A 57,671-nucleotide genomic window follows, 5' to 3' on the forward strand; every position below is an offset into this window, starting at 1 on the left:
TTCCCATGTTGTATGTGCTAAACTATTATTAGTCATTTTGAATCCTCCTTTTGGTCTTTGATGTGGTTGGCAAACCTACATTTATTCTACCAAAGGAGGATTCGTGCTTACATCTAAAGAACAAACCCTTCCTACCACCGGCATAGCCGGTGGTTTTGTCAAGCTAAAGCGAACAAAAAAAGTCGTTGGTAATTGTCTCACCAACGACTTTTTTATATTATTCCCCTTTGTTTTCCATGAAATCATCCAAAATTCGGAAAATCTCTTGGGCATTTATTGGCTTTCCAATATGGGCGTCCATTCCTGCCTCCAGACTCTTTTGGATGTCCTTATCTTCGAAATTTGCGCTCATGCCAATCATCGGTATGCGCATTGCATCCTTTCGAATCAAAGAGCGAATCATGATTGCCGCTTCACAGCCATTTAACACAGGCATTCGAATATCCATTAAAATTGCATCATAATATCCAACAGGAGATTTTCTGAATAACTCTACACAGGCCTTCCCATTTTCCCCATGCTCTACAATGCAACCCATTTTTTCCAAAATAGCTTTGCAAATTTGCGCATTCATAGGGTGATCCTCACCCAGCAAAATTCTTTTTCCCATTAAAGCATTATCTTGTCCAAAAACGCCGTTTGTCGTGTTTTTTTCTGGGGGATCCTTGCAAATTCCTGTTTCAATTTGCACAACAAATTCCGTTCCCTTTCCCGGCTGACTTTCGCAGTGAATACTACCTCCCATCAGCATAATGAGATTCTTGACAATGGAAAGCCCTAAGCCCGTACCGCTCTCCGCTTGAGAATTTCTGTCCTCTTGCTCAAAGGGTTCAAACATTTTCTTTTGAAACTCTCGGCTCATACCAATCCCTGTGTCCTTCACCACAAAAATTACATTTAGCCGGTTTTCGCAAAAAACATCCACATAAATGAAAAAGTCAACACTCCCCCCCTCGGGCGTAAATTTTATTGCATTGTTGATGAGATTAATAAAAATCTGCTGCAAGCGCAATTTATCAAACATTACCGCTCGTTGAAAGCCTATTTTTTGCTGTGCATGGAAAATAACGCCCTTCTCCTTTGCTCGCTGCTCCATTACCGTTTCAATGTCCTGAATAAAATCATTTAAATAATAAGGCTTTGGATTTAATTTCATTTTATTGTTATCAATTGCACTCATATCCAGCGTATCATTGATAAGCCTAAGCAAATATTTGCTTGTACGATACATTTTTTGGTGATATTCCTTAGATTTTTCCAGCTCTTTGCAATTCATGCCCAAAGAAGACATCCCAATCACAGCATGGATAGGTGTACGCATATCATGGCTTATATGAGATAAAAAATCCGATTTTGCTTTGTTTGTCGTTTGCAAAATTTCATTTTCCCTGTTTTTAATTCGATATAGCACAAAAACAATGCAGTAAGCTGCAAAAACAAATCCCAGCAGTATCACTACAAATGCAAACTGAATCGGATTTGTATAAAGCATGTCAAAAAAATCACTTTGCCTTGAAGCATTCAATTCCTCTCGAATAATTTCCCGAATACTTTCATGGGAAATACTTGCCAAGCCCTTACTTATAATGGAAAACAAAATGGGATCTGCATCTTTTGAAATCCCAACAGAAATCTGCTGGGTGAGCCCTTGTACGGTTCGATACTGAAGCGTGCGGTATTGGGGAATGGACAAAAAATATTCCGCTTCATAAGTATTGATATAGGTAAAGTCCGCCGCTTGATTATTTACAGCTTCAATGCATTCCTTTGCCGTATCATAATATATAATGATAACATCCTCAGGCGTCTGTTCTTTCAAAATTTCAGAAATATAATACCCTCTGGGCAAAGCAAGATATCGATACTCCTCACAATTGCCTTTCATTACCATCACATAATCCATGCTTAAATAGGGCGCAGTAATATAGGCATTATACTCATTTGCCAGTTGATAGCTATAGGTAACACCGGACAGTATGTCGTAATCGCCGCTTTTAAATAATTCTTTTTTCTGTTCGTGCTTATCCACTTTGGAATATTCGAAATTTAACCCTGTAGCCGCGGAAACCTCCTTCAGCACATCAATGCCAATACCATAGGGGATACCGTTTTTCTCTACAGATTCAAAAGGTATTCTTGCTGAGTCATACAAAACTTGAGCAGTGGGATGCGCCGCTAAGTAGGCTGTTTCCTCTTTTGACAAAACGACAGGTTGTCCGGCAGAAAAATCATAATATTTTTGATATAAATCTTTATTGAAATTAGGCGCTGCTGCCTTGATTTTTTCCATGGCTTCATTCAATCCGCTTAAAACCTTTTCATTGCCCTTTGTTGTAACATAATAAATCATGTCATAATCAAATCTTGCTATAACGCGGTAATTGGGGGAATTTTGCTTGCTGCTGATGAGGGCGGCATCCACTTTTTTGTTGTGAATTGCATCAAACAATTCTTCATTGGTTTCAAATGTAACAGTGTTCACAGAAAAATGATTATTCGTACAATACGCCTGCAGTCCCTGGTTTCTAGCAAAGTTCTTCTGTAGTCCCACAGTCATTCCATCAAAACTTTGAAAATCCTCATAAGCAAACGCTGTATTCTCCAGATCAGTAACCAGCAAAGACATATTAATCCCCGAAGGATAATCGGAAAAAGCATAAAATTCCTCTCTCTCAGGTGTTTTCTGCAACAGTCCCAAAATATCAATTTCCCCATTTTTCAACATTTGCTGACATTCGTTAAATGATGCAGACGTCACAAATTCGTATTCCCAGCCTGTATATTGAGAAATGGCTTGCAGATAATCATAGCCATATCCCGAACAGGCACCGTCAGCATCTATATTTTGATAATACGGAAATTCATAAAAACCAACCCGAACAACGTTGTTTTTTTCTTCCCCAAACACAAAATTGAAGCACGCAAAAAAAACCATAACACTCAGTAATATCGTTAACAAAGCTCTGCCCTTGGTTTTCATTTGCACACCTCCTTCTTTTTCTTTTTTACATCAATCCATTTCCAAAAAATCTAGCGCCTAATTTACAGCTCGATATTTGCAGTTTAAAAAAAACGATGAAATTTAGCATCCCTTCAAACTGAATTGATTATAAAGCATTTTGGGGATCACACCTGGACTGCGCATTTTTAAAATGTCATGCGTTTTAAATTCCTTCGCCAATGATTGTTTCAATACAATTCTGCTTTTCAAAGAACAGGTGAGGAATTTTGCCATGTTGCTTTTCTTTCAAAAATCCTCCGTTTAGAATGGTCTTCATAAGAAATGGCGACCTTTCAAAACAGCTCAACTCCACGAAATCTTCTCATCGTTACTTTTGCAAATTTCATAATAAAAAATCATTACAAATAAATCCCCTTTGATTTTTTTGGTAACATTTGTTAGTTTTTTTAATAATATAATATGCCTTTTTCTTACAAAAATCAACAACTCTCTAAAGATTCAAAAAGTTACAGCTCTTTAAAAAATATAAAACCGAGTAAAATCAGCTTTTTCAAGTTTTAAAAAATTTTTTTTTGGAAGCTTGATAATTTTTTAAATACTTTTTTGTCACATAAAAAAATTATGCTTGGCTTTATGCAAATGCTGATTCTTTCTCCCCTCTTAGCCTGTACTTATTTTGTAGTATAAGCACTATCATTTACCTTCACAATATTATGATATTAATAAACCATATTAAGGTGGTGCTTCTATGGCAATTAAAATATATATAGATCAAGGGCATAGCCGTGGCGTAAATGCAGGCGCCGAAGGCTTTGGCTTATACGAACAAGATGTTGTTTGGCAGGTAGGAATGTATTTGGCAGACCTTTTAAATAATACCCCCGGGTATGAAGCCAGGGTTTCCCGTCCAACCATCGACACAGTCTTGGGATATAATAATTCAACCAGCCTTGCCGCCAGAGTTGCCGATGCAAACGCTTGGGGCGCAGATTACTTCATCAGTATTCACACCAATGCCTCAACAAACCCAAGCTATAACGGCAGCGAGGTCTATATCTACAGCGATTTATCCCCGTCTCTTCCTTTGGCTGAAACCATACTCCAACAGTTGGTGGCAGAAATGGGAACAAAAAACAATGGTATCTTTTTAAGTCCCAGATTTTACGTTCTCAGAAGAACGCAAATGCCCTCCCTTTTGGTGGAACTGGCATATATCACAAATGCACAGGATGCAGAAAAACTGCGCAATAATCAGTTTGAATTTGCCCAGGCAATTTATGATGGAATCCGCATCCAGTTAGGCTGAGCCGACCAAAAACCTTTTCTTTAACATATCTATTTTCAAAAAGACATGGAATAATTTTGGAAAACTTAAGCCCGTTTGCAGCGGAGATGATATCCTCAACAAGCGGGCCTTTTTTTACGCCAATGCAGTTTTTGAAAAAGTGCATATAACCTTCAATCGTATGAATATAAATAAATAAACCGTTGAAATGAGAATGAAAATGAAACGAATATCTTGGAAGCCACCAAAAATTCAATTGATTTCAAAGAAAATTGTATTTTTAATTTTGCTTTTATGCCTGAGCATCGTTCTATTTTGTATTTTTCCTCTTACCAAAAAAGAGGAGCCTGTGCGAATGGTGATGGGTGGATTGCTCGCTACACAAAGTATAAACTGTGAGGACTTCTTAGAAAGCTACTCGGAGGACTTTGAAACCTATTTTCGACCCTCAAACCTTCCTGTTTTAAACACTAGAATATTGTCCCATGATTTGCTTGATAAGAATTACGGAAAAAAACCGGAGGAAATCTCCTTGCCTGATGGCCTTTTGGATACTCCGGAAAATACCATTTTAAATTTTTACAGCATTTTGCGTGATGCAGCAAATCCCGTTGCGGATAAATCGGCGGGTTGCGGCACCATCGGCCTTGATAAAACGCCCTACCCAACTTCTTACCAATTTCTTTCCTACGAATATCAACAAAACCTGTCCTACGAGTCTTATTTAAAAAGCTATGAAAACATATTACATATAAATCTAATTAAATTTCACCCCCTTCCTTTGGGAAAAGCCGAAGAAAACGCCGCTCGATATTTTGTGGAGCTGGAAACCATAGAAGGTACGGACAAGGAAATAGGGGTTTTTGCCTACTATTACGGCTTTGTGGATTTAAAAAAAGAAAAAAATCAATTTAAAATTACCAACATTTACTATTTTGGCGAAAATTTTTTATGCGCACCCTATCATGGCTGGCATTGGGATGCCGAGTCCAATGTAGCAATCCGTTATGGAGATTGGTGCAAGCTGATACAGGGGGATATTCAAAAAAGTCAAACAGATGATATCGTCCGCATCATTTTTGACGGAACCGACGGCTATCAATACTGTATCGTCTTCTTCCAATTAACAAACAGTACCGATTTAGAGGTTGCTCAATATCGCAAGCTTCCAGGCGGCACATGGAAGCCAATTACCATTACCGTTGAGGAATGTCTGGAGAATAAAAAAAGCACGGCCCAATAAAATTACAAAAAGCCCCGATATGAATTATCATACTCGGAGCTTTTTCTATTTTTTTCAAAGCTTATGTACTGTTAAGAATATTTGAAAGTCTCGCCATCCAATCAAGTTGAAGGCTTACGTCCATTAGAAAATAATGCTTGGTATAAATACGGGAACGTATACAATCAAGAAGAAAATAACAATTAAGCCTATCAAGTACGGAATAACTGCCTTTGAAATCCTCTCAATTGGCATACCCGTGATACTGGATGCCACAAAAAGGTTAATTGCGACAGGTGGCGTAATCATACCGATGGCAATACCAACGGTAAAAAGAATGCCAAAGTGAATCAAGTTAACATCCAACGCCTTCATCAGCGGCAAAAATACCGGTGTTAAAATAATTACCGCAGAGGAGGTTTCCATAAATATCCCTGCAATTAAGACAATTACTGAAACCAAAAACATAATCACAAGTTTATTGCCGGAAACGGATAGTACCGCCGTTGCAATAGATTCTGGAATTTTCCAATTTGCCAAAACCCAGCCAAAAACACCGCTACAACCAATAATAATCATAATAATGGCTGAGGTCTTTATACTGCCCACCATGATGTTGTATAAGGATTTTAAGGTTAAATCCCGATAAACAAAGGCGGATACAATGAGGGCATATACAACGGCAATTACCGCCGCCTCCGAAGGTGTGAAATAACCGGAGAAAATGCCGCCCAAAATAATCAAAGGCATAAGTAAACCCCAAATGGAGCGTTTTAAGGTGGCCCAAACATTTCTCAACGAAAAGGGCGTTCCCTTGGGATAATCAAACTTATAGGCCTGCCATAAGGAAATGGCAATCAATGCAACCCCCATCAAAATTCCTGGCAAAAAGCCGTTTTGGAACAGCTTCGTTACACTTTGCTCCGCCACAACGGCATACAAAACCATTGGAACAGAAGGAGGGATTACAACACCGATCGTGCCCGCAGAAGCAATCAAGGCCGCTGAGGATTCAGCATTATAGCCTCTTTCTTCCAATTCAGGAATCAAGGTTGCACCAACGGCAGCCGTAGTTGCTGCGCCGGAGCCGGAAATTGCAGCAAAAAACATACCTGCCACTACGGATACAATGGAAAGACCGCCACGAATACCGCCAACCAAGGACTCCGCAAAGGCAACCAAACGCTTACTGATCGCACCGCTTGCCAATAAATCTCCCGCAAAGATGAAAAACGGAATGGCAATCAAAGAAAAGGAATCGGAAGCCGCAAACATTCTTTGCACAATGACCAGCCTATCCACACCACCAGCAAAGAGTACCGCAACAGCGGCAAGGCCGATGGAAAACGCAACAGGAACGCCAATGGCTAAGCATAGAAAAAATACACCAAATAACACCAGGCTCATTGTTTTTCCTCCCCCTTTGCAAATATCTCGCCCAAAATAGCATCAAGGGCATGAATTTCCATAATACTACAGCCCAATGGAACGGCAAGGTACATATACCTCATGGGTATATGCAGCGCCGCTGACTTTTGCGTGCCCATCAAGCCCATATACCGAAAACCATGATAAATTGCAAGGGCAAAAAAGAAACCGCAAAGAATATGTACCAAAATTTTTGCAAAGCTCTTCAGCTTGCCCGGAAGCAAACCCTGTAAAAATAAAACGGCAATGTTGCTGCCCGATTTATAAACACAGCCTGCTCCCAGCAAGGAGGCCCAGATCAAAAAGTATCTGGCCAATTCCTCGCTCCAAGAAAGCGCCGTAAAAAATACACGGCAAATAATTTGAACAAACGTAACCACTACCATTGCGCCCAGAAGGGCTACGCAAATTGTCAAACACACCTTGTTTATGGCGTTGCTTAACTTCCTATAATTTGTTATGACTGACATAAGTAGCCCTCCTTCAGCTAAGCAAAATACTTACTTGCTCAATACATCCTGAATCTGTGCAATCAAATCGGAATACTTTTGACCATATTTGTCATAAGTAGGCTGAACAGCTGCTTTAAAGGAGTCAACATCAGGATTTTCCACTACTTCTACGCCGTTTGCCTTGATATCCTCCAGCTGATTTGCTTCGTTATCAGCAACCCACTGACGCTCAAATTCTGCAGCTTCTTGTGCAGCTTCTTTGAAGGCAACCTGCACATCTTCGGGTAATGCGTTGAATTTCTGCAAACTCATTGTGATGATTGCAGATGCATAAGCATGGCGTGTCATTGTTAAATATTTCTGAGATTCCCACAATTTGAAAGAATGAATAACATTTACAGGATTTTCCTGTCCGTCGATGGTATGCTGCTGCAAAGCGGTTAATGCTTCAGACCAAGCCATAGGCACTGCATTTACACCCAAAGACTCAAATGTGGAGATATAAACTTCATTTTCCATAACGCGAACCTTCAGGCCTTTTACATCCGCAGCAGTGGTAACAGACTTAACATTATTTGTTAAATTTCTGAAACCTCTTTCTGCATAAGCCAAGCCCTTCAGGTTTGCCCCTTCAAATTTGTCCAATAAGCCCTGTCCAATTTCGCCGTCTAATACCTTATAAGCGGAAGCATTGTCGGGGAACAGGAAAGGCATATCCAATACGCCCATTTCGGGAATAAAGTTTACAAAAGGTCCGCTGGTGATAATACCCATATCCAAAGTACCCATTTGCATGCTTTCCAACATTGTTCTCTCGTCTCCCAAAGAGCCGTTGGGATAGATTTCAACTTCATATGCCCCGTCAGTTTTTTCTGCAACCAATTCTTTAAATTTTTCTGCTGCAATTTGAAAACTGTCCTGCTCATTTACAGTGGTACCCAACTTAATAATTACGGGTTCTGCTGCTCCTGCTGCATCATTTCCTCCTGCTGCCGGTTGTGTTGTGCTGCCGCCGCAAGCGGTCAAAGCTACAACAAGTGCGGTTGTCATAGCAACCATTGACAAAAAACGTTTCATACTTTTTTACCCCTTCCTAGATAATAAATTGATTTTTAATTTTTTTTGAATCCCTTCGTTTCTATTTTTCTTTGCAAAAATTTTAAAAACCCTTAAAGAAGCTGCAAAGATAAATTTGAAAAAAGAGTTTTCATTTTCCATAATATCATACCAAACGCCCTATTACCACGTTTATTTGAATACAGCACCCGTATTTGCACTGGTTACCATATCTCTGTATCTTCTCAAATAGCCATCGGGTACTTCCTTCAAAATCGGTTTAAAATCAGCCTTTCTTCTTTCTATCTCTCCTTCATCCACCAAAAGCTCCAACTTATTGTTGGGAATATCAATGCTAATGATATCGCCATCTTGAATCAGTCCGATCACACCGCCTGCTGCAGCCTCAGGAGAAACATGTCCAATGGATGCGCCTTTTGAGGCACCGGAAAATCTGCCGTCTGTAATCAACGCAACACTGTTATCCAAGCCTTTTCCTGCTAAGGAAGCCGTAGGTGCCAGCATTTCTCTCATGCCAGGTCCACCCTTAGGACCTTCATAACGAATGACAACCACGTCACCGGCAACCACCGTATCATTCAAAATTGCCTCAATGGATTCCTCCTCGCTGTTAAATACCTTTGCTGGGCCTTTATGAACCATCATCTCAGGCAACACAGCTCCTTTTTTAACAACCCCACCATCAGGGGCAATGTTCCCCCACAAAATAGCCAAACCACCGTCGGGAGAATATGCCGTTTCTTTGGAACGAATTACATTTGCATTCAAAGCTCTTGCGTTGGCAATATTTTCACCAACTGTTTTGCCTGTACAGGTAATTACATCTGTATTAAACAAACCGCACTTGGCTAATTCCTTTAATACTGCGCTAATACCGCCTGCATTGTCCAAATCAACCAAGCAATCCACGCCTGCAGGGCTTAGTTTTACTAGGTGAGGAGTTTCCTTGCTGATTCTGTTGATTTCCTCAAAATCAACATTGAGCCCTGCCGCATGAGCAATGGCAGGCAAATGAAGGATTGTGTTTGTGGAGCAGCCCAAAGCCATATCTGCGTGCAAAGCATTACTTATGGATTTTTCTGTTACAATATCTCTAGGACAAATATTTTTCTCCAAAAGCTCCATTATTTTCATGCCTGCTTCTTTTGCCAAGCGGATACGGGCCCCGCTGATTGCAGGAATGGTACCATTTCCGGGTAAGCCTAAGCCGATTACCTCTGTCATACAGTTCATGGAGTTTGCAGTAAACATCCCTGCACAAGAACCGCAACCAGGACAAGCGTTGTTTTCCACATCATCCAAAATTTCCTGGGTAATACCTTCTTTTCCAATTGCACCAACCATCTCAAATGCATTGGAAAGGGTTATTTTTTTACCGTCCGCCAACGTTCCTGGCATCATAGGGCCACCACTTACAAAGATGCTTGGTATATTTAGCCGTAAAGCCGCCATCAGCATGCCCGGCACAATCTTATCACAATTAGGTACAAAAACCAGGGCATCAAAAGGATGTGCCATTGCCATAATTTCAACAGAATCAGCAATATGTTCTCTGCTGATGAGGGAATATTTCATACCACCATGCCCCATGGCAATACCGTCGCAAACGCCAATTGCAGGGAACTTGAGGGGTGTGCCTCCCGCCATGCGGATTCCAGCCTGCACAGCATCTGCAACTTTATCCAGATGAATATGCCCTGGAATAATATCATTTTGCGCACAAACTACACCGATCATGGGTCTTCTGATTTCTTCATCCGTCAATCCAAGGGCCTTAAATAAAGACCTATGGGGAATTTTGGTTGGTCCTGTCTTCATTACGTCACTTCTCATTATAACATCCTCCTTTATGTATTGATAAATTGTTTAAAACACTACGTATTTATGGTTTGTCTGTTAAAACCGGTCAGACAACTTTTCCTTGTTACAAAAATTATATGCTTTTTTTATGGATTGTCAATAAAAAAAATATCTATTTTTACATTTTGTGAAAATAGACATAGACATGATTTTAAAAATAGTGATATAATTGGTCATACAACTTAATTATAAGAAGCTTATTTCTATAATATGTTAAAAAATGAATTTCTAAGAGGAAAATTGCGTTTCAAAATAAAAATGTTGTTTTTGAAGCTAATTATATAAAAAAAGGAGCCGAAAAAATGAATACAAGCGTAAACTGCTGCGGCGTTATCCGCGCTTCTTGCGCGCATTTTCCTTTGGTATGCCAAGGCAGTTCCCAAATTGAGGGAAAGCCCTTTTGGTTAGAATTCACAAAAAAAAGGTTTGCGGCATTTATCAATGTTGCGTTACAGAAAAAAGCTTGATTTGACTATCAGTATTTTTACAGACATACATAAACCTAAGGAGGAAACGCATGAAAACTGAGTTTATTCCTGCCTCTCAGATTGTTGCAAATGAGCTGAGCGACATGATTTTTTTACAAAAAATTTATCAGCCCAATGAAAAACTGCCAAACGAGCATGAGCTTTCCGCCCAACTAGGGGTAAGCCGCGCAACGCTGCGAGAGGCTATCAAGCTTTTAGCGGCAAAAGGAATTTTAAACATTAAGCGGGGAAGCGGCACCTTTGTTTCCGCCTTGGAAGAACAAGCAACGGATGTTTTTGGCCTGTCTTATTTGAAGGATAAGGTAAAGCTGGTAAATAACTGGTTTGAATTTCGTTTGATTTTGGAGCCATCTTGCATCCGCCTTGCCATTCAAAATGGCACCCCAGAGGAATTGCAGATAATTATTGACTCCGCCAACCGCATGACAGCCTTAAGAGAAAGAAAGGAAATCCCCCAGGAGGAACTGATTAAGGAGGATCAAATTTTTCATATCGCCATTGCAACCGCCACACATAATGACATTATTCAGCTTATTATGCCCTCCCTTGCTACCGCAGTCAGGGATTCCATCATTACGGCAACGCAAATCGGTACTGATGTGAAGTCTATCGATAACGCACTGACCTATCACGCAAAAATTGCGGAATTTATTGAAATGCAGGATGCTGATGGCGCCGCGATGGCAATGCGCTACCATCTTTCCAAGGGCATTCGGGATCTAAACGATTCACAAAACAAGGAATCTGCCCAAAATACTCGGCTGAACTAAAATTATCTTTATTAAGAGATTTAAAAATTTGCCCATAGTACAAGTTTGCTTCATTGAAAAAATATTTTTTTGACAAAAAAGGTATTGACAAAAATACAATTATCTGTTAGAGTACACATTAAATTGTATTAAAATAAATGCAACGAAAAGGAATAGTAGGTTTTTTGATACTTCCAGAGAGCTGCCGGTTGGTGCGAGGCAGTGGTAAGAAAAAAACCGAACTCGCCTTGGAGCAGGACACTGAAAAGACTTTGGTCGGTAGGTGTTCCCGGAGATTTCCGCCGTTACACGGAAAAGGATATGTTTGTATCCTAAAAAGTGCGTCCTTTTTTTGGACGAATGAGAGTGGTACCGTGGAAGCTATGCCTTTCACCTCTTTGCAAATCTGCAATTAGGTGAAAGGCTTTTTTTATTGAAAAATACAAGTTTTTCCACGCTTATCAGTCTTTTTATACCGCTTCCGTGGGGCAAAAAAGTGCGAAGCAGACTCTTTTCTCATTGCAGAATAAAACAATTGGAAAAGAAAAGATTTAAGGAGGAAGAGATAAAATGAAAAATTATCAAAAGTATAAGGCTTACGAAACTGTCCAAATGGCAGACAGAACTTGGCCTAGCAACTGCCTGACCAAAGCGCCTATGTGGTGCAGTGTTGACCTTCGGGATGGCAATCAGGCACTGGAAACCCCCATGAGCTTGGATCAAAAATTGGAGTTCTTTGATTTTCTTGTAAAAACAGGCTTTAAGGAAATCGAGATTGGATTCCCCGCCGCATCCGAAACGGAATACGAATTTACTAGGGCATTGATTGAAAACAACTTAATTCCCGAAGATGTTACCGTACAGGTTTTAACCCAATCCCGCGGTCATATCATTCAAAGAACCTTTGAGGCATTAAAGGGTGTAAAAAATGCCATCGTTCATTTATATAATTCCACTTCCACCTTACAAAGAGATGTGGTTTTCGGAAATTCCCAGCAGGCGACCATTGATTTGGCGGTTTACGGCGCACAGCTTATTGGGGATATGGCGGCACAGTATCCCGAAACAAACTATCGTTTTGAGTATTCCCCAGAAAGCTTTACGGGAACAGAAATGGATTTTGCCGTAGAAATTTGTAATGCGGTGATTGACGTTTGGCAACCGACGACGGATAAAAAAGTGATTATCAACCTGCCGGCAACGGTGGAAATGGCAACACCCAACCTCTACGCAGACCAAATTGAGTATATGTGTCGAAATTTAAAAAACCGGGAGAATGTTTTAGTAAGCCTTCATGCCCACAATGACCGGGGTACAGCCGTTGCTGCAACGGAACTGGGGATGCTTGCGGGGGCTGATCGGGTGGAAGGCACCTTGTTCGGCAACGGGGAGCGCACAGGCAATGCGGATATTATGAACGTTGCCATGAACCTGTTCACCCAGGGCATTGACCCCCTGCTGGACTTTGGAAAAATCGACGAGGTTGTGGAAATTTACGAAAATGCCACCAGCATGCATGTACATCCGCGTCATCCCTACGCCGGGCAATTGGTTTACACAGCATTTTCCGGCAGCCATCAAGATGCGATCCGCAAGGGTATGGAAGCTATGAAAAGCCATCCAGAGCATTGGGAGGTACCTTATCTACCCATTGACCCTATGGATGTGGGCAGAACCTATGACCCCATTATTCGCATCAACAGTCAATCCGGCAAAGGTGGTGTCACCTTTATTTTGGAGCAGTACTATTCCTTACACATGCCAAAGGCGTTCCAAAAGGATGTGGGTGCAGTTGTTACCCGCGTCTCGGACGAAATGCAATGTGAATTAAGCCCAGATAAAATTTTCGAAATATTCAATCAAGAGTATGTAGATATTCGCAGTCCATTAAAATTGATTCAGTACCGTACCGAAACCGTGGATCCCGAACGGGATGTGCTTGCAATAGAAGCAGAGATTGAATATGGCGGCGAGCGACATTTTATACAGGGAGAAGGTAACGGCGTTGTTTCCGCTTTCTGCCATGCAATGGATAATCTTATTCATATGCCCATTGATATTATCAACTATCGTGGCCATTCCATGGAACTTGGCACAAACTCAAGGGCGATTTCCTACATCGAAACAAAGGATGCCACAGGAAGGAGGTTCTACGGTGCTGGCACCTCCTCCAGTGTGGGCAAGTCCTCTCTTAGGGCAGTCGTAAGCACCATCAATAAAATGCTGTCGGTATAAACTTAAGATCTTAGGGACGCTGTCCCTAACACCTTGCAAGCTGGTCAAGCACTTTTGCTCCGCAAAAGCTCGCAAGGATGCAGCCGCCCTATCTTGGGCGGTGCAGTATTGAAAAGGCTTGACCTAAACTTTATTTCTTTGCCCAAGGCATACCTTGGGCAAGAGGACTACGTTCGAGGGCACCAATAGGACGAACAACAAATATAATATCCCAAAGGTGCAGACATCATTTGCCCCCAATAAAGGGTCAAGGGAGGAGCTCCCTTGTAGGTTTGGGTCACTCACTTTTACTGCTAAAAACCCAAGGTCTTATTTTTCTAAAAACTAAAAACAGAAAGGAAGTATTTTATATGGGAATGACAATGACACAAAAAATACTGGCAAACCACGCAGGCTTGGATACCGTAGTCCCAGGCCAGTTGATCCAGGCAAAATTAGACATCGTAATGGGAAATGATATTACCACGGCTGTTGCGCTAAACGAATTCAAAAAAACAGGTGCAACGGAGGTTTTCGATACTGAAAAGGTAGTTATCGTCCTGGATCACTTCACACCAAATAAAGATATTAAAGCGGCAGAGCAGTGTAAAAGCTGTCGCACCTTCGCCTACGACATGAAAGTTAAAAACTTCTTTGACGTTGGGAAAGCAGGCATTGAGCACGCTCTCTTGCCTGAGCAAGGCATTGTGGTTCCCGGTCAGGTAATTATCGGCGCTGACAGCCATACCTGTACCTATGGCGCATTGGGCGCATTCTCCACAGGCATTGGCTCCACCGATATGGCCATCGGTATGGCTACAGGGGAATGCTGGTTTAAGGTGCCTTCGGCAATTAAGTTTAATATTGTTGGTAAAAAACCCCCTCATGTCAGCGGCAAGGATGTAATTTTACATATCATCGGCAAAATCGGCGTAGATGGCGCTTTGTACCGCTCCATGGAGTTTACCGGTGAAGGCATCCAAGAACTCACCATGGACGACCGCTTTACCATCGCAAATATGGCAATCGAAGCAGGGGCGAAAAATGGTATTTTCCCCATAGACGACGCTTGCATCGCCTATGCAAAGGAACATTCCCAAAAGCCTTTTGATAGTTATGAAGCTGATGCAGACGCTGCATATGACGAAGAAATCACCATCGATCTTTCTTCCCTTCAACCAACCGTATCCTTCCCACATCTGCCTGATAACACAAGAACCATCGACAACGTTGGAGATGTGAAAATTGATCAGGTGGTAATCGGTTCATGTACCAACGGAAGAATTGACGATATGGCAATTGCCGCAGATATTCTTCGCGGAAAAAAGGTTGCGGAGCATGTTCGTACCATCATCATCCCTGCCACTCAGGAAATTTATCTGGAATGTATCCGCCGGGGATATGTAACAGATTTTATAGAAGCCGGCGCAATTTTCTCCATGCCCACCTGTGGCCCCTGCTTAGGCGGGCATATGGGTATCTTGGCAGCAGGAGAGCGCTGTGTATCCACGACAAACAGAAACTTTGTAGGACGTATGGGACATGTAGAAAGTGAAGTTTATCTGGCAAGCCCTGCTGTAGCGGCTGCATCTGCAATTGCCGGTAAAATTGCAGATCCCAGAAAGATTGGAGGTAATGCAGAATGAACGCAAAAGGAAAGGTTTTAAAATTTGGCGACAACGTAGATACCGACGTAATCATCCCGGCAAGATACTTAAATGTATCTAGCGGTGAGGAATTGGCAAAGTATTGCATGATTGATATTGATCCAGATTTCACTAAAAAAGCAAACACTGGCGATATTATTGTGGCACTGAAAAACTTCGGCTGCGGCTCCTCCAGAGAGCATGCGCCCTTGGCAATTAAATGCGCTGGCATCAGCTGTGTCATTGCCACCACCTTTGCCCGTATTTTCTATCGCAATGCCATTAATATTGGTCTGCCCATTTTAGAATGCGATGAGGCAGCCAATGACATTGAAAACGGCAATGAAGTAAGCATTGATTTCGATAGTGGCATCATCACAAACCACACAAAAAAACGTACTTATCAAGGTCAGCCCTTCCCTCCTTTTATTAAGGAAATTATGGCAGCAGGCGGTTTGGTGGAGCAGACAAAGGAAAAAATTAAGGGGTAATCATTATGGGAGAATATAAAATTGCAGTCATTCAAGGGGACGGCATTGGCCCCGAGGTAACACAGGAAGCCATCGGCGTATTAAAAGCTGTAGGAGCAAAATTCAGCCATACCTTCACCTTTGAATATGCCCTTGCAGGGGGCTGTGCCATTGATGCTTGTGGACAATGCCTGCCCGCGGAAACTTTGGCAGCCTGTAAAGGGGCGGATAGCGTCATGCTGGGTGCCGTTGGCGGCCCAAAATGGGATAGCGTGCCCAACGCCCAACGTCCCGAAAAGGCACTTTTAGGCTTGCGTTCGGAATTGGGCCTATTTTCCAATTTGCGCCCTGCAAAAATTTATGATGCCTTGGCAGACGCTTGTCCATTAAAGGCGGAAATTGTTGCAGGCGGCTTGGATATCCTCATTGTTCGGGAATTAACAGGGGGCATTTACTTCGGCGAGCGTGGTTACCGCAAAGGAAAGTACGGTGTAGAGGCCTTTGATGTGGAAGCCTACAGCGAAGTGGAAATTAGACGTATTTTGAAGAATGCTTTTGAAGTTGCCATGCAAAGGGATAGAAAGGTTTGCTGTGTAGACAAGGCAAATGTTTTGGAAACCTCTCGTCTTTGGAGAAAGGTTGCCGAGGAAATGAAATCAGTCTATCCCCTGGTTTCCCTTTCCTTTATGTATGTGGATAATGCGGCAATGCAGCTGGTGCGCAATCCAAAGCAGTTTGACGTTATGGTAACGTCTAATATGTTTGGAGATATTTTGTCCGACGAGGCAAGCATGATTACAGGCTCCATCGGTCTGCTCCCCTCTGCAAGCTTAGGAGACGGCACTTTTGGCATGTATGAACCTATTCACGGTTCTGCCCCCGATATTGCGGGACAGAATAAGGCAAACCCCATTGCGGCTATTCTATCCGTAGGAATGATGCTAAAATATTCCTTCCATTTAGAAAAAGAAGCAGAAGCCATTGAAAATGCCGTAAAAATGGTTTTAGAACAAGGCATGCGTACTCCAGATATTTATTCAGACGGTACTACCCTTTTAGGCACCAAGGAAATGGGAAAAGCAATTGTGGAATGCATTTAATATGTAGAAACAAGCTGGAATTCTTCAATATAAATGATAAAATTCATCTTTCAGCTACAATACTTATCCTCTTTTAGGCAGATTCTTCGGGATATTTATTATTAAGGTAATAACCCATAATTCTGTATGTCCAACTGTGCAGTCAGATTTTTCGTCAGACAAAACAAAAAGCGCAGTGAATAGCGAGGTGTTTACGAGCGTTGTTGTGCAGGCCTGACGGAAAAGATGCAAGAAAATGGGCGTACAAGGCATCAGCTGGGAATTGTACGTGCTGCCTTAATTCTAGCAAACAGCAAAGAATTAAGGCACGCTAAATTTTGAATAAATGTTCAAATATTTAGGGCGTTATGGCCTTTTGCCATAACGCCCTTGTTGGCGTAACATTTTTTATTTTAACCTACAAAGCCTCAGAGAAAACAAGAACATCCTCCTCCAGCAACACTGTATCTCCTACAGGAATCACAATACTCTCGCCCCGCTTGATTACAACAATGCGTTCATTTCCACCAATGACATCTGCAATTCTTTTTCCATGCCAATGGGTTTTATTTTTAATATTCATTTCAAATAATGTTAGCCCCTCAATCTTTTGGGGCGATTTTCCACTTAAAATCAGCACGTCATGCGGAAAAATTTCTGTTTCCCCATTAGGTATAATATTTTCCTTTTCCCTAACAATCAAAAGCAAAAAGGAATCAGGCGGCAGCAAAATTTCTTTTACCTTCTGATGAACCCATGGATAATCGGAAGGTATCGATAGCTGCAAAAACTGTACCGGAAGCTCATCCATATAGTCATTAAAAGTACTCATAACGTCTATGGAATTATCTGTCATGTTCAATTTTTTTGCTACAAAAGGAATTAATGTTCCTTGGATTAGTATGGAAAAAAGTACAATAAAGAACACAATATGAAAAATATCGTTATTTATAATAGCAGAATTGATAACCGCCATAATTGCAAAAACAATGGAAGCTGCGCCTCTCAACCCTGCCCACGAAACCAATCTCTTTTGCCCCTCTGTACTTTTAAAAGGGGTTAGAATGGAATACACCGCCGCAGGGCGAGCAACAAAGGTTAGAAAAATCGAGATTGCCAAAGCCGGAAATGCTACCTTCGGTAATTGGGATGGAAAAGAAAGAAGTCCCAACAGGAAAAACAGCAATATCTGCATTAATCCAGTAATTCCGTCAAAAAAATGAACAAGCTCAGGTTTATTGCTTATTTTGCTGTTTCCAAGGATAATTCCCGTTATATAGGCACCAAGATAACCGTTTCCATTGAAAAGCGTTGGTATTGCATAGGAAATTATGGCAATTGCCAAAACAAAAATAGAATAAAACCCGGAGCTGGAAAGTCGGAATTTCTTAAAAAGCAAGAGGGTAAGCATGGCAATTACCAAGCCAAACACACCGCCATATACAATTTGCGAAAAAATTAAATATACAAATTGTTGCGGTGAGCTGGTTCCATTCATGAGAGAAAGTACAATTATGGTTAGCATATATGCAAAAGGGTCGTTGCTCCCACTTTCAATTTCAAGCAATGATGCTGTGTGATCACGAAGGTTCAATTTTTTAGAACGCAAAATAGAGAATACGGAGGCTGCATCAGTTGAGCTTACAACCGATCCGACCAAAAAACTTTCTAAAACTGGAAACCCCATAATTAAAAAGCAAAATGCCCCCACAAACCCCGCAGTCAAAACGGTTCCCAAGGAGGAAAGCAAAATTGCTTTCGCTGCAACCGGCTTCGCCTCGTTCCATTTTGTACCAAATCCGCCATAAAACATAATAAAAAGAAGTGCTATGGAACAAACCTGTTCTGCAAAAAAATAGTCATCAAATTTTATTTTTACTATCCCGTCAGATCCAAAAAACATGCCTAGTAAAATGAATATTAAAAGTACCGGCATTCCAAGCCTGTTTGAAATTTTATTTCCCAGCACACACACAATTATTATAATTGCTACTAAAAGTAAATTTACAGCCATTGTTGCCTCCTTTCAAAAATAATAATTGAAAAATTTCAGGGTTAAGCATAATAAATAACCCAATGATTTTTCTATGATTTCATTTTAACCTAATTATAGCAAACAATCATTATTATGTAAAATTACTTTTTATTGTAATATGCCTCTGCTGCAAGTTTTATAAGCATTCTAGTCAATGCTAGCCTTAATGAATGACAAAAACCCCTCGCCAATGGAATACAGCATCTTTTTTCAGCTTTTTATCTCTATAAACAATTTCCTCGATCAAATAAGTCCTTTTTAGGATACTGTTACACAAAACTGAGCTTTTCATATGAAGTATTACCTAAATACCGTTTCAAACGGCTATTTGGGTACATCAGACAAAGAAATACGCTTTATAAAAAACCAAAATACATCCTATTTTCCAACAAATTTTTTAAAAAACCATGCCAGACACCTTCTTTTTTCATGGTATTTTTTCATTGAAATAGGCCTGCAAAGCCTTTGTAGAACTTTTTCCAAGTCACTGTTGCCGTAAAAATGACCGCCTACCATAACCAATTTGCCTGTAGATGCAACCTTTATAATAACTGTAGTTGGCACGCAACTCCTCCCTGAGGATGCCTACGTATATAACGATACACTTGTTCTTTTTTGAATATTCTCCCAAACAAATTATATGAAGCTGAAGCCAATTACCTTTGCATCGGCAATTGCGGTGCAGACTTTGAAAAGATTGGGCAATCCGTCAACGACTTGGTTGATGCTGTCTTCGTACTGGAAGCTGTTTTGCAGCTGAAGCTTGCCAAATTCCATGATTGTATTTGTGTGGTAAACCCTTAATCACACGATTGCAAAGCACCATGTACTTTGAAAAAAGCTAGTCAAAAACCACAATATAAAAAAGGCCCGGTTGTACAAAACAATCGGGCTTTATGAAGATCACCGTGTTTATCTTCTTTTATCCAATAAGTAAAAAAACCTTCTTCTAAGTGCATAAAACCCCGCTCTGCTAACTGGAATATCCAAATATTCGTAGGCAACCCCATCGGTCACGTTTTTCAAAAGATAGGCATATAGTTCCCCATCAGCCTCCAACGCCGCCTGTTCAATGATTTTAATATCATCGGTCAATTGCGCCCTTTTTGTGGCAATCTTTGCTGTTTTGTCTGAAATTGCATCCCCTCTGGTGACTTGGAATTGGGGTGAAGATAGCTCCGTAATGGAACGAAGAATTTTCTGTTTCTCCTTATATTGCCTGCAAAAATATTTTAACTCACGATAGCGGTTATCGGAAATATCATAGTCTAAAAGCTGTAAATTTCGTTCCTTTGCCAAGGGCATCACCTCTTAACCCTGTTTATTCTTTGTCGTTTATATAAATCGATTTCATCGTTTATGGCAGCCCTCGCGGCTTTTAGCTGATTCAATTTTTCCCGTTCCGTTTGATAGCGGATACAGTTTGCATGACACAACGGGTGACGCTCCTGACATTGGTAGCAGCAAGTGATTTTTTGATTCATACGAACCCCTCCCTATTGCAAAAGTACGCTCTACTACGCCATCATATTCCTACGAAACAAGCCAAAAGCAATGACCGTCAAATTGCATGAAAAAACCTTTCAATAAAAAATATCATTTTGGGAATAATAAAATCCCACAGAAAGGTCAACCTTTTAGAGTTTTTTCGTTTCCAAAAAAGCGGTACTTTATGAAAACTTCAATTAGACGTTTTCCCCCTAGAAAAATCATGATGAGCTCTACCTCATTTAATTCATTTGAAAATGAGCAACACCCTGAACATAGTTTTCATTGTAATTTGCAGTGCTCCACTGGTTTTTACCGCCGAAATGCAAGCTATCTCGACGTTAACACGCCACCCTTTCCCTTACTTATCCCACCAGTTATCGTCCAAGGCTTTTATAATATTTTCAATTCCCATACCAAACCGTTTTGAAGGTTATGGAAATCTTCGCTTAATGCATTGATCACAACCAATCCACTCATTTTTCAAGAAATATTGCACTTCATACTCCTGACTACCACAGTTTGGACAAGGCTCCGCTTCCTCGTGACAATCGCCGCAGCCGTCGCATTCCTTGTCCATTAACTTACATTGATAGGTCATACCATCCCCCCTTTTTTAGAAAAAAACTCCCCCTTCCCCTTTTTTACCACTTAAACTTTTCGCACGCTACGCAGCCGGTAGCAATCAATAAATTTTTTTTCTGCCATTTTTTAGCATTCCTTCTTTAGTTTTGTTTTATTTCCCTCAGTTCTTTCGCTATAGTTAGAGGAAAAAATAATTTCTGTAATAATTTCGCATTCCATGCGACTTTTACTCAAAAAAAATTTTTTCCGCCTCCCTTCCCTCTAGCTTCAAAATCTCAACCAGCCTATTTGCTTCCCGTATCGTAAAGCAATCCTCTGCGCCTTTTAGCTTCTGACCAAAAATCTTCACCTCCATCCCCATCTTTTCTGCCAGCTTTTCCTTTGTATAACCATGGGCTGAAATTTGTTTCATAAATTGATTTACATTGATCATTTTATCGCCTCCTTTGTCGCATATTATGCGACAACTTAATACTAACGAACTCTTTTAAAAAAGTCAACCTTTTTTGCCATTTTTTGTATTATTTCGCATTTTGCGCAACAATTTTGTCGAATTCTATTGCATATGTGCGATTTTCTGCTATACTTAACTTATTATTTTCGAAAGGAGGTTATGAAATGGAAGTTGGACAAAGAATAAAAACGTGCAGAAAAAAAAGGGGATTATCTGTAAACGAGCTTGCGGAAAAACTGGAGAAAAACCGCGCCACCGTCTATCGCTACGAAAACGGAGATATTGAAAATCTGCCAATTAATATACTAGAGCCTATTGCAAAAGCACTGGACACTTCTCCCGCCTATTTAATGGGCTGGACACAAAGCTGCCCTCCCATAGCAGAAAAAAATGCAAATGAGGCTTTTATTCCCACCAAACATGAGCTAGATGTAATCATGGCATATCGCAATCAACCAAGCATGCAAACAGCAGTTGACCGAATTTTAGGTGTCCATACAAAACCAAGTATTCACTTGCAAGGCAAGGTTGCCGCCAGAGGCTTTCAGGAAACTGACATATGCGGTACAACCAGCCTTACGGCAGAAGAAATCAAGAAACGTCTTGGGGAAGCCGTAAAGGATATTGATTTTTAATAATTGCTATTGTTCATTTTAGGATGACTCTTGTTTCAGTCTACAAATTTTTTTCGAAATTCATTACCAAAAAGTCCGCATTGCAAGGCTTGAGAAAGCAAAACAATCGGACTTTTTTTGTTCCCTAAAAACCCCACAAGGCCTAGGTTTTTCAATCAATTGTGATTTTTTCAGTCCTCTTCTAATATTTACTTGCTTTTATAAACATTGTACTTTGATAAAAACTACGAGATAAGGAGTGTTGTCATTGAAGTACAGTATATATCAAGAAGCAAGAAATCTTTCCTGGATAGTCCTACGAGATTGCGGCGTCAATTGCTTTCCCGTAAACCTAGGGGAAATTTGCAGGCATTATAAAATTAAAATGATTCCCTATTCCAACTTTACACTATGGGATCTGGTGGATCCCCAGGCAAAAAAGGGAGATGGCTTTTCTTTGAAATTTGAAAACCAATATTACATCGTTTTTAACGATTTCATCCATCATTCCGGACGAACCCGTTTTACCGTTGCACATGAACTTGGACACATCTTATTGGGACACGTTGAAACAATCACCTTCTACCGCAATAGTGAAAATGATTCCAGCACAAATGAAAAAGAAACCCAAGCTAATATTTTTGCAAGAGATTTATTGATGCCTGCGGCAATCCTTGCCGCCCTCCAGGTGCATACCCCGGAGGAAATTTCTACTTTTTGCAATATTAGCCTACAATCGGCCCAAATTAGGGCAAAAAGGATGGAAGTGCTCTATCAGCGGCAACGCTTTCAGCAGCATCCATTGGAGCGTGCCATAACCCAACAGTTCGAAGGATATATTAAAAAAATATCCCAAAAATAATTTTATCCCCTGGAGCATGATGGAACTCATCCTTCAGGGGATATTTTCACAAGAAAATGAAAAATTATACAGGCGGCAAAGAAGCCGCTTTTCTTGTGTATGGGCGCTAACAACCTACCAAAGGAAATCGCACTCATACAAAAACATCACTATTTAACAATACACATCCCTATTTAATACTTCCCATTAAAGCTGTCATCTAAGTTGAATTGGGATTTTTCTTGCCCAAAAGCTTCCCCATTATCTTCTGCTTCGTCTTCCACTGCTTTTTCCATACCTTTGAGTCTAAACTTAGCAATAAGCTCCTTCAACATCAAGGACTGACCGGAAAGCTCCTCGCTAGCGGCGGCACTTTCCTCAGCGGTTGCGGAGTTGGTTTGAACAACCACAGCAATTTGCTCAACTCCCATATTCACCTGAGCAATGGATGTTGCCTGTTCCTCACTGGCATTGGCAATTTGTTGAACAATTTCTACTGTTTTTCCTGTACTATTCACAACTTCCTCCAATGTCCTTGCTGTTTCGTTAACAATGTTAACACCTTGATCCACTGCTTGCACGGCCTTTTCAATAAGAACAGCTGTATTTTTTGCGCTTTCTGCTGATTTTCCCGCCAAGTTCCGTACCTCATCGGCAACTACAGCAAAGCCCCTTCCCGCCTCTCCTGCTCTAGCGGCTTCAATGGCAGCGTTCAGCGCCAAAATATTGGTCTGGAATGCAATATCTTCAATCGCCTTAATAATTTTACCAATTTCGTTGGACGTATTGCTGATTTCTTCCATAGAATAAACCATTTGATTCATCTGCTCTTTGCCTCTATAGACTATGTCCTTAGCATCCATGGAAATGGCCTTTGCTTCCTCTGCATTTTGCGCAGTTTTACTGCTACGATCGGAAACTTCATTTATGGATGCAGACAATTCCTGAATTGAGCTTGCCTGCTCCGTAGCACCCTGGGAAAGAGCCTGCGCACCACCTGCTACCTGCTCGGATCCACTGGCCACCTGCTCAGCAGCAATATTTATTTGTGAAAGTGTTTCATTGAGCATGTCCGCAGTATCTGTCAAGGCAACTTTAATTTTTGCAAAATCACCATCATAGGAATTTTGGAACTTTAAACTTAAATTCCCCTTGCCCATTTCCTCTAACAAATAGGCTACTTCGTCAATATAATTTATGTAGATTTTTAGTCTATCAATCAATACACCCATAGATTTTGCCAATTGCCCAATTTCATCATCGGTCTTTATGTCAACTTCCGCATCCAAATTTCCTTCGGCAAGGGTGCGTGTAATTTTATTTAGCTTTCCTATGGGCCTCACAATGCTCAAAACAATGTAAACGCCCAATGAACATGAAACAACAACACAAACTACGATAATTAAAATGAGATCGATGATAGATTTTTGAATTTCGTCCTCAACAATAGCCTTTTCCTCTGCAATATAATTATCAATAAAATCCGTATAGTTTCCTGTTCCTAAAACCAAATCAAAGGGAGCAAAATACGCAGAATACCCTCTTTTTGGTGCAGCTTCCGTTTCACCCGGTCTTGGAAATACAAAATCAGTATATCCACCACCATTCATGGCCTGCTCCTTAATGGCTTGAATAAAAGGAAAGCCATCAGCATCCTTTGCATCGGCCCGGTTCGTTCCCTCTGTATCCTTGCCTAGTAAGACCACGCAAGTACCGTTCGTCTTATCTCCCCAGAAGTAGCCATCCTCACCATATCTCATATTGCGCAGTGTATCCAAACCTAATTTTTCCGCCTCATCCTTTGAGTAGATACCCTCTAAATGTGCATTATATACGCTTTGCAGCATAGATAAAGCACAATCCACCTGCTCCTTGATTTTTGTATCAAATTCGTTTCTAATTTCCTGCTCAAGAGTTATCAGAAAAGAATCTTTTTGAATTTCCATTCTATAAATGGAAGCTCCCGCTACGCAAATACCGGAAAGAACAACCAGCAACATTAAAACTGCCATTTTCGTTTTGATTTTTAATGATTTCACACAAATCCTCCATTCGCCCTCTGTGTACTAAAACATCCAGAATCCCAAACCGAAAGTTTTAAACACCATTCCTTATTTCCTTCTTATAATAAAGCATAACTTTTAATAAAATTATAGCATGCATTTTACAATTTGCAACATTTTTCTTGGTTTTATATGCAAAAATCAGATTGTTTTGCAGCTTTTATTGTATACAATTTATAAAGCATTGTATCAAATGCTTTTAATAATACGTTTTTTAATTCTTTGGAGAAACGTGTTATCTTATTTTTATTTTCTTTTGAATTATAGCAATGATGCTTGTAACGTAAAGTACACTATCTTGCAATTTTTACAGAAATCAATTGGTAAATTTTATATTCTATGGTATAATTTATAAAACAATAAAAAAAGAATTTCTTAGCAAACAAAAATTATTTCTTGAACACTCGAATTCTATCTGTAAATATATCTGTTATAATTTTTTATAAATTAAAGGACTTTTAAGAAAAGAGGTGTAGCCATGCTTAGTGAATATATTGGTATTATCGGCGCTGTGGCCGGTTCTGTCAGTACACTCATTGTGGTGGAATCAATTCGTCATATTGGCGGTGTTAAATTTTTTCTCCGGGACATACGATTCAAATATCGGCTGAACAGCAGCTTTAGCAACTCTTTATATGAGGAGGTAAAGCAGCCTTTTCGCCTTGGTTATGATTTGGATATCTATAATTGCGGTAGCATTCCTAGACTTGCCCATGATTTCTCCTTAGCTTTTTATAAGGGTGGCAGCTTGGTTTTAAAGGCAAACCCCAAATGCGATAAAAATGCCTTTAACGTAAACCCAAGAGAATTGGTTTCCGTTTCTCAGGTGTTTGATATGGACGATTTGGACAATACCCTCGTAGGGATAACAAAAATTGTTTTGAGCTATAAAACCTCGAAACGACGGAATCGCAAATTCGTTTTGTACCACGGCAATCCACTCTATCCGGATACCGGAAAAAAAGCATAAACTATCAGGACATTAGAAAAGTTAAAAAACGGCCTGGTATTAGCCAAACTCCTAAAGGGAAACATTCGAAATGTGACTAATACCAGGCATTTATCGGCAGGCAGCGGCGAATCATTGTCTGCCGTTTACTCTTTTATGCGCCTTCCTTGGGTGTCGCTTCATACTCCAAGTTTTATTTAACGAATTTATCCAGCAGACCAATGTTACCATAGCAAATATCCACGGATTGTGGTGCAATACAGGAGTACCCCCTTCACGTTTGCCAACTTCTTACACTCGCAATAAGCAAATTGAGAATCTCACAGTCCGCATATCCAACCGGGTGTATTGTTTAGATTTCTCTAAAGAATGCACCCACATTTGCAACTGAATCCTTTTGTTTTTCCAGTCCTGCCTCCTTTTCACAACACCATATTTCTCAAAATAGCAGTGTGATAGTATGGAAATCTGTTCCTATTTAAGCGGTTTTACAATCTAGCAGGAGCCTTTGCCCATTCATACACAAAGAAAAAATGTATCTAACGATAGATGCGGTTTCTTCATCAGGGATGTTTTTACGTAGAATCATCAAGGCCTTTCTAATATCCGAAAAACAGCTTTATCTCTACCCTTACTCTTTTCAGCCTTGGTACGAGCCGATGCCCCAGTCTTTTTGCTGCAATCTTCCCCATAGAGTTCATTAAACCAATTCATCATAGAAGGGAAATCATCACTGGTTTCACAGAGGATATCTGTGCCTTCATTGATGAGGATAAATCGGACACCGAAGGTTGGGAGTACAATTTCAATTGGCCTCCCATCCTCTAAATACTCCCTGCCTAAGTGAGACATATCCTTGACTAAGCCTTCCGCCTTACCGAGTAAAGGCAGGGGGCTTAGCTTATGGCAACCAGTCTGGTAGAGTTTTACAGGCAGACGTGCAAATGTCAGCGAGTAAAAAATTTGTATCTTTCACTTGTACAAAAGAGATGTGTGAATAGGGCTAAGTCCATTTTTGCGCCCCCTTGACTACTCATGTGAACGGATATAAACAATGGAAATTAAGGTTAAGAAGATCTTATGTAGTTGCCTGAAATATAAACCAGCCATCCTTGACCGAAAACTGGTATACACCGCCATGCTTTTCCACAATATGAGCCATGCTTTTTGTGCCAAATCCATGCTCCTGTGCTTTTGAAACAGGCATGCCCTGATGAAATATCGACTCAAAGTGATAGCTGTTGCGGATGTCAATACACAGCTTGTTATTCATGGAATACACACGAAGGCGAATGATGCGTTTGTTGCTGTCGGGTATATGTGCAGAGGCCTGTATGGCGTTTTCCAAAGCATTTGACAAGAGAGAACAAAGCTCAGTGTCGCTGAACGGAAGCAGATTTGGCAGCTTCGCATCTATCTTCAAGAGGATTTCCACTTGTTTTGCTTTGGCGGAAAAAGCAGACAAAATCAGATTGACGGTTTCGTTTTCACAAAAGCGTATAGGTGTGATGGCATCCATATCGGACTGGGCAGTTCGTAGATACTCTTTGATCTCCTCTACGCGTGCCTTGGAGGCCAGCCCCTGTAAAAGAGTGAAATGATGGCGCATGTCGTGGCGATAGGCCGCAGCATTCTGCTGCATCTTCCGCAGAGAAGCAAATTCTGTCTGGGCCAGCCGAAACTGCGTATCAAGCATATCCCGCTCTCTTTGGCGGGTTGTTTGTTTTTGCGTCTCAGCGGAGTAAAGGATTACAAACACAAAATAGAAAACGGATATTGTTGAGGGCATGAACTGCACCGCCCATTTCGTCCCTCGGTAAAGCATATCGGCGTAGATGGTGGTAACATAATCAAACATATAGTAAAAAAGTGGTACCCCACCTAAAAATAAGCAGGACTTATTGGACTTCTCCATAAGCTGACAGACAGATACGGCCACATATCTTTTCAGGAAATAATAGGACGGAAACACAGTTGCCATATAAAAAATGTGGTCTGCAAGTCTGCTGTCCAAAGCGGCTCCCGCAAGGAAACCCACCCAGCGTGGCGCTTGACAACAAAGATAGCCGGAAAGCACGCTGACGGCGGATATAAGCCATGGACGCTTATAGTATAGGGAGAATATAAATATCAACGGCAGGTGGGTAATCAGCGAATACAGCTTGGATGTCAAATCCAAACCCAAAAGCCACCAGGAAGCAGTCTGAACAAAAAGAAAAATTACACAGAGCAAGCCAATGATCAGCCTGTTTTTCTGCGTGAGCTCTATTCCTGCAAAAAGAACCGACACCGCTACACCAAAGAGCAGCGAAAATCCAAACCGCAGAAGCCCTATCACAGTTACTATCATTTTAAAGTCCCTCCCTTCATCTGATTATACCTCCCACATTTGATAATTCAAATACCGCTGCTTAATCTCTCGCATCTTACCCTGTGCAATAGGAACAGTGGAAAGGGTCTGTAAGGTTACCTGATGATTTTCAATGGTATCCACATACTGCATATTTACAAGATAGGAACGGTGGGGTTTGATAAAACACCAATATTTCAGAAGATTGTCACAGACGGAGGAAAAGGACTCTATACATTCGATGACCCCGCCGGAGCGCAGGTGATACAGCACATTTCTGGCGATGACCTCCACAAAATCCAAATTGGAGATCAGTATTTTTTGAATACCTCATTACTTTTTACGATAACCACATCCTCATCTTTTTTCGCTTTGATCTGCTCTAACATTTCGTCAAAGGTGAAGAACAGTTTTTCTTTTGAGATTGGCTTAAGTACATAGTTAATGGCTTTCACTAAATAGCTTTCCAAGGCAAATTCAGGTGATGAGGTAAAGAATAAAATCGGGGCGGTTTTGTCAAACGTGCGAATTTCCTTTGCCACCTCAACGCCCGTAAAACCTGGCATAATAACAAGGGCAGATGATCTCTGATCTATCCCGTAGGAGGCGTACTTCGTGCTTTGGAGAAATAAACCGATGGTTCCTTTCCAAAACGCTAAGATTGATGGCTACAGGATGAATAAAATGAAATAAGCAAAAGCAACTATCAGCACACAGAAAAGCAAGGGTGGAAACCCATATCGGTTTCCACCCTTGCTTTTCCGTATTCAGTTTGTGTTTTCTTAAATTATCTTTATTGGTGCTTGCCTTTCACGGTACCTCTTTTTTATATTGCACAAAATATTAAGATTATTTTTTAAATTTTCTATTGTTTTTTACAACTAAAAACAAAGGCATCCCAGCAATAGCAATTAACCCCATACAAAACAAGTATGAATTTTGTTCCTCAAAGGTTGGAAACAGCAACCCCAAAATGAGCCATCCCACGCCCAAAAAGGCAAAGGGAAACACCAAGCCCTTTTGGTACTCCTTTCGATTTTCATTGTTGCGATATTTCTTTGAAACAAGATAAGAACATCCAAAGCCATGCAGCATTGCTTGAATGATAAAGCTTAAGCCTAAAAAAACAATTGTGATTGACTTCCCCCCCCTTAAAATACTTATTCTACCTCTTTATCAGAAAAAGTTACTGTAATTGCAATACCCCCATTGCAATCCAGTTTTTTGAAATTATCAGAAATACTTATAAGCTTTCCGCTTTTATCCATCCCAAACTTAATCCACAATGGTATTTCTTCGTTTAAACTTATTGAGGTTGAGTTTGATATATAAGTTGATACAACATTGGAATCGGAAAAGACCGTTTCATCTTGAAAAAAAACATATTTTATATAACCACCATTTTCGTCTATGGAAAACACTTCAATCTCAGCTTCTTTTATTCGAATCGCTATCCGATTATTTAGATATTCTATACTATCCGAAAGCTTTCCATCCGCTACCCATTCCCCATTTTTATAACACCAAATATTTACAGAAAAATACTTTACTGTTTCAAAAACACGCTATTTCAACGTGTATTGTACTCATTTTTTGTATCTCATGGGTATATAACGCATTCCATCTGTCATTTGCTCAGGTGCAGTATCCACAAACCCCAACCGATGATAGACTTCAATGGCAAATGGCGATGAATTTACTGTTATTTCATTGGTTGTGCTGTTTTCCAAAATAGCTTGAAACAATTGTTTGCCAATACCACGCCTTTGGAACTTCCCATCCACAAAAAACAGCGCAATATGACTTCCTTCATTTCTTGTTGCAATTATGCCAAGAATAGAATCTCCTTCGAAGGCTCCATACATTTCAATTGCATTTAAATAATCTTCATTGTTTATAACAGAGTTTTGAAAAGTTTCAATACCCTCTCTGGAATAATCAGGCGCTTCATATTGCAAAAAAGTTTCCCAAACTAACGCTAACGCTTTTGTTCTAAGGACATTTTGTATTTTTTGAATTTGTACGGACTTCATTTTAAATTCCTTCTTTCACAAATAACATTTTTCTACTGGTTTTATTATAGTACAAAAAGTGTAAAAATCAATATATGGTTAAAATTCCATATTTCTGTATTTTGTATTAAAAAAATACCTCCCCAAAATCACAAAATGAATGATGGGAAAGGTATCTTCTTCACTATCTTTTTATCAAAACCAGCTTATATTTCATAAGTGATATTGTCAATCAATCTGATTTTGCCAATATACACCGCAATGGGGATTAAAATGGATCGGGTGATTTTTCCCTTGAGCACCTGCAAGCTTTCGCTATCCACAATTTCAACATAATCAATTTCCGCCAATGGCTCTTGTACAATGCAAGAAAGCAATGCGGCTTTCAAAACAGAAGCGTTACGTTCCCCATGATCCAACGCACTTTTTGCAATTTCCAGGCTTCTGTTTAAAACAAGAGCCGCCTCCCGCTCCTGGGGTGATAAGTATACATTTCGTGAGCTTTTTGCCAAACCATCCAGCTCTCTTACGATGGGGCAAGCAACGATTTCCAAATCAAAATTCAAGTCTCGAACCATTCTTTTTACGACTGCTACCTGTTGTGCATCCTTTTGTCCAAAATATGCCCGTTCGGGCTGAAGGATGTTGAAAAACTTGGCCACCACTAGGCAGACGCCGTCAAAATGCCCTGGCCTCTTGCTTCCGCAAAGCACATCCGTTAGGGCTGAAACATGAACCGTTGTAGAACGATTGGGAAAATAAAGCTCCTGTGCATCGGGAGAGAAAACAGCATGCACGCCCAGTTTTTCACACAAAGCGCAGTCTTTCTCTATATCCCTTGGGTAAGCATCAAAATCCTCGTTCGGTCCAAATTGGGTGGGATTTACAAAAACGCTCACAACTACCCTATCGTTTTCCAATGCCGCCCGTTCAATCAGGCTTTGATGTCCCTCATGCAAGGCCCCCATGGTTGGCACATAGCCCACCGAAAGACCTTCCTTTCCCCATTGCTTTACAATTCCCCGCATCTCTTTGATCGATTTCACAAGCATAATCATATCTCCTGTTTTAATATAACTTTTTTAATTGCCCTTCATCTATTTTAAAGGTATGCTTTTCCTCTGGAAACTGACCTTCCTCCACTTCCTCGATATACATACCGATTGCTTCCTTCATTGTTTTCCCAAGATTTGCATATTGTTTTACAAATTTGGGAACAAAATCATCAAACATTCCCAGCATATCCTGATAAACTAAGATTTGCCCGTCACATTCCTTACCTGCGCCAATGCCAATAGTGGGGATGGCAACAGCCTTTGTAATGAGCGCTGCAACCTTGGCGGGAATGCCTTCTAAAACAATGGCAAAGGCTCCTGCTTCCTCTAGGGCAACGGCATCGGCAATCAACTGCTTTGCCGTTTCTTCGCTTTTCCCTTGCACCTTAAAGCCGCCAAAAGCATTTACAGACTGGGGAGTTAAGCCCAAATGTCCCATAACAGGAATTTGCGCCGCCACAATTGCCCGCACCTGAGGCAAAACATTGGCACCGCCCTCAAGCTTTACTGCATGCGCACCTCCCTCTTTTACCATTCTACCCGCATTATAAATAGCATCCTGCGTGGAGGTATGGTAGGATAAAAAAGGCATATCGCTGACAATCAAAGCATTTTTTGCCCCTTTTTTCACCGCTTTGGTATGATAGATAATTTCCTCCACAGTAACAGCCAAGGTATCCTCCTCACCCTTAATTACCATACCAAGAGAGTCGCCGATTAAAATTCCGTTGATCCCGCTTTCATCAATAATTTTCCCTATGGAATAGTCATATGCTGTAAGCATCGTTATTTTTTTTCCCTTTGTCTTCGCCTCTTGAAACGTCAAAACAGTATTTTTCATTCTTCCAACCCCTTCAAACATAATTCGACTTTGTTGTAGTTTTCCGCATTTTCGCCATTTGCCTTTTTTCGCGCCAATTCTAATAAACGCAGGGAGAGTATTTTATAAATCTCCTCATCCCTATTTTTTAACACGGAAAGATGCCGTTCAACCGTCTTCCAATCTCCCCTGGGAACAGGCCCCGTAAGAGAGGAAAGAAACCCTTTTTCCTCAATATTTCTAATATTGCCCTTCACCAAAGGCATAATTACGGAAATCGCTTCCTCTTCTGAAAGGCTCATATCCTGAAAATAAGAAACCCCTATCTCCAAAAGGGCAAGCGTCAGGTTTGATACAAAGACATTCGCAAGGTGATAAGCTGCCGCAGTTTCTGCACTTCGAATAAAATAGTAGTTACCCATTTTTTTCATCATCTGCAAAACGGCATCCTTATCTCCCATTGAAAAATCTCCTTCCAAGGAAAACTTCAAAGTTTGCAATTCCTTGAAATTCAAGGTTTTATGGGAAAACGCATAGATTGGATGAATTGAATAAACGGCTGCCCCTTCGTTTTTTGAAAGCCGCAAGGCCGTTGAAGGAAGTGATCCACTGGCATGACAAATAGATTTGCCTTTTACGTCCAACTTAGAAATTTCATGATCTATCGTTAAAATCGTATCATCGGGAGTTGTAATCCATAAAATATCGTTTTCTTGAACAATTTCATTTAGATTTGAATATATTTTAGTATTTGTTATTCGGCAGGCCTCTTGCGTATGCACGAAGGTTCTGCCATAAAATCCACTTACACAAAGCCCCTGATGCAAAAGGTAACGCCCAAGGTTTACCCCTGCTTTGCCGGGCCCAATAAAACCAATTTTGATATAATACCACCTCCGAGAGCATGGTACAACATCCGCATGTCAATCTCATTCCCGATAGATATGAGTTGCCGTAAAAGAAATCCAAACTATTTTTTCCAACACTCTGTTTTTTTGAAATCTTGCCTCTCTAATCAGATGAAGTGACTTCATAAAACAGGCTTAAAAAATATAACGCCATGGTGCAGTTTTTTCAATACCACCCGCAGACAAGAATACCACCAAAAAACTTATAACTCAACCTTTTTTATGAATTATATGGAATTTTAGTCAGTTTTTATAAAAAACAGGCTAATATTTTTTGTATCCATAAACTCCATTCGGGTTTAATTTGTTCATTTTTAATTGTTTCAATACCAAAAATATGTAAATAAATTTTCATTAAATTTGTTTACAGGCTTTACATCTGCCTTCAAAAGAACAAAAAAACAGGCTCTTTTGCTTTGCAAAATAATTTGTAAAAAATATACTTTTTAAAATATAAAAATGCCCACAGCCAAAATCCATGAGCATCAGCACGTAAACAAAGTCAAGACCTTGAGGGCTTTGCCCTCAACCACCCCACATGGTTTCACCCATTGATCCATGTAAAACCCCATGAATATGCGGTTTTAATAAAAGCTTTTGGTCTTGTTTTTTTCAAAAAGCAAGTGGGTTTGGGCAACGCTCAATGCTTGTCACTCGTCTGATGCCCATAGCAAAAGTCTATGGGCATTTCACGTTTCTCGTATAAAATTAATTTTCACTACGCCCAGGATTGCCGTTTCCTTCCCTTGTGGTGGTTTTCCCTTCTTTATTTTGATACATAATAGCATCCGCCATCTGAAAAGTTTCATAAATGTTGTTCCCGGGGGTATCCGATTGGAATGCCAATCCCCAGGATGCACTTAAATTACAATGTCCATTCATGATATTCCCCTTGATTTCCTGGCTTAACTTGTCTAAATAGCCTTCCAGCTCATCTCGTTCTCCCTGAAGAACAACGGCAAATTCGTCACCGCCAATGCGAAAGCATTTTCCAATTTCTGAAAAAACCGTTCTAATCGTATCCGCCATTGTGCAAATCAACTGATCTCCCATCCAATGACCATAGGTATCATTGGCATATTTCAATCCATCCACATCTAAAACACAGATTGCATTATCTATATTTTCATCCAACTCAGCCTGCTCCAGCTCTTTTAAGGTAGTATCGAAGGCAAATCGATTTGAAAGCTGCGTCAGACCATCTGTATAAGCAGCCCTTTTGTATGCCGCCGCTTCAAAACCCATTCGAATTAGTTCTAAGTTTTTGTCTACTTCACCCTTTGCAATAATGATTAAAGCCAGCAATGTTCCAAGGCGTAGCAAAATTGCACTATCAAACCGATCTGACACATAAAAATAAACAATATTAAGCATTGCGGAAAAACTAAACACACTAAATCCCACAAACACAAACTTGGATTTTTTATAGGAATCGTTTCGAATGCATTCCACCATAGTATGAAAAAATAATATCATTGATAAAATAATGATACTATGAGATATGGGCATCCATTCAAAAAAATCCACTAAGCCTAAAGTTTGTGCAATTACCATTGCAAAAAAATTAATGCATGCCACAATGCATAATGCATCATAAAACCTTTGATTTTTCGGCTGCAAAGCATTGCTAAAAAATAAGAGCCCCGGTATGGGCATCAAAGCAATGGAGAGAAAAACCATTTGATAAGCGATCAATACATTTCCAACGAAAAACTGAATAAACCTAGACTCCGCAAAAAACCAAATCCCTAATAAAAATGCAAACAGCCCAAAATAAATTAAATTTGAGGAACGTCGAATTCTATAGATATAGACACCATAAAAAATCACCGCCACAGCAAACATTAACACCAGAATACTCATAAATACCGCAGGGAAATATGTTTTTGCAATATGAAACAAAATCGCACTTTTGCTGCCCAGCATAAGCTCACTTATTTGTCCCTGATAATTGCTGTAAAATGACTTTGTTGAAATTTTCAACACCTGCTCCGAATCAATTTCCGGCAATTTCACAATATGCCATGCACTGCCAGGAGCCCTGGGAAAAGTAGGGATATTTCCCGCATTTTCAAAGGAATAGATCACTTTATCGTCCAGAGATACAAAAACCTCTTGCTGCATAGAACGAAAACCCAAAAACTCCTCCTTCAGCATCGCTTCATGGAAGGTAGTGTATATTTCGAAAGGCTTTTTCACGGAGGTTGAAATTTTACCAGGCGTGGTAAATTCCACCTCATTCCCATCTTCCGTTTGATAATACCAGCCTTTATTTAACAAAGTAACTTTTTCCTGATTAAAGGCAGTACTTCTCACGTCAAATTGAATTGAAACTCCACAAATCAAAAAGCTGACAACGATTGCGAAACAAAAAAGCCAAAGAATTACCCTTCTCATACACCGCCCACCAATCAAAAAAATCCTACTATTTTTGATATTTTATCATATAATTTGTTTTAATCAAACAAAATAATGTAAAAAAGCCCAAATTTAACGTAAAATGAATAAACTCTATATGGGTAATTTGATTTTTATAATTGTGTAAAAATAAAGACACTCTTGTATTTTTCAAGCATTTTCTTGCTGATTTTTTTAAGACAACTGTATTTAATCCAAAACCAAATTATGTTTCCAATCTTTGCTTTTACTTGATGACTCATAATTATAACATTTTACACTAAAAATACCGCAGAATTTCATCGTTCCGCGGCACACGTTCTGCTTTTTTAAACTCCTGTGGCTTTTCATCAAGCATCCTTTACTCAAAAATATTCATGTCAAAGCCCATTTTCTCAACTCACAAAAGGGTTTTCAAATATTCAACGCCCTGTTCTGTTATACCGGTAACGATATAATCCGCCCCGCAGCACATATCAATCTCAATGGCTTCAATATAACCCTGCCTTTCCAAAACTAAAACTAACTGTGGCAGCTCCTGCATTGTCAAGGAACTGCCAATGCGAATGAAATCCGCCATATCCAACTCTTTTCCATCAACACAATGGGTTTGAATTAGCTGTAATATCTCTTTGTGTTTTGCCTTCATTTGGCTCACCCCCAGTAATACAGTATACCATAAAACCAGAAAAAGCCATAGTTTCCAGGACCAAAAACTTTTTTCTATAGATAAAAAGAGTGCCGGTTTTGCCGACACTCTTTGACTATCACTAAGTTTTATTGGTAAGTAAATCAATATGATTTTAAAATTTTTCTGTGTTGCTGGCTCTTGATTACAGTACGCTGAACAATAATGCTCCATAAGTAGGGAAAGGCCAATATTTTTCTCCAACCTCTTCTTCCATTTTATCTGCAATCCCACGTAATTCCGTCATAGCCAAAAGAACTGTGTCTTTGTAATATTCAGCCTCTGCCTTTTCATCATCCATCTCTTTTGCTGTAGCCAAAGCAGCTTCAAGGCTCTTAATTTTGTCGACAAAAGCAGCGCTCAAATCAGAAAGCTCTACTGCCAAGCCCTCTTCACTTGTGCAATTAATTGCGGTAGAAACCTGTCTTTTCAAAGTAATTGTTTCCGCCAAATCCTTTACATATGCGCTTACTGCGGGCAAAATGCTCTTTTTTGCAAGGTCTAACATAGTCAAGGCTTCAATATGTACTACCTTCACATAGCCTTCCATCAAAATTTCATAACGGGAATGAATTTCCTCTTCCGTCAAAACGCCATGCTTTGTAAACGCTGTAATATTCTTTTCGCTTAAGTAGTAAGGTAATACATCAACCGTAGTTTTTAGGTTCAGCAAGCCTCTTTTCTCAGCTTCTACAACCCATTCATCAGAGTAGTTGTTGCCGTTAAAAATAATGCGCTTGTGATCGATCACTGTTTTACGGATCAATTTGTTTGCGGCAGTCGTAAAATCTTCTGCAACCTCAAGCTGATCTGCAAATTTAGATAATTCTTCCGCAACAATCGTGTTCAAAATAAAGTTAGGGCAAGCAATAGATACAGCACTGCCTAACATACGGAATTCAAATTTATTGCCTGTAAACGCAAAGGGTGAAGTTCTGTTTCTGTCTGTGGTATCCTTGAAGAATCTAGGCAGAACATGAACGCCAACCTTCATCATTTCTCTGTCCTTGCCTGCATATTCCGCACCGCTTTCGATACTATCCAAAACTGCTTGCAAATCCTCTCCTACGAACATGGAAACGATAGCGGGAGGTGCTTCATTAGCACCCAAACGATGGTCGTTCCCTGCGGAAGCTACGGAAAGACGCAACATATCCTGATATTCATCTACAGCTTTAATTAAAGCAACCAAGAACAACAAAAATCTTGTGTTTTCAGAAGGAGAATCGCCGGGCTCCAAAAGGTTTGCACCCTTGTCAGTGGAAATAGACCAGTTGTTATGCTTACCACTGCCGTTCACGCCGTCAAAAGGCTTTTCATGGAGCAGACAAACTAAACCATGCTTATCTGCAACCTTTTTCATCAATTCCATCGTAACCTGATTGTGATCACAAGCAATATTTACCGTTGTGAAAACAGGTGCTAATTCATGCTGTGCAGGGGCAACCTCGTTATGCTCAGTTTTTGACAAAATTCCCAGCTTCCAAAGTTCCTCATTCAAGTCAGACATAAACGCCTTTACTCTGGGTTTGATTGCACCAAAATAATGATCGTCTAATTCCTGACCCTTGGGAGGCTTTGCGCCGAAAAGGGTTCTACCACAGTAAACCAAATCCCAGCGTTTCAAATAAACGTCTTTATCAATCAAGAAATATTCCTGTTCGGAACCAACTGTTGTATTCACACGGCTTGTTTCGGTATCACCAAATAACTTGATAATACGCATTGCCTGCTTGTTAAACGCTTCCATGGAACGCAACAGAGGTGTTTTCTTATCCAAAGCCTGACCGCCATAGGAATAAAACGCCGTAGGAATACATAATGTATTATCTTTAATAAATGCAAAAGAAGTGGGATCCCAAGCAGTATAGCCTCTTGCTTCGAAGGTACAACGCAAGCCGCCGTTGGGGAAGCTGGATGCATCGGGTTCTCCCTGGATCAACTCTTTGCCGGAAAACTCCATAATAATCTGACCGTTGCCGGCAGGCGCTATAAAGCTGTCATGCTTTTCTGCAGTAATCCCTGTCATTGGCTGGAACCAGTGTGTAAAGTGAGTAGCACCCTTTTCAACGGCCCAATCCTTCATAGCATTTGCTACAATATCCGCTACTTCCTTATCTAACCGCTTTCCTTCTTGCATTACCTTGCACATTGTTTTGTAAGTGCTTTTGGGTAATCTTTCCTTCATCACGCCTTCATGAAAAACCATTGAGCCAAATAATTCAGGAACTTTATTTTCCATATTTTCCAGCCTCCTTTTACTTTGTCTGTTTATACTCAATTTTATCGAAGGGGCTGCAGATAGACGCTCGGCCATAAGAAAAAATGTAGAAGATCTCTTATGGCAATGCGTCTGACCGCAGCCCCGTCGCTGTATACCACGTCATTATAGGGTTTGGTTTGTTCACTGTCAACAAAAATATTCATATTCAAAAAATAAAAAATTAAACGAAATTCACAAGTATGTATAATGAATTCCGTCATTTTGAAAATTTCGCTGTGCAAATTTCAGCTTTTGTCGGTGCACATTTGTCCTTTTCATCGCCATTTCTGTTTGCAAAAGGCTAAACATATTAATTTTTTTTGTAGAATTCATTAATTTAGTGTTCGTTTCACTTTTTTTATTCCCGAAATTTGACTATTGACAGCGAATAAAAGGCAGTGTACAATACACACAAATCGAAAACGGCGTTGAGGAAGACAAGTAATATAAAAAAACCGCCCCAGTGAGCAAAGGATAGTGGAAACTTTGTGTAGGCTTTTGTATGAATAACACTTCTTAGCTTCAATCTGAACCTCCTTTTTGGAGCAGTAGGTGAGACGGATTGTCCCCCGTTATGGGACGCGGGTTTATTTGAACCCAGAAGAGACTGTTTATTACAGTAATTTAGGTGGCACCGCGGATGGCAGCTATTCGTCCTAATTTTTTTATTAGGATAACTAGCTGCATAATACATTCGGAGGTGTTTTTTTATGTGTTCAATTATGGGTTTAACAAAAATGCAAGATTTGGAAAAAGTAATGGCGTGCTTTGAACGTACTATTTCAAGAGGACCGGATATGTCTCGCACCCTACAGGTTGGCGATAGTTTGCTTTGCTTTCACCGCCTTGCCATCATGGGCTTAACGGAAAGAGGCATGCAACCCTTCACCTACGACGGAGATGCCGTTGTTTGCAACGGCGAATTATACGGATTTCGTCCTATGAAAGAAAAGCTGGCGGAAAAATACACCTTTGTCAGCAATTCCGACTGCGAAATCATTTTGCCTATGTATCATGAGTATGGCTTGGATATGTTTAAAATGCTGGATGCGGAATTTGCTATGATTCTTTACGATAGCAAAAAGGACTCCTTGATTGCAGCCAGAGATCCCATTGGTATTCGTCCCTTATTTTACGGGTATTGCGAAGATGATTCCATTGTGTTTGCCAGTGAAGCAAAAAACCTTGTAGGACTTTGCAAGGAAATCACCCCATTCCCTCCCGCTCACTACTATGCCGACGGCAAATTTGTTCGCTACTGCGATTTGACAAGTGTTGAAGCTTACGCAGGAGATGACTTGGAAGAAACTTGCGCAAAAATCCGTGAGTTATTGGTTCATGGAATTGAAAAAAGACTGGATGCCGACGCACCCTTAGGCTTTTTATTAAGCGGCGGCTTGGACAGCAGCTTGGTATGCTCCGTTGCAACAAAAATTTTGAATAAACCCATCCGTACCTTTGCAATTGGTATGGCAACCGATGCCATCGATTTACGCTATGCAAAGGAAGTGGCTGAATATCTCCATTCTGATCATACGGAGATTATTATTACCCGAGAGGACGTTTTGGAAGCGTTAGATTATGTCATCTACACCCTTGGCACCTACGACATTACTACCATACGTGCAAGCATGGGTATGTATCTCATTTGCAAAGCAATTCACGAAAAAACGGATGTACGGGTTTTACTGACCGGAGAAATTTCCGACGAGCTTTTTGGCTACAAATACACAGATTTTGCGCCTTCAGCAGATGCTTTCCAAAATGAGGCAAAAAAACGTGTGGATGAGCTTTATCTGTACGATGTTTTGCGCGCAGACCGCTGTATTTCAGCAAACTCCATAGAGGCAAGAGTACCTTTTGGCGATTTAGCCTTTGTTCGCTATGTCATGTCCATCAATCCTGCCATGAAGCTAAACACCTATGGCATTGGCAAATATCTTTTGCGCCATGCCTTTGAAGGGGATTGGCTGCCTCATTCTATTTTATATCGTGAAAAGGCTGCCTTTAGTGATGCCGTTGGCCACTCCATGGTGGATGATCTCAAGGAGTATGCAGAGAGTATCTGCACCGATGAGGAATTTGAAGAAAGATGCAGGAAGTTTGATTTTGCAACGCCTTTTACAAAGGAAAGCTTGATGTACCGTGAAATTTTTGAAAAATATTATCCCGGTCAAGCAAGGATGGTAAAGGATTTCTGGATGCCCAACAAGGAATGGGAGGGCTGCAATGTAAACGACCCCTCCGCTCGTGTTCTCTCCAACTACGGTGGAAGTGGAAAATAAAAATCCCATGACAATCTCCCAATTTCCCCTTTGCTTTGAAAAGGAAAATTATCATTATATTACTTTTATAAAGGAAGGAATCGGAATAACAATAAAATGCCATCGTTTTCAATAAGGCTTCCTTATTCTATTTTCAATGGGCTTTCAGAAAAATCGTTTCTAACGATTCCTAAAGTATTTTATTTTTCACAACGAGCAAATGGCATTTTATCACTAGATACTTTTCATTTTAAAAATCACAGAAGCTTGTACGATAACAGAATGTTTTTTGTAGCAAATCCCTTTTGTCGTTAATGCTGTGGCTGTTTATAAAAGCTGCTAATTTCATTTCTTTAGAAATTAGCAGCTTTTCGGTTTTATTTTCTTATTCATTTTCCACCAAAATCTTCATCATTCCTTCTGCAAAGGTAGCGGCTCTTTCACAAATCCCCTCCACCTTAAAAATGCTTTCGGGATCATTTGCCGTTTCTACCATGGAAAATCTAGGGGGCAGACGAAATGTTTTGTTCATGCTTAGAGCACTAATGAGCTGTTCCGCCACAATATCCCCACCGCTGTATCCGGAAACCACAATAGCAAACAGATGCTTTTGGTAGAATTGATTGGTACGAAACAGTGCAGTAAGCCGATTGACAAAAGCGGTAATGTTAGCACTTAATGCATCATTATAGTTTGGTGCAAGAATCACCAGTGCGTTGCACGCCAGAATTGCCGGATAAACCTCCTTGGTAATCACACCGCCATAATAACAGCTTGCCCGCTCGCTAAAATGCATACACATACGATAGGGACAGCCGCTGCAATCTTGAATTGTGCCGTTTCTAAGGGAAATCTCCGTAATCTTGCAGTTTTCCAAATTACCCTTTACCATATCCCAAAGGCCTGCCGTGTTTGACTTGCTGTAATTGCTGGCATGAAGCACAAGAATATTGGCCTGCTTTTTGGGTGACGGCTGATCCTCCATCACCCGCTTTACCATATGCCTAGCAGAAATATGGTATGCTGTAAGGTTATCCGTTTCCAAGTTCATTGCTTGAATATTGTAATTTAATAAATCCTTTGTTCCCTCTACCATGGCTCGCCCCGGGAAGGAACATCCCCCTTGGTTTGCCGTGAACATCAACCCACGGGCAACGGATTTTGTGTAAAGCTCGCTTTCCCCATCAATAATAATCCCCCCCACGCTTCCCTCAAAAAAGGTAGGGTCAGTTCGCATTTTCTTTAAGAAACGAAAATATTCCAAGTTGATCCCCGAAATTCCTAAGGGAATTGCAAAAATAATGCGACGGTTTTGTAGTGGCTGAAAGGCATTCACCGTTTCTATCAGTTCCACATCATAGGGCTCCAAAACCTCCTCCAGCAAAGCAAAAAGGCGTTTTGTACGAATGGCATCCTCGCAACGGGGATAGACCAAGGTTACTTTCTCCTTCATTGGATCACCTCCAGTCCACGATAGGCCTTTTCCAATCGGGCATAAAGCTGTTCGGGCAGGGGCAGGCTTTCCATTTCCAGTCCCCAAGGAGTGGTGCGATTTTTACAGCCCATATATACCCCACCCAAATAGTTTGAGCTGTAATGCCATTCTCCCCTAAGGGTTAAAAGCAAGGAAATTGCCGCCGAGGAAATGGCTGGCGCCACATAAGGCTTAAAGCCTAGCTCTCTGGTGCGTAAATTTGCATCAATGGCCAGTCGGGTTAGCTCTTTGGATAGACTTTCATCGTAAGCCGTTATGCTGTTGGCAATGACCAAATCTTGCCCATGGGGGCCATAGACTCTCCCCTCCTTCAAAAAGGAAGCAAAGCGTACGTCTTTTTTTGCATAATAGGCAGCACGGGCGTTCATAACCCCCAAGCCGTAGCCTTGAATCTGCTCAGGACGCAAGCCGTTTCCGTCGAACGCTCCGTTTTCCAGGGTATTGCTTGCCAAAAATGCCGCCTTGCATAATGGATCCACCGGATCGGAAACTACAGCAAATAGCCCCTCAAAGCCGCTTGCTCTGGCTTTTTTTGCAAAAAGGGAAATAATCCCTCGATTCGCCTCAAACTGCACCATACGAACATCCTTCACCTCAGTCCCCACAGGGGGAATCCCCTTGGAAGCACAAAAAACGAATAGATCGCAGTCAAAAAGCTCATCCTCCTTTAGAATAACCACCTGGGGCAGTCTATCATACGCCCAAGGAAACGCCGCCTGATTCAATTCGCTTTCCCATCTTTTGCAGACATTCTCATTGACATCATAAATACCCAAAGTATGAATGCAGTCACCGCCTAACAGCTTAAGAGCCGTTAAAACCGTACTGCCCACATCCCCAAGGGCTAAAAGATGCACTCTTTTTTTCTGTGTTTGACCATTTTCCAACCGCTTTTTCCATTGCTCAACCGTCCCCCAATTCAAGTTTACAATAGTGGCATTGCCATTTTTCAGATCCTTGGAAAATTTCTCCCGAATCTCCTTGGAAATGGTTTGACCTTTTTGCTCCAAGGCATTACTGTTAAGCCAAAACAAGCCTTCCCCATGGGCAAGCTGACCCATATGGGTAAATTTACAGCAACCCTTGTTTTTCTCCCGTGGGAATGACACCGGAAGCATCACGCCCTGATGAAACTCAAATCTCTCCATACCGTTCACCCTCTTTACTTTACTAAATGCTTGAGTCTTACCAATTGCTCAATATCGTTTTCCACATAAACCGATGCGGGCAAATGATAATCATACCTCATGCTGCTCCCTCGGTCAGGGCATCTTGGCGAAATGACCACCTCATTGAGTCGATCCAAGGTTAGGCTTCGCTCAAATGCCCTTTGATATTCCCCCTCCAAAGCCCGCAGAATATCCCTAGTGTTTTGCAAACACACCATGGAAAGGTCGTAAATCGCTTCTTTTGAGGCGCCCTCAATAAATCCGGGCATTACATAGGGTAAAATTAGGTTTACCGAATCTATCATGCCGCTATCTCTATTCCTAAGCTGTTTTACTCCGTCACCGCCAATAAAGGGATACATTGAGGTTTCCACAAACCACGCCTTAAGGCATGGGATAAAATAGGCGCTTTCTACCTTTCTTCCTTGTATTTCCATCAAATCCCGTCCGCGTCCCGAAAGCACACCCACAACAATGCGATCGATGTCCACAGCTTCCTCTTGGAACAAGGGATTTAGCTCCCGAATACGATAGCCCTTATGCAAAAGGTCATCCACCAAAATGACAGGCCGACGGAAGGACTTGATCATCCGCACTTGACAATCCAGCGGCAAATATTGAGGGAACTCTTTAATTTTAAAGGATTTTATCTCTCGGTCAAATTCCTTTTCCGTATGCAAAACCTTCGTCACCGTATTTGGAATCACAATTCCCTTTAGAATTTTGCCAAAGGGAACGCACATATTCGATCCCAAGGTGCGAATTTCCGTAGGCTCCTTAGGAACGCCGTTTGCCTGTGTAATCAGCTCAACGAGCCGATTATGCATCATTCCTGCATCAAAAGAGATCACCAAACCGCCGGGATTCAGCTTCGCCAATGCTTTCTGGAATCGGCCGTGTGTTTCACGCAGCGTTTTTAAAATACGCTCACTGCTGTTAAAAGGCTCTTTGATTGCTGTTTGAATATTGTGGTACAACGTAATGGGGCTTTTCATATCCACAACATAAATATCTCTGACTGTATTTTTTAGCAGCTTCAAAAAGCCCTGGCCCTCCAATACATCCTGCATCCTTTCCGTAACATTGCCGGAGATTAGGCTGAAAACACCATAGGTATAGTCCTCCTTTAAGGCTTTTGCAATGGATTCAGTAAATAAAATTTGCTCCAAATCATCAATTTTAGAATTTTCACGGGCAAAGCATGCCTCAAATAAAATAATTTTTCCCGAGGTATTCTCTCGGATATAGCTTGCCGTTTCAATATCTCCAAATTCACTGTAAAGCTCAGCGGTTGCGAGATGACGATACACCATAATCCCATCGGGCTTGCCCCAGCCGTATTTATCAAAAACAACGGTCATCTCACTTCCTGGTCGATGCATGGCATCTAAAAGGGAGTTTGACGCTTCGGTGGGAATAGTACTGCCAAAAATCACACCCTCCGCTGCCTCCACCTCTGAAAAATGGGCAACCTCCACCGCTTTCGTTTCCAAAAGCCGCTTGTACTGGGGCTCTCTTAGATATAGACTGTTCTCGTAAATATAATTTTGCGCCACCGTATCAATCAGGTTAGAGATATCCCGATTATGATCAATATTCTCTCTGATTCTACTGGAACTGACATCCTCAAAGTGAGTAGGCAGCTTTAGCTCCAAAACCTCATTTTGGATGTAATTATATGCATTTTTCGCTTTTTCTCCAATGTCTGAATCCGTTTCTCTGAGGAACAATATATGGGGGAAGGTTTGTATAGAGTCCTCTACAGGCTCAATTTTATAGGAGGAGGCATTTTGCACCACATCACTGCCTGCTACCATATATACCTCTTTGCCGGGGAACAATTCTCGCAAACGCTTCAAATCCTCAGGGTTTGCAATATTTACCGGCACATTTTCAGGAAACAGATAAATATTTTCCTCATTCGCAATGGACATATTGATAATCCACCGCCGTACCATATGGGGCTGGGTTTTTTTAGACCACGAAAATTCGTCAAGGGCCAAATAAACGATAAAACCCATATCTCGAATTTCCTTGGCAATCTCCTTATGACCCAAGGAAAAGGGATCAAAGCTGCCAGGGAAAAAAGCAACCTTATTTGGTTCCTTGAAGGAAAAGCTACCTTTTACAAACAAATAATCGCTAATAAAACGATATATTGCATTCCAGCCCGCCGTATCGCTAAAAAATCCTAGCTCTGATTTCTCCTCTTTTTCCGTCAATGTAATCAGCTTTTTGCTGATAAAGGCAAAAATATTTTTCTTTTCCCGCAGGGTTAAACCATTATTGCCAAACAATTCGTGTCCAACCACCCAAAAGGCCTCTCTATTTACATTCGTATGATAACTGGCGAAGCCGCTTAATATCATCCCCAAAATTTTCTTTTTTCTCTCCTCATAAATAGCGATATATTCGGGGAATCTTGCACTGTATTTTTCATAATGGCGCACCATCACACCAAGGGTGTCTAAGGCAACACTGGCAATACGGTCGTTGGTGCTGCATTGCAGGCGGTGAATGTCCAGTAAAAACTCATTCAATTCCTTGGGATGCAAAAACATTACATATTCTCCCAAGTATTGAGGAATATATTTTGAAAATTCAAACTCGCCAATTTCAAGACCCTTTGTCAACTCAATGGCAACCTCGTTGCGCTGATCCCAAGAAAGCAGAGGCGCAAGCTTGACCAGGGTTTCCCCTGCAAAATGGCGCACCGTTACCTGCTCGCTCACCTTCAACAGGTTGGAAAGGTGGGTTGCCACATGAAGCTTTGGCATAACAATGCCCAAACGAATTCGTTCAAACAAAAGCTCCATGTTAATAATCTTAATTTTCCAAGGTGTTGCAGCCTTAAGGTTCTCCAAAAAAATATCTGAAACCACACGATCATCTTCAAAGATACGTCGAAAGGATACCCCTCGGATGACATCCTTAATTGCATAGGCCTCCCCAATCATATACAGTAAAAACTCCAGGCTCACGTTACCTTTGATTGTGACCCGTTCCACAATTTTTATCACATAATCAACAAGCCCAGGTTTTTTCAAAAAAGCCGTTGCCATATCCTTTAAATTCTGGAGGATTGCCGCCCGAATTTCCAAGGAATCGTTTTGGGCATAACTATGCATAAAGGAAAGTAAAATTTGCTGCTCCTCCTCCTTCAAAAGGCCTTGGGGCACAGACGGCAGTGTATCAATGAGGATAAACGCTGTATCTTCCGGCCAAGCGGTGTTTTTATAATACTCTAAAATGGAGGCAATATATTTACCCCTTGCTTCTTCCCTGCAATTTTCCAACAAAGATGTTACCACTCTTTTCAAACCATAGCCTAGCCAACGGCGATGCCTGTCTATCATTTTATGGTCAGGAATAATAATCATGTACAAATATTTTTCCCACATATCAAAACTGGAAATCTCGTCTAAAATAATATCCACATCGGCAGGCAGCTCCTTACCATACTCAATATCATAATGAGCAATCATATTTCCCAATAAATCTCCGGCTTGGCGGCGAATATCTCCCTCTCTGTGCACCATCAATTCATAAAGAAAGATAATGGACATCTGCTTTTGCTTTTGATTCATGTAGGTAAAATATTCAGAAAAAATATTTAAATAAGCCCTAGAATTTTTCCAATCTCTGGCACTTCTTGCCGTTTCCAAAATTGCTCCAAAGCTCGCCTCTCGGCTTAATTTATGCATCAAGTGAATATTATGATTAACTGCAATATTTTTAAGCACATCTACGGTTTCGTTAATATCCAATAACGCCAATTCCTTATGGCTAACCTCGCTTAAAGTATCCTGGGTTAAATCCGTATTTACACCAATGGAATGCATATATTGCTCGAAGTCTGCTAGGCGGGAATACACATGGCGATAACGGTTTTCCTTTGCCTGATCCACATTGTCCAGCTTTTCCAAAATAACCCGAAAAGACTCCTCCAAGGAATAAATCCCCATAATTTCCTTGCCGTTTTCAAAGCCCCTGCTCTTTACGCGAAAATCGGAATAAATCAAAATCAAAGACTCTGCAGGAAGGTTCTCCAGCTCCAAGTCCCAAGTGGAGTGGTTTGCGGCAATATGACCAATATCAAAAAGCCCATTTGCTTGAAACCAAACATCGGTGTAATAATAGTGAAGATAAGGAATTCGCTTTACCTCGTTTTCCTTGCAGCCAAACTTCCCCAGGTCGTGCCCTGCCGCCGCACCGGAAATCAAGCCCAAGTCCACAGGCACATTTGCCCGTGCTAGCTGCCTGCCAATGTGCATGGCAATATAATGCACCCCTGCAACATGGGCAAGGGTATCAAAAGGCGTTACCTCACGCCCAATTCGCATAATTTCGTAAATATACTGCTCATGAAAACAATTGATGAACTTGGAATATTGGGCTTCATATGGGCTGTTTTCCATTTCCTCCACCGTTGCAAAAGCAAAATCTCTGTGAATACCAAAGGGCTGCACTTCCCTTTCGTAGGCTAGAAAGACACGCAAAATCTCTAAATAAAACAGTACGGCACGCCGCTCCTTTGTCTCCAAAACAATATCCATTCGATGGGGATAAATTTCTTTGATTAAAAAACGAAAAATATACGTCAACCAGCCCTCTTGCGGCGCTTCCTTCGCCAGTGAAGAAAGCATTTCTTCACAATAGGAAAGCACGGTTAAACAAGAGATTTCCTCACCCTTTATAATTTCGTCGATTGCCTCCAGCCAATATTCCTTTTCTAAAAAAGCAATTACCGTTTTCTTTTTGATTAGGGTCTTTCTCATAAACTCCCTATTTGTAAGGGCTGCCAATAGCCCCTTATATATTGCAGCCCCTCTTTTTTTCTTCATACACGGCCTCCCTTTTCTCTTTCTTCAATTTTAGCACTACCCTCGTCCCGTTTCAATAGGCGTAAGCGCTTTCTGAGGGGTTTCCCTTGAATTTTTTCATCCTTTTGCTTAAAAAACAGCAAATTGCACTGCCTTTTTTGTGAATAATTCGGAAATATTTTAGATTTTTTATCAATAATAATGGTCAAATGTTTCTAATATAAACCTTTCTCCTATGGTACGGAAATTGTCACCAAACCAAAAAATGCTTTTTTAAAGACAGCTTTCTTTGCTTTTTCTTGAAAATTTGCATCAAAAAAGCCCAATTGCAAGGATTTTAAAGCATATCCTGTATAAGCAAGCGGGCTTTTTCATGAAGCGTGTCAACCTTTTTATCAAGGAAAACCGCAATATTTAAACACTATTCATTAATTAATACTATTTTTATCGGCAATGACCAGCTTTAAATCGTGGCCCGTTTCGCCATTTCTTACTACATGAACATCTATAGTATCTCCAACCTTAGTTTCTCCAACAACCTCTATCAAAGAATCCATATCCATAACGGTTTTTCCATTAAAAGCAGTAATAATATCACCTACCATAATTCCGGCCTCTTCGGCAGGACCGCCTTCTGCCACTTCCATAATCAAGGCACCTACAGGAAGTTTATATAATTCTGCATTTTCCGTAGTAATGCTAGTACCCTTAATGCCAATATGAGGCTTTGGTTGCGTTCCGTTTTCCAATAAATCCTGAATAACAGGGGAAATCACGTTGCTTGGAATTGCATAACCCATACCCTCTGCCATGGAAGAATTATATTTTGCTGTGTTAATTCCAATAACCTCGCCCGCATTGTTTACCAAGGGGCCACCGCTGTTCCCGCCGTTAATTGCAGCACTTGTTTGTAAAACAGTAAGCTGGTTTCCTTCTACATTAATGGTTTGCTCTGTCATACTAACCATACCATCCGTTGCGGAAAGACCCATACCCATTGCATTTCCGATGGCAATTACGCTATCCCCAACCTCTAGGCTGTCAGAATCACCAAAGGTTGCTACGCTAATTTGTTTGACCCCTGCACTTTTCAAATCGTCCCAGGAAACAGTGATCACCGCCAAGTCCGACTCACTCTTTGTTCCAACAACCTTTGCCGGAACGTTAACATCGCCATCAAATGTTATAAAAATGGAAGTTGCACCGTCAACCACATGGTTATTTGTAGCGATAGCCACCTTTTCATCGTCTGAATAGAAAATTACACCGCTGCCCATGCCGTTGGATTCATAAGGAACACTAAAGGAACCAAAATATTGTGCAGTGCCCGTAGCCTTTGTGGAAATGCTGACAACCGAGGGCTTTACGCTTTTAATGATATCCACCGCGGACATTCCTGCAGTGTTTGTAGAAACCTTTTGCGCCACCACAGGCGTTTTTGTCACCGCTGGCTCATCATTGAAATAATATTTCACTGCACCGTAGCCTGCTCCCATACTTGCACCGCCCGCCACACTGACAATTAAGCATGCAGCAATAAACCTGCCCCAGTTGCGTTTCTTTTTGGGTGTTTTCTTCACCTGCTCCTCATAGCGATACTCTCGAATAGAAGGGCCTTCGCAAATGTCTGTCTTATCCTGCCTATTATGGAATGAATCACCCTCTGCAAGTCCGTCGTCTTTCGAAGTTTGATTTTCCTCTTCCAGCGAACACTCTTGTGTAAAACCTTCCACCACTTCAGGCATTGCCTCCTTATCCATTTGCTCATCCTTCCTATAGAAATCATCTTTTTCTGGATTTATATTGTTTAAATTCATATCTTCATTTTCAAACACATCAAATTACCTCCGTTCATTTTTTATAGTTATAAGTATAACGCATCCTTTTGAACAAAATATGAACGAGAAATAAATAATTGGTTAATTTAACGGTTTTTATAAATTTTTTCCCAAAAAGGAAAGAAATTTATAAATAGTTTCGACTAGGTATATTCCTAGGCGAAACTGGGTGTTGCAAAACACCCAGCCGGACTGTACACAAAATCAAAACCTTGAGGGATTTGCCCTCAAACACCCACAAGGGTTTCACCCTTGACCCATCAAAAACCGCATAGCTAAGTGGTTTTAATAAAAGTTTTTGATCTTGCTTTTTTCAAAAGGCAAGTGGGTTTAGGCAACGCCCAAGGTTTGTCTTCGCTCTGACTAGGTGTAGCAAAAAACATCACCGTCATATTATTTCTCAGGAAATTCCATTGTCTCTGCATATAGAAGTAACCACCGGGATTGCGCTGCTGATCAGCCAATGAAACTGAAAAAGCTGTTTTCCCAAATTATTTTTTATATTATACATAAATACGATTAAATTTTGATCCTTATATTCCTAATGAATAACTTCATTCCTATAATACACCGCCAAACAAATATATTATACACAGATATTATCACTACTGCAACTTTGTTTTCTCAAATTCTAATGTAGTGATAGCATTCCATAATAATCCAATTACAGCCAATTTGCAAAGATGCTTCAAGGTTTTTTTCAATATTGTCCACGGCATTTTTATCGAAAAATGCAGCTCGCAAGACAATACGGCTGTAGGAATTGTTTTTCCAATCCAGTTTTTGAAGATTTCCTTACCTACCGCTGTGGGTGTGAAAATGAAGGCTATTAATTTTAACTTTCAGCCAAAAGATAAGTATGTATATTTTTCTACTCTTGCACCAAAGACCGTTCTTCCTTCCCCTTTCTTATTTTTTTCTACTAGCAAAGCATCTTTATTAAAATTATTTCATACAAAAAACCTCCTAAAACAAATGTCTTAAGAGGTTATAAATATCGGTGTCGTTCTTAGCGGTTCGCTGCAATCCTCTAAGAATTTTGCACAGAAAAACCACTTTCCCACGAAGAAATTATTTAGGGTTTTAAAGATATTCCCACCCCAATTTCTTAGTAAGCTTTCTCTAATAACCAAGGCTCTCCTTAATCAGCGGATTTTTACCGGGAAACCAACCTTTTTTTGCACCTTTGACAAGGTTCTTTCTGCAATACGTCCAGCTTTTTCCCCTCCGCTTTTAATCACACTATCCAGATAATCCTTATTTGCTTCCAATTCTTTCACACGTTTTTGAATAGGCTCCAGCTTTGCCACAACCGCTTCGCCTACAGATGTTTTAAAGGTGCCATAACCGGCATTTGCAAATTCTCTTTCCGCCGCTTCTGGAGAAACCCCTGTTACAGCACAATAAATACCCAAAAGATTGGATATCCCCGGTTTGTCCTCACCAAAACGCACCTGATTGTCGGAATCCGTCATGGCACGCTTGAATTTATTCATTATCACCGATGGTTCATCCAACAGAGCAATGGTATTATTTTGATTTTCGTCGGACTTGGACATTTTTTTGGTAGGCTCCTGCAGTGCCATGATTTTTGCCCCAACCTTGCCAATATATGCTTCGGGGATCTTAAAGGTGTCACTATAAATACCGTTAAAGCGCATGGCAATATCTCTGGTAATTTCCAAATGCTGACGCTGATCCTCCCCAACAGGCACCAAATCCGTCTGATACAGCAAAATATCCGCCGCCATCAAAACCGGGTAAGTAAACAAGCCTGCGTTGATATTATCTGCATGCTTGGCAGACTTATCCTTAAACTGTGTCATTCTGCTTAGTTCACCCATGTAGGTGTAGCAATTCAAAATCCAGCTCAATTCTGCGTGCTGAGACACATGAGATTGATAATAAATTATGTTCTTTTCGGGATCCAATCCAACGGCAAGATACTGAGTTAAAAGATCCCTTGCCTGCTTGCGCAGCTTCTGAGGATCCTGACGCACTGTAATTGCATGCATATCTACAATGCAATACAAGCAATCGTAATCATCTTGAAGCTTTGTCCAGTTATTGAGTGCACCAAGATAATTTCCCAAAGTAATTAATCCCGAAGGCTGCATGCCGCTAAAAATTCTTTTTTTCTCATCTACCATTTATTTCTATCTCCTCTCACGTATCACAATCAACAAAAAGATGGCCTGCGGAAGCTTCCCAGTGCCACCTTTCTTTGTTTTATTTCTTTGTTTTATTTCTTTGTTTTATTCCTTTTCTTTGTATTCGCCATCAATAAACCCAGTATCTATAGGGATAATGCATACACAAATCACATATGCCAAAATACCGAAAAATACTGCTGTAAACAAGCTTCCCAATATCCACAGCAAACGAACTAAGGTAGGATCAATATCAAAATACTCTCCTATGCCGCCGCATACACCTGAAATTTTTACATTTGTACTGGAACGATATAATCTTTTTGTCATAATTTTCCCTCCATAACCTCTTTACTTAATAATTTATTTTCTAAAAAACTAAAAGTCGTGCCATCTGCAACAATGATATGGTCAATCAGCTGAACCTCTACGGCATATAACAGACCCCACAGCTTTGTTGTTGTTTCAATGTCATCAAAGGTAGGCTTACTTGTGCCACCGGGGTGATTATGGGTAAAAATCACAGCCGAAGCCTGTAGTTTTAACGCAGCCTGCATCACAATCCTTGGGTGTATCGCCGCTGAATTTACTGTACCCTCCGCAATTTGCACCGTATTGATTAACCGACGCTTATTATCAAGACAGATTACATAAAAATACTCCCTGTTTTTGTATGCCATAAGTGCTTTGCAATATTCAACCGCGCGGCTCAAAGAATTCAACATGGGTCTATCTCGCCAACGGGCTTGCATACACCGTCTGCTCAACTCCTTTTGCAAAGAAACCAATATTGCCGTATTTTGACCTACGCCGCAAAGGTTGGAAATATCAGCCGGCTCCGCTTCCACCAAGGTTGGCAAAGAACCGAATTCCTTTATCATTCTATGAGCAAGGGGATTCGTATCACCTCTGGGCACAGAATAATAAAGAAGCATCTCCAAAAGCTCATGATCATGAAAGCCTTCGCCACCCTCTTGTAAAAAGCGCTGCCGCATTCGTTCCCGATGCCCACTATGGATATCCGCTGCCATAAATTACCCCTCAATTTCCAAAAACCGAATTAGTTCGGCAAAGCCATCATTATAAATGATTTGCAAAAGAGCATCTAACCGCCGAAGGGCGTCCTTCACATTTTTCTCGCAAATAATGCCATTTTCTAAGCAGTCAGCCAGCTCCGCCAGATCAACCACCTTTACAAAACCATTTTCCATTACAATAACATCCGCCAATAAATCGCTGAAAATATAACAATTTTCCTCTTTATTGAATTCCGTATCTATAATATCACAATAAAAATAAACCAGCTCATTTTTTTCATTTAAAAACTTACTTATTTTAAAACCCTTTTTTAAATAATAACATGAAACTCCATGACTAAACGCATCTTTTGGGCGAAAAACGAACCATTTGGTAATAATCACATCTTCATCATGATAAAAAATTTCATCATCCTTTAGGCAAATTGTTTCATTTGGAATAAACCGCTTGCGGTAGAGCTTTAAATCACTCAATTTCTCACCCATCCTCATCTAAAACAGCCTATTCAAAGGTTAAAACGTCACATTGGATCAATTGGGCATCCTCTCGCAAAGCTCGCATCTTGGGCGCATAGGTAACAAAGTGTTCAGAATTTTTGTGTGCCTCCACCGCCTCTTGGTCCGTATATTTTTCTACGAAATAATATACGTTTTCCTCGTTAGAATCTTTCACGAAGTCATAAAAAATACACCCCGCTTCTTTTCTTGTTTCCGAAACTAACTTCTCCGCCACCTGTAAAAATGCCTCTTTATTTTTTTGTGGTACAACACTCTTTGCAATTAAAACAATCATGCACTCAGTCCTTTTTATTATTATCATTTATTTTATTATAAAAAATTATACCATAAAATACAAGAATTGATCTTAAAATCCAACAAATTATTTTATAATTCTTTATTAATTTTATACAGGCTGATTTTCCCTAGGCAAACCACGCTCCATTAAGCGGCGCAAAACCTCCTCATCGGCAGGGCAAAAGGCATACTTGGGGATATCCTCAACCTTAATCCAGAGAAAATCCTCATGCTCCAGCAGTTGGGGTGTGCCTTGGAAAATTGTCGCCCAAAACAACGTAAGCTCTATGGTAATATCAGGATAACTATGCGTTAGCTCCATAAAAACCTCACCCACCTTTACCGTAATACCCAATTCCTCCCGGCACTCTCGCACAAGTGCCTTCTCCTTGCTCTCCCCTGCTTCTCGCTTGCCACCAACAAATTCCCACAACAACCCTCTTTTTTTATGCGCCGGCCGCTGACAGATCAAAAAACGGTCATCTTGACAAAGCAAGGCCGCAACGACTTCCGTCATATTTTTCACCTCTTACCCAAAATATCCACATTCACAAAGTAACGCCAAGCACTGATTTACCTCATCATCCTCAAACAAGGTGCCGTATTCCCCTTTGACAATTAATGCCTCCATGGATAAATCCAGCCGTCTGTTTTTTTTAAGAAGCTCAAAATTTTCGGAGCAGCCGTTTCTTTCCAAGGCTCTCCGGGCAACCAAAACACCGCCACGTTCCTGTATATTTTTCAAAAGCCTTGCAGCGTTATAGTCTTCCATTCCTTGGGCTTCCTCTGCTTTTTTCATCCATTCTTCAGAGAATTTTTTTTCTAAATCTGTCATTTTCTTTCCTCCTGTTTATTATTATCTAAGTGCTTCATGCATTTCCTTGCATGAAATACAATTCTCCCTGAAATGAGGCCAATGGCGACCACAATGCAGCTTGCCTTGATAAAAAACGCCTTTGTACAATAAACATAAACTTCCCATAAAAAAAGCAATGTAATCATTCTTTAAAGAATGTTTTTCCCATGATTTCCCTCAAAAATTTTTCATTTCCTTAAATGATTGATTTTTAAGCTTCCTCCGCCAAAAGCCGGATCTATGCCACCAACAAAGGTGGAGCGCACCACGGTTTCTCTGCCGTATTTTCTGCGGAGAATATCCATGGCTTCATCGGCCTGCTTTTGTTTGCTCCAATCTTCCTCTAAAAAAGAAAGCTGGATACATTCATCCCTGCAAAGCTGGGCAACACGAATACCCAAATGGCGAATGGGTTCTTTTTTCCAAGCCTCATCAAAAATCATTTTTGCCGCTTCATAAACCGCATTCGTGCAATCAATGGAATTCAGCAGCTTTTTTTGGTGAGAATATACTTGAAAATCCGTGGTTTTAATTTCCACGCCAATTTCTCTTGCACAAACCTTGCCCTCCCGCAGGCGCATGGAAACCATTTCCGCCAAGGAAAGAAGAATTTTATAGGCTTCCTCCCGTTTCTCCACATCATAAGGAATGGTGGTGCTGTTTCCAATGCTTTTCACCTCCCGAACTGCTTCTGCGTGGGCAACAGGGGTATCGTCTATCCCGTTGGCATAGGCATTGAGCATTCTGCCATAGCTTTTGAATTCTTTTTCCAAAAGCGTCACAGGATATTTTGCCAAATCACCAATGGTGCGTATGCCCATTTTTCTGAGGCGTGGGGCAGTCCTTCTGCCTACCATAAACATTTCGTCCACAGACAGAGGCCACAGCTTCTTTTCCAACTCATCCGGATAAAGGGTGAGGATTTTATCCGGCTTCTCCAGCTCCCCTGCCATTTTCGCCAAAAGCTTATTGGAGCTTATACCAATATTTACGGTAAAGCCCAATTCCTTTTTGATATGCTCTTTTATTTTTTTCGCACCCTCCAAGGGTGGGCCAAAAAGCTGCTCCATCCCTGTATAGTCAAGAAAACCCTCATCAATGCTAAACGGCTCAATGCGGTCGGAGTAATGTTGAAGAATACAAAACATTTCCTCGGAATTTCTGGTATACAAAGAAAAATCCGGAGGGACACAGATCAGATCAGGGCATTTTTGCAAAGCAAACCCCTTTGGTTCTCCCGTTACAATGCCGTATTTTTTAGCGGAGGTGCTTTTTGCAAGAATGATACCCCGACGGCTTTCGCTATCCCCCGCAACAGCCGAGGGAACGGTGCGTAAATCCAGCATACCGCCATCCTTAAGCAGCTGTACCGCACTCCAGCTTAAGAACGCACCATTCACATCAATATGAAAAATTGTTCTCACGTCGCTCCCCCTTATATATATGATCGGAATTAATAACTTCTCGGGATTCTGTCCCGAACCCTGCAAGCGGGTCAAGCACTTTTGGTGCGCAAAAGCCAGCTTCGCTGTCTGCCCTATCTTTGGCAGTACAGCTTTGAAACGGCTTGAGCGAAACTCTCTATGCCAAAATATTCATTTTTGCCAGCAACCAATTTCCCCTAGTATACCATGAAAAAAACAAGGCTTCAATCGCAGAAAATCAACCGTAATCAAACATTATTTGTATGGTTTTAGAGAAATTTGTAAGCAAAAGAAAAAATCTATTATTTTAAAAGTACGTATATTAAGAAAACATTTCTTGTTTTCTTCAATAATCGACCTTATAATAGTAAAAAATAAAAATGAATTGGCGGTGAAACCCTTGAAATATCTTAAAACCAAAATTGCCTGCACTTTCATTTGCTTGGCGGGCTTTTTATACTGGCAAAACAACGGGCTTATGCTAACACAGCATACCTATTCCAAAAACGTCCCAGAGGGACTTGACGGCTATAAAATTTTACAGGTTTCCGACTTGCAAAATAAATCCTTTGGGCAAAACCAGGAACGACTTCTGAAAAAAATAAGAAATGGAGCGCCGGATATCATCGTAATCACCGGAGATTTGATTGACCGAAACCGTACCGATTTGGATGTGGCAATGATCTTTGTAGATAAAGCGGTAAATATTGCCCCTGTTTACTATGTCAGCGGCAATCACGAGCATCAATCCGGCTGTTTTGATGAGCTTTCGGAAAAATTAATTGCAGCAGGAGTAACCATATTGGAAAATGGGAAGTCTATTGTTGAAAGAAACGGGGCTACGATAGAAATCATCGGCCTTGCAGATAAGAGCGTAAATCCCTATTATGCACAGGTTCTTTCCACCCTCACAAAAGGCGAAAATGAGAATTCTTTCCACGTTCTTCTCTCCCATCGACCGGAATTATTTGAAACCTATGTGGAAAATGGTGTGGATCTTGCCTTCACCGGGCATGCCCATGGCGGACAAATCAGATTGCCCTTTATCGGCGGTATTTTCGCCCCAAATCAAGGTTTTTTTCCATCCTACACGGTGGGGATTTATGAAGAAAACAACACGGCAATGGTGGTTAGCCGCGGCTTGGGCAACAGCACCTTCCCCTTTCGCATTTTCAACCGACCTGAGCTGGTAATGGTTACTTTGAAGTACGAAAAAAAGCCTTAACGAATATTTGCTTCCCCTACCACATTATGCTATAATGAGCCAAGCTAATCCATTTTCCAAGCCTTGGCAATCCTTTTTTTTCATGCAAAAGCGTTTAGGTTTGGTATGGGCAAAAAAAGCAATCAATTTAAATTTTGAATA

General features: G+C 40.7%; 50 protein-coding genes and 2 other annotated features. Of the genes, 14 read left to right on the forward strand and 36 right to left on the reverse strand.

Going from position 1 to position 57,671, the window contains the following annotated elements:
- Window positions 1–217: 217 nt before the first annotated feature.
- Entirely contained in the window at window positions 218–2,980 is a 2,763-nt protein-coding gene (locus CLNEO_RS08665) for a hybrid sensor histidine kinase/response regulator (protein WP_066087457.1), read from the reverse strand.
- A 730-nt stretch (window positions 2,981–3,710) separates the two neighbouring features.
- On the opposite strand from CLNEO_RS08665, the gene CLNEO_RS08670 reads away from it, so the two are divergent.
- Entirely contained in the window at window positions 3,711–4,268 is a 558-nt protein-coding gene (locus tag CLNEO_RS08670; RefSeq protein WP_066087460.1) for an N-acetylmuramoyl-L-alanine amidase family protein, read from the forward strand.
- Window positions 4,269–4,602: 334 nt separating this feature from the next.
- Complete coding sequence (locus tag CLNEO_RS08675; RefSeq protein WP_157723528.1) at window positions 4,603–5,490, forward strand: hypothetical protein; 888 nt, start codon at window positions 4,603–4,605, stop codon at window positions 5,488–5,490.
- 123 nt (window positions 5,491–5,613) lie between these two features.
- On the opposite strand, the gene CLNEO_RS08680 is transcribed toward CLNEO_RS08675, so the two are convergent.
- The 4 genes from CLNEO_RS08680 to ilvD form a co-directional block, all read right to left on the reverse strand.
- A complete protein-coding gene (locus tag CLNEO_RS08680; RefSeq protein ID WP_066087463.1) occupies window positions 5,614–6,876 on the reverse strand; it encodes a TRAP transporter large permease in 1,263 nt (420 codons plus the stop codon).
- Window positions 6,873–7,367 carry a TRAP transporter small permease gene (locus CLNEO_RS08685; protein ID WP_066087466.1) on the reverse strand — a complete coding sequence of 165 codons (495 nt, stop codon included), beginning with the start codon at window positions 7,365–7,367 and terminating at the stop codon, window positions 6,873–6,875. The genes CLNEO_RS08680 and CLNEO_RS08685 overlap by 4 nt, the downstream gene beginning before the upstream one ends.
- A gap of 30 nt (window positions 7,368–7,397) precedes the next feature.
- Window positions 7,398–8,426: a TRAP transporter substrate-binding protein gene (locus tag CLNEO_RS08690; protein WP_083531938.1), complete on the reverse strand. Its 1,029-nt coding sequence runs from the start codon at window positions 8,424–8,426 to the stop codon at window positions 7,398–7,400.
- A 171-nt stretch (window positions 8,427–8,597) separates the two neighbouring features.
- Window positions 8,598–10,259 (reverse strand): dihydroxy-acid dehydratase, encoded by a 1,662-nt coding sequence (ilvD, locus tag CLNEO_RS08695; protein WP_066087469.1) that lies wholly within the window; start codon window positions 10,257–10,259, stop codon window positions 8,598–8,600.
- A gap of 329 nt (window positions 10,260–10,588) precedes the next feature.
- Here ilvD and CLNEO_RS15815 point away from each other — a divergent pair, with 329 nt between their 5' ends.
- The 6 genes from CLNEO_RS15815 to leuB all read left to right on the forward strand — a co-directional run bounded on the left by CLNEO_RS15815 (window position 10,589) and on the right by leuB (window position 16,953).
- On the forward strand, window positions 10,589–10,753 hold the full coding sequence (locus tag CLNEO_RS15815) for a hypothetical protein (RefSeq protein WP_157723529.1): 165 nt from the start codon (window positions 10,589–10,591) through the stop codon (window positions 10,751–10,753).
- A gap of 50 nt (window positions 10,754–10,803) precedes the next feature.
- Complete coding sequence (locus CLNEO_RS08700; protein ID WP_066087471.1) at window positions 10,804–11,544, forward strand: FadR/GntR family transcriptional regulator; 741 nt, start codon at window positions 10,804–10,806, stop codon at window positions 11,542–11,544.
- Window positions 11,545–11,677: 133 nt separating this feature from the next.
- Window positions 11,678–11,924 (forward strand) — a binding site (T-box leader).
- A gap of 169 nt (window positions 11,925–12,093) precedes the next feature.
- The gene (leuA, locus tag CLNEO_RS08705) at window positions 12,094–13,758 is read left to right on the forward strand and encodes a 2-isopropylmalate synthase (protein WP_066087474.1); all 1,665 of its coding nucleotides are present in this window, start codon (window positions 12,094–12,096) and stop codon (window positions 13,756–13,758) included.
- Window positions 13,759–14,108: 350 nt separating this feature from the next.
- Window positions 14,109–15,383 (forward strand): 3-isopropylmalate dehydratase large subunit, encoded by a 1,275-nt coding sequence (gene leuC / locus CLNEO_RS08710; RefSeq protein WP_066087480.1) that lies wholly within the window; start codon window positions 14,109–14,111, stop codon window positions 15,381–15,383.
- Window positions 15,380–15,874 (forward strand): 3-isopropylmalate dehydratase small subunit, encoded by a 495-nt coding sequence (gene leuD / locus CLNEO_RS08715; RefSeq protein ID WP_066087483.1) that lies wholly within the window; start codon window positions 15,380–15,382, stop codon window positions 15,872–15,874. The genes leuC and leuD overlap by 4 nt, the downstream gene beginning before the upstream one ends.
- Before the next feature lie 5 nt (window positions 15,875–15,879).
- The gene (gene leuB / locus CLNEO_RS08720) at window positions 15,880–16,953 is read left to right on the forward strand and encodes a 3-isopropylmalate dehydrogenase (protein ID WP_066087485.1); all 1,074 of its coding nucleotides are present in this window, start codon (window positions 15,880–15,882) and stop codon (window positions 16,951–16,953) included.
- Window positions 16,954–17,350: 397 nt separating this feature from the next.
- Here the strand turns inward: leuB and CLNEO_RS08725 are convergent, their stop codons facing one another.
- Together CLNEO_RS08725 and CLNEO_RS08730 are read right to left on the reverse strand one after the other, a co-directional pair.
- Entirely contained in the window at window positions 17,351–18,946 is a 1,596-nt protein-coding gene (locus CLNEO_RS08725; RefSeq protein WP_066087488.1) for a potassium/proton antiporter, read from the reverse strand.
- A 399-nt stretch (window positions 18,947–19,345) separates the two neighbouring features.
- Window positions 19,346–19,531 (reverse strand): hypothetical protein, encoded by a 186-nt coding sequence (locus tag CLNEO_RS08730; protein WP_066087491.1) that lies wholly within the window; start codon window positions 19,529–19,531, stop codon window positions 19,346–19,348.
- Between the two features lie 51 nt (window positions 19,532–19,582).
- Between CLNEO_RS08730 and CLNEO_RS08735 the strand changes: the two genes are divergently transcribed.
- Window positions 19,583–19,771 carry a hypothetical protein gene (locus CLNEO_RS08735; RefSeq protein WP_066087494.1) on the forward strand — a complete coding sequence of 63 codons (189 nt, stop codon included), beginning with the start codon at window positions 19,583–19,585 and terminating at the stop codon, window positions 19,769–19,771.
- A 108-nt stretch (window positions 19,772–19,879) separates the two neighbouring features.
- Here the strand turns inward: CLNEO_RS08735 and CLNEO_RS08740 are convergent, their stop codons facing one another.
- The 4 genes from CLNEO_RS08740 to CLNEO_RS08750 all read right to left on the reverse strand — a co-directional run bounded on the left by CLNEO_RS08740 (window position 19,880) and on the right by CLNEO_RS08750 (window position 21,473).
- Window positions 19,880–20,266 (reverse strand): hypothetical protein, encoded by a 387-nt coding sequence (locus tag CLNEO_RS08740; protein ID WP_157723530.1) that lies wholly within the window; start codon window positions 20,264–20,266, stop codon window positions 19,880–19,882.
- Between the two features lie 5 nt (window positions 20,267–20,271).
- Window positions 20,272–20,451, reverse strand: coding sequence for a hypothetical protein (locus tag CLNEO_RS08745; RefSeq protein WP_066087500.1), 180 nt, complete (start codon window positions 20,449–20,451; stop codon window positions 20,272–20,274).
- Window positions 20,452–20,888: 437 nt separating this feature from the next.
- Window positions 20,889–21,056 (reverse strand): hypothetical protein, encoded by a 168-nt coding sequence (locus CLNEO_RS15820; protein ID WP_157723531.1) that lies wholly within the window; start codon window positions 21,054–21,056, stop codon window positions 20,889–20,891.
- A gap of 210 nt (window positions 21,057–21,266) precedes the next feature.
- Window positions 21,267–21,473 (reverse strand): hypothetical protein, encoded by a 207-nt coding sequence (locus CLNEO_RS08750; protein WP_066087503.1) that lies wholly within the window; start codon window positions 21,471–21,473, stop codon window positions 21,267–21,269.
- A 185-nt stretch (window positions 21,474–21,658) separates the two neighbouring features.
- On the opposite strand from CLNEO_RS08750, the gene CLNEO_RS08755 reads away from it, so the two are divergent.
- Entirely contained in the window at window positions 21,659–22,129 is a 471-nt protein-coding gene (locus CLNEO_RS08755; protein ID WP_066087506.1) for a helix-turn-helix domain-containing protein, read from the forward strand.
- 247 nt (window positions 22,130–22,376) lie between these two features.
- A complete protein-coding gene (locus tag CLNEO_RS08760) occupies window positions 22,377–22,970 on the forward strand; it encodes an ImmA/IrrE family metallo-endopeptidase (protein WP_066087510.1) in 594 nt (197 codons plus the stop codon).
- 173 nt (window positions 22,971–23,143) lie between these two features.
- Here CLNEO_RS08760 and CLNEO_RS08765 read toward each other — a convergent pair whose 3' ends face one another.
- The gene (locus CLNEO_RS08765; protein ID WP_066087513.1) at window positions 23,144–24,988 is read right to left on the reverse strand and encodes a methyl-accepting chemotaxis protein; all 1,845 of its coding nucleotides are present in this window, start codon (window positions 24,986–24,988) and stop codon (window positions 23,144–23,146) included.
- Window positions 24,989–25,490: 502 nt separating this feature from the next.
- On the opposite strand from CLNEO_RS08765, the gene CLNEO_RS08770 reads away from it, so the two are divergent.
- The gene (locus CLNEO_RS08770; protein ID WP_066087516.1) at window positions 25,491–25,982 is read left to right on the forward strand and encodes a hypothetical protein; all 492 of its coding nucleotides are present in this window, start codon (window positions 25,491–25,493) and stop codon (window positions 25,980–25,982) included.
- A gap of 567 nt (window positions 25,983–26,549) precedes the next feature.
- Here the strand turns inward: CLNEO_RS08770 and CLNEO_RS08775 are convergent.
- The 12 genes from CLNEO_RS08775 to CLNEO_RS08830 form a co-directional block, all read right to left on the reverse strand.
- Window positions 26,550–26,813 (reverse strand): recombinase family protein, encoded by a 264-nt coding sequence (locus CLNEO_RS08775; RefSeq protein WP_066087518.1) that lies wholly within the window; start codon window positions 26,811–26,813, stop codon window positions 26,550–26,552.
- Between the two features lie 226 nt (window positions 26,814–27,039).
- Window positions 27,040–28,311 (reverse strand): sensor histidine kinase, encoded by a 1,272-nt coding sequence (locus CLNEO_RS08780; RefSeq protein ID WP_066087521.1) that lies wholly within the window; start codon window positions 28,309–28,311, stop codon window positions 27,040–27,042.
- A 24-nt stretch (window positions 28,312–28,335) separates the two neighbouring features.
- Complete coding sequence (locus tag CLNEO_RS08785) at window positions 28,336–28,584, reverse strand: LytTR family transcriptional regulator DNA-binding domain-containing protein (protein WP_242864188.1); 249 nt, start codon at window positions 28,582–28,584, stop codon at window positions 28,336–28,338.
- Between the two features lie 38 nt (window positions 28,585–28,622).
- Window positions 28,623–28,853, reverse strand: coding sequence for a response regulator (locus tag CLNEO_RS08790; protein ID WP_242864189.1), 231 nt, complete (start codon window positions 28,851–28,853; stop codon window positions 28,623–28,625).
- Window positions 28,854–29,471: 618 nt separating this feature from the next.
- Entirely contained in the window at window positions 29,472–29,732 is a 261-nt protein-coding gene (locus tag CLNEO_RS08795) for a hypothetical protein (RefSeq protein WP_066087530.1), read from the reverse strand.
- Window positions 29,733–29,897: 165 nt separating this feature from the next.
- Entirely contained in the window at window positions 29,898–30,344 is a 447-nt protein-coding gene (locus CLNEO_RS08800; RefSeq protein ID WP_066087533.1) for a GNAT family N-acetyltransferase, read from the reverse strand.
- A 185-nt stretch (window positions 30,345–30,529) separates the two neighbouring features.
- On the reverse strand, window positions 30,530–31,378 hold the full coding sequence (panC, locus tag CLNEO_RS08805; protein ID WP_201032890.1) for a pantoate--beta-alanine ligase: 849 nt from the start codon (window positions 31,376–31,378) through the stop codon (window positions 30,530–30,532).
- 13 nt (window positions 31,379–31,391) lie between these two features.
- Complete coding sequence (gene panB, locus CLNEO_RS08810) at window positions 31,392–32,219, reverse strand: 3-methyl-2-oxobutanoate hydroxymethyltransferase (protein WP_066087541.1); 828 nt, start codon at window positions 32,217–32,219, stop codon at window positions 31,392–31,394.
- Window positions 32,216–33,082, reverse strand: a complete 867-nt coding sequence (locus tag CLNEO_RS08815) for a Rossmann-like and DUF2520 domain-containing protein (RefSeq protein WP_408605469.1) — start codon at window positions 33,080–33,082, stop codon at window positions 32,216–32,218. The genes panB and CLNEO_RS08815 overlap by 4 nt, the downstream gene beginning before the upstream one ends.
- Window positions 33,083–33,814: 732 nt before the next feature.
- The gene (locus CLNEO_RS08820; protein ID WP_066087544.1) at window positions 33,815–35,503 is read right to left on the reverse strand and encodes a sensor domain-containing diguanylate cyclase; all 1,689 of its coding nucleotides are present in this window, start codon (window positions 35,501–35,503) and stop codon (window positions 33,815–33,817) included.
- Window positions 35,504–35,903: 400 nt separating this feature from the next.
- Window positions 35,904–36,152 (reverse strand): hypothetical protein, encoded by a 249-nt coding sequence (locus CLNEO_RS08825; RefSeq protein WP_066087547.1) that lies wholly within the window; start codon window positions 36,150–36,152, stop codon window positions 35,904–35,906.
- 184 nt (window positions 36,153–36,336) lie between these two features.
- Window positions 36,337–38,433, reverse strand: a complete 2,097-nt coding sequence (locus tag CLNEO_RS08830) for a glutamine synthetase III family protein (RefSeq protein ID WP_066087549.1) — start codon at window positions 38,431–38,433, stop codon at window positions 36,337–36,339.
- 440 nt (window positions 38,434–38,873) lie between these two features.
- Window positions 38,874–39,116, forward strand: a binding site (T-box leader).
- 48 nt (window positions 39,117–39,164) lie between these two features.
- Here CLNEO_RS08830 and asnB point away from each other — a divergent pair.
- Window positions 39,165–40,739, forward strand: coding sequence for an asparagine synthase B (asnB, locus tag CLNEO_RS08835; protein WP_066087551.1), 1,575 nt, complete (start codon window positions 39,165–39,167; stop codon window positions 40,737–40,739).
- A 364-nt stretch (window positions 40,740–41,103) separates the two neighbouring features.
- Here asnB and CLNEO_RS08840 read toward each other — a convergent pair whose 3' ends face one another.
- The 12 genes from CLNEO_RS08840 to CLNEO_RS08905 all read right to left on the reverse strand — a co-directional run bounded on the left by CLNEO_RS08840 (window position 41,104) and on the right by CLNEO_RS08905 (window position 56,305).
- The gene (locus CLNEO_RS08840) at window positions 41,104–42,171 is read right to left on the reverse strand and encodes a flavodoxin family protein (protein ID WP_066087554.1); all 1,068 of its coding nucleotides are present in this window, start codon (window positions 42,169–42,171) and stop codon (window positions 41,104–41,106) included.
- On the reverse strand, window positions 42,168–43,361 hold the full coding sequence (locus CLNEO_RS08845; RefSeq protein ID WP_066087557.1) for a Rossmann-fold NAD(P)-binding domain-containing protein: 1,194 nt from the start codon (window positions 43,359–43,361) through the stop codon (window positions 42,168–42,170). Before CLNEO_RS08845 ends, CLNEO_RS08840 begins: the two co-directional genes overlap by 4 nt.
- Window positions 43,362–43,375: 14 nt before the next feature.
- On the reverse strand, window positions 43,376–48,226 hold the full coding sequence (locus tag CLNEO_RS08850) for a nicotinate-nicotinamide nucleotide adenylyltransferase (protein WP_066087559.1): 4,851 nt from the start codon (window positions 48,224–48,226) through the stop codon (window positions 43,376–43,378).
- A gap of 407 nt (window positions 48,227–48,633) precedes the next feature.
- Window positions 48,634–50,040, reverse strand: coding sequence for a S1C family serine protease (locus CLNEO_RS08860; protein ID WP_066087566.1), 1,407 nt, complete (start codon window positions 50,038–50,040; stop codon window positions 48,634–48,636).
- A gap of 1,148 nt (window positions 50,041–51,188) precedes the next feature.
- Window positions 51,189–52,193, reverse strand: a complete 1,005-nt coding sequence (trpS, locus tag CLNEO_RS08870) for a tryptophan--tRNA ligase (RefSeq protein ID WP_066087572.1) — start codon at window positions 52,191–52,193, stop codon at window positions 51,189–51,191.
- A gap of 105 nt (window positions 52,194–52,298) precedes the next feature.
- Window positions 52,299–52,523 carry a PspC domain-containing protein gene (locus tag CLNEO_RS08875; protein WP_066087574.1) on the reverse strand — a complete coding sequence of 75 codons (225 nt, stop codon included), beginning with the start codon at window positions 52,521–52,523 and terminating at the stop codon, window positions 52,299–52,301.
- Window positions 52,520–53,224, reverse strand: coding sequence for a RadC family protein (radC, locus tag CLNEO_RS08880; RefSeq protein WP_066087578.1), 705 nt, complete (start codon window positions 53,222–53,224; stop codon window positions 52,520–52,522). Before radC ends, CLNEO_RS08875 begins: the two co-directional genes overlap by 4 nt.
- A 3-nt stretch (window positions 53,225–53,227) precedes the next feature.
- A complete protein-coding gene (locus CLNEO_RS08885; RefSeq protein ID WP_242864191.1) occupies window positions 53,228–53,704 on the reverse strand; it encodes a DUF402 domain-containing protein in 477 nt (158 codons plus the stop codon).
- Window positions 53,705–53,732: 28 nt separating this feature from the next.
- Entirely contained in the window at window positions 53,733–54,023 is a 291-nt protein-coding gene (locus tag CLNEO_RS08890) for a putative quinol monooxygenase (RefSeq protein WP_066087580.1), read from the reverse strand.
- Window positions 54,024–54,134: 111 nt separating this feature from the next.
- On the reverse strand, window positions 54,135–54,542 hold the full coding sequence (locus tag CLNEO_RS08895) for a (deoxy)nucleoside triphosphate pyrophosphohydrolase (protein ID WP_066087583.1): 408 nt from the start codon (window positions 54,540–54,542) through the stop codon (window positions 54,135–54,137).
- A gap of 12 nt (window positions 54,543–54,554) precedes the next feature.
- Entirely contained in the window at window positions 54,555–54,860 is a 306-nt protein-coding gene (locus CLNEO_RS08900; RefSeq protein WP_066087586.1) for a hypothetical protein, read from the reverse strand.
- A gap of 209 nt (window positions 54,861–55,069) precedes the next feature.
- Window positions 55,070–56,305, reverse strand: coding sequence for a DNA polymerase Y family protein (locus CLNEO_RS08905; protein ID WP_066087589.1), 1,236 nt, complete (start codon window positions 56,303–56,305; stop codon window positions 55,070–55,072).
- 400 nt (window positions 56,306–56,705) lie between these two features.
- Between CLNEO_RS08905 and CLNEO_RS08910 the strand changes: the two genes are divergently transcribed.
- A complete protein-coding gene (locus CLNEO_RS08910) occupies window positions 56,706–57,530 on the forward strand; it encodes a metallophosphoesterase (protein WP_242864192.1) in 825 nt (274 codons plus the stop codon).
- Window positions 57,531–57,671: the final 141 nt, after the last annotated feature.

Origin of the sequence: Anaerotignum neopropionicum, assembly GCF_001571775.1 — a bacterium.
Taxonomy (GTDB): domain Bacteria; phylum Bacillota; class Clostridia; order Lachnospirales; family Anaerotignaceae; genus Chakrabartyella; species Chakrabartyella neopropionicum.

Excerpts from the sequence above, each read along its gene's own strand:
- CLNEO_RS08665 (WP_066087457.1), bottom strand. The coding sequence starts at position 2,980 with ATGAAAACCAAGGGCAGAGCTTTGTTAACGATATTACTGAGTGTTATG.
- CLNEO_RS08670 (WP_066087460.1), top strand. The coding sequence starts at position 3,711 with ATGGCAATTAAAATATATATAGATCAAGGGCATAGCCGTGGCGTAAAT.
- CLNEO_RS08675 (WP_157723528.1), top strand. The coding sequence starts at position 4,603 with ATGGTGATGGGTGGATTGCTCGCTACACAAAGTATAAACTGTGAGGAC.
- CLNEO_RS08680 (WP_066087463.1), bottom strand. The coding sequence starts at position 6,876 with ATGAGCCTGGTGTTATTTGGTGTATTTTTTCTATGCTTAGCCATTGGC.
- CLNEO_RS08685 (WP_066087466.1), bottom strand. The coding sequence starts at position 7,367 with ATGTCAGTCATAACAAATTATAGGAAGTTAAGCAACGCCATAAACAAG.
- CLNEO_RS08690 (WP_083531938.1), bottom strand. The coding sequence starts at position 8,426 with ATGAAACGTTTTTTGTCAATGGTTGCTATGACAACCGCACTTGTTGTA.
- ilvD (WP_066087469.1), bottom strand. The coding sequence starts at position 10,259 with ATGAGAAGTGACGTAATGAAGACAGGACCAACCAAAATTCCCCATAGG.
- CLNEO_RS15815 (WP_157723529.1), top strand. The coding sequence starts at position 10,589 with ATGAATACAAGCGTAAACTGCTGCGGCGTTATCCGCGCTTCTTGCGCG.
- CLNEO_RS08700 (WP_066087471.1), top strand. The coding sequence starts at position 10,804 with ATGAAAACTGAGTTTATTCCTGCCTCTCAGATTGTTGCAAATGAGCTG.
- leuA (WP_066087474.1), top strand. The coding sequence starts at position 12,094 with ATGAAAAATTATCAAAAGTATAAGGCTTACGAAACTGTCCAAATGGCA.
- leuC (WP_066087480.1), top strand. The coding sequence starts at position 14,109 with ATGGGAATGACAATGACACAAAAAATACTGGCAAACCACGCAGGCTTG.
- leuD (WP_066087483.1), top strand. The coding sequence starts at position 15,380 with ATGAACGCAAAAGGAAAGGTTTTAAAATTTGGCGACAACGTAGATACC.
- leuB (WP_066087485.1), top strand. The coding sequence starts at position 15,880 with ATGGGAGAATATAAAATTGCAGTCATTCAAGGGGACGGCATTGGCCCC.
- CLNEO_RS08725 (WP_066087488.1), bottom strand. The coding sequence starts at position 18,946 with ATGGCTGTAAATTTACTTTTAGTAGCAATTATAATAATTGTGTGTGTG.
- CLNEO_RS08745 (WP_066087500.1), bottom strand. The coding sequence starts at position 20,451 with ATGAATCAAAAAATCACTTGCTGCTACCAATGTCAGGAGCGTCACCCG.
- CLNEO_RS15820 (WP_157723531.1), bottom strand. The coding sequence starts at position 21,056 with ATGACCTATCAATGTAAGTTAATGGACAAGGAATGCGACGGCTGCGGC.
- CLNEO_RS08750 (WP_066087503.1), bottom strand. The coding sequence starts at position 21,473 with ATGATCAATGTAAATCAATTTATGAAACAAATTTCAGCCCATGGTTAT.
- CLNEO_RS08755 (WP_066087506.1), top strand. The coding sequence starts at position 21,659 with ATGGAAGTTGGACAAAGAATAAAAACGTGCAGAAAAAAAAGGGGATTA.
- CLNEO_RS08770 (WP_066087516.1), top strand. The coding sequence starts at position 25,491 with ATGCTTAGTGAATATATTGGTATTATCGGCGCTGTGGCCGGTTCTGTC.
- CLNEO_RS08775 (WP_066087518.1), bottom strand. The coding sequence starts at position 26,813 with ATGTCTCACTTAGGCAGGGAGTATTTAGAGGATGGGAGGCCAATTGAA.
- CLNEO_RS08780 (WP_066087521.1), bottom strand. The coding sequence starts at position 28,311 with ATGATAGTAACTGTGATAGGGCTTCTGCGGTTTGGATTTTCGCTGCTC.
- CLNEO_RS08800 (WP_066087533.1), bottom strand. The coding sequence starts at position 30,344 with ATGAAGTCCGTACAAATTCAAAAAATACAAAATGTCCTTAGAACAAAA.
- panB (WP_066087541.1), bottom strand. The coding sequence starts at position 32,219 with ATGAAAAATACTGTTTTGACGTTTCAAGAGGCGAAGACAAAGGGAAAA.
- CLNEO_RS08820 (WP_066087544.1), bottom strand. The coding sequence starts at position 35,503 with ATGAGAAGGGTAATTCTTTGGCTTTTTTGTTTCGCAATCGTTGTCAGC.
- CLNEO_RS08825 (WP_066087547.1), bottom strand. The coding sequence starts at position 36,152 with ATGAAGGCAAAACACAAAGAGATATTACAGCTAATTCAAACCCATTGT.
- CLNEO_RS08830 (WP_066087549.1), bottom strand. The coding sequence starts at position 38,433 with ATGGAAAATAAAGTTCCTGAATTATTTGGCTCAATGGTTTTTCATGAA.
- asnB (WP_066087551.1), top strand. The coding sequence starts at position 39,165 with ATGTGTTCAATTATGGGTTTAACAAAAATGCAAGATTTGGAAAAAGTA.
- CLNEO_RS08840 (WP_066087554.1), bottom strand. The coding sequence starts at position 42,171 with ATGAAGGAGAAAGTAACCTTGGTCTATCCCCGTTGCGAGGATGCCATT.
- CLNEO_RS08845 (WP_066087557.1), bottom strand. The coding sequence starts at position 43,361 with ATGGAGAGATTTGAGTTTCATCAGGGCGTGATGCTTCCGGTGTCATTC.
- CLNEO_RS08850 (WP_066087559.1), bottom strand. The coding sequence starts at position 48,226 with ATGAAGAAAAAAAGAGGGGCTGCAATATATAAGGGGCTATTGGCAGCC.
- trpS (WP_066087572.1), bottom strand. The coding sequence starts at position 52,193 with ATGGTAGATGAGAAAAAAAGAATTTTTAGCGGCATGCAGCCTTCGGGA.
- CLNEO_RS08875 (WP_066087574.1), bottom strand. The coding sequence starts at position 52,523 with ATGACAAAAAGATTATATCGTTCCAGTACAAATGTAAAAATTTCAGGT.
- radC (WP_066087578.1), bottom strand. The coding sequence starts at position 53,224 with ATGGCAGCGGATATCCATAGTGGGCATCGGGAACGAATGCGGCAGCGC.
- CLNEO_RS08890 (WP_066087580.1), bottom strand. The coding sequence starts at position 54,023 with ATGATTGTTTTAATTGCAAAGAGTGTTGTACCACAAAAAAATAAAGAG.
- CLNEO_RS08895 (WP_066087583.1), bottom strand. The coding sequence starts at position 54,542 with ATGACGGAAGTCGTTGCGGCCTTGCTTTGTCAAGATGACCGTTTTTTG.
- CLNEO_RS08900 (WP_066087586.1), bottom strand. The coding sequence starts at position 54,860 with ATGACAGATTTAGAAAAAAAATTCTCTGAAGAATGGATGAAAAAAGCA.